The sequence below is a fragment of the Micromonospora sp. NPDC049366 genome, from assembly GCF_044466625.1.
In the GTDB taxonomy this organism is placed as follows: domain Bacteria; phylum Actinomycetota; class Actinomycetes; order Mycobacteriales; family Micromonosporaceae; genus Micromonospora.
Genome location: NZ_JBITMV010000002.1, coordinates 337,189 through 394,859, shown reverse-complemented (window position 1 = coordinate 394,859; position 57,671 = coordinate 337,189). Strand labels below are relative to the sequence as shown.

General features: G+C 71.2%; 44 protein-coding genes and 1 pseudogene (1 of these 45 running past the window's edge). 14 read left to right on the top strand and 31 right to left on the bottom strand.

Features of this window, described 5'->3' with window-relative positions:
* A protein-coding gene (locus tag ACIBTV_RS05300) for a S8 family peptidase (RefSeq protein WP_396702612.1) crosses the window boundary here: on the bottom strand, positions 1–1,053 show its beginning. Its footprint begins 2,277 nt before the window's first position; the window shows 1,053 of its 3,330 coding nt (coding positions 1–1,053); its start codon is at positions 1,051–1,053; the stop codon falls past the left edge of the window.
* Between the two features lie 138 nt (positions 1,054–1,191).
* Positions 1,192–2,409, bottom strand: a complete 1,218-nt coding sequence (locus ACIBTV_RS05295; RefSeq protein ID WP_396702610.1) for an MFS transporter — start codon at positions 2,407–2,409, stop codon at positions 1,192–1,194.
* Between the two features lie 324 nt (positions 2,410–2,733).
* Here ACIBTV_RS05295 and ACIBTV_RS05290 point away from each other — a divergent pair, with 324 nt between their 5' ends.
* Entirely contained in the window at positions 2,734–3,462 is a 729-nt protein-coding gene (locus ACIBTV_RS05290) for a GNAT family N-acetyltransferase (protein ID WP_396702608.1), read from the top strand.
* 62 nt (positions 3,463–3,524) lie between these two features.
* On the opposite strand, the gene ACIBTV_RS05285 is transcribed toward ACIBTV_RS05290, so the two are convergent.
* The 4 genes from ACIBTV_RS05285 to ACIBTV_RS05270 all read right to left on the bottom strand — a co-directional run bounded on the left by ACIBTV_RS05285 (position 3,525) and on the right by ACIBTV_RS05270 (position 11,059).
* Positions 3,525–7,256: a S8 family serine peptidase gene (locus tag ACIBTV_RS05285; protein WP_396702606.1), complete on the bottom strand. Its 3,732-nt coding sequence runs from the start codon at positions 7,254–7,256 to the stop codon at positions 3,525–3,527.
* Between the two features lie 234 nt (positions 7,257–7,490).
* Positions 7,491–9,767, bottom strand: coding sequence for a catalase/peroxidase HPI (katG, locus tag ACIBTV_RS05280; RefSeq protein WP_396702604.1), 2,277 nt, complete (start codon positions 9,765–9,767; stop codon positions 7,491–7,493).
* 23 nt (positions 9,768–9,790) lie between these two features.
* Positions 9,791–10,219 (bottom strand): Fur family transcriptional regulator, encoded by a 429-nt coding sequence (locus ACIBTV_RS05275; RefSeq protein WP_396702602.1) that lies wholly within the window; start codon positions 10,217–10,219, stop codon positions 9,791–9,793.
* Positions 10,220–10,399: 180 nt separating this feature from the next.
* On the bottom strand, positions 10,400–11,059 hold the full coding sequence (locus ACIBTV_RS05270; RefSeq protein ID WP_396702600.1) for a class I SAM-dependent methyltransferase: 660 nt from the start codon (positions 11,057–11,059) through the stop codon (positions 10,400–10,402).
* Between the two features lie 135 nt (positions 11,060–11,194).
* Here ACIBTV_RS05270 and ACIBTV_RS05265 point away from each other — a divergent pair, with 135 nt between their 5' ends.
* Positions 11,195–11,785 (top strand): helix-turn-helix domain-containing protein, encoded by a 591-nt coding sequence (locus ACIBTV_RS05265; RefSeq protein WP_396702598.1) that lies wholly within the window; start codon positions 11,195–11,197, stop codon positions 11,783–11,785.
* 33 nt (positions 11,786–11,818) lie between these two features.
* On the opposite strand, the gene ACIBTV_RS05260 is transcribed toward ACIBTV_RS05265, so the two are convergent.
* Positions 11,819–12,688 carry an alpha/beta fold hydrolase gene (locus tag ACIBTV_RS05260; protein ID WP_396702596.1) on the bottom strand — a complete coding sequence of 290 codons (870 nt, stop codon included), beginning with the start codon at positions 12,686–12,688 and terminating at the stop codon, positions 11,819–11,821.
* A gap of 136 nt (positions 12,689–12,824) precedes the next feature.
* On the opposite strand from ACIBTV_RS05260, the gene ACIBTV_RS05255 reads away from it, so the two are divergent.
* The gene (locus ACIBTV_RS05255) at positions 12,825–13,535 is read left to right on the top strand and encodes a helix-turn-helix domain-containing protein (RefSeq protein WP_396702594.1); all 711 of its coding nucleotides are present in this window, start codon (positions 12,825–12,827) and stop codon (positions 13,533–13,535) included.
* Here ACIBTV_RS05255 and ACIBTV_RS05250 read toward each other — a convergent pair.
* From ACIBTV_RS05250 to ACIBTV_RS05225, 6 genes are all read right to left on the bottom strand, one after another.
* Entirely contained in the window at positions 13,517–14,095 is a 579-nt protein-coding gene (locus ACIBTV_RS05250) for a dihydrofolate reductase family protein (RefSeq protein WP_396702592.1), read from the bottom strand. The genes ACIBTV_RS05255 and ACIBTV_RS05250 overlap by 19 nt on opposite strands.
* A gap of 198 nt (positions 14,096–14,293) precedes the next feature.
* Positions 14,294–15,595, bottom strand: a complete 1,302-nt coding sequence (locus ACIBTV_RS05245) for a hypothetical protein (RefSeq protein ID WP_396702590.1) — start codon at positions 15,593–15,595, stop codon at positions 14,294–14,296.
* Between the two features lie 33 nt (positions 15,596–15,628).
* Complete coding sequence (locus ACIBTV_RS05240) at positions 15,629–16,783, bottom strand: serine hydrolase domain-containing protein (RefSeq protein ID WP_396702588.1); 1,155 nt, start codon at positions 16,781–16,783, stop codon at positions 15,629–15,631.
* A 4-nt stretch (positions 16,784–16,787) separates the two neighbouring features.
* The gene (locus tag ACIBTV_RS05235) at positions 16,788–17,615 is read right to left on the bottom strand and encodes a carbohydrate ABC transporter permease (RefSeq protein WP_396702586.1); all 828 of its coding nucleotides are present in this window, start codon (positions 17,613–17,615) and stop codon (positions 16,788–16,790) included.
* Entirely contained in the window at positions 17,612–18,580 is a 969-nt protein-coding gene (locus ACIBTV_RS05230; RefSeq protein WP_396702584.1) for a carbohydrate ABC transporter permease, read from the bottom strand. Before ACIBTV_RS05230 ends, ACIBTV_RS05235 begins: the two co-directional genes overlap by 4 nt.
* A complete protein-coding gene (locus ACIBTV_RS05225) occupies positions 18,577–19,935 on the bottom strand; it encodes an ABC transporter substrate-binding protein (protein ID WP_396702582.1) in 1,359 nt (452 codons plus the stop codon). Before ACIBTV_RS05225 ends, ACIBTV_RS05230 begins: the two co-directional genes overlap by 4 nt.
* 348 nt (positions 19,936–20,283) lie before the next feature.
* Between ACIBTV_RS05225 and ACIBTV_RS05220 the strand changes: the two genes are divergently transcribed.
* From ACIBTV_RS05220 to ACIBTV_RS05210, 3 genes and pseudogenes are all read left to right on the top strand, one after another.
* Positions 20,284–21,312, top strand: a complete 1,029-nt coding sequence (locus ACIBTV_RS05220) for a LacI family DNA-binding transcriptional regulator (protein WP_396702580.1) — start codon at positions 20,284–20,286, stop codon at positions 21,310–21,312.
* Between the two features lie 64 nt (positions 21,313–21,376).
* Positions 21,377–22,312: pseudogene (locus ACIBTV_RS05215) on the top strand (family 43 glycosylhydrolase); the annotation flags it as partial.
* Between the two features lie 329 nt (positions 22,313–22,641).
* On the top strand, positions 22,642–25,380 hold the full coding sequence (locus ACIBTV_RS05210; protein ID WP_396702578.1) for a beta-L-arabinofuranosidase domain-containing protein: 2,739 nt from the start codon (positions 22,642–22,644) through the stop codon (positions 25,378–25,380).
* A 115-nt stretch (positions 25,381–25,495) separates the two neighbouring features.
* Here ACIBTV_RS05210 and ACIBTV_RS05205 read toward each other — a convergent pair whose 3' ends face one another.
* Positions 25,496–28,489, bottom strand: coding sequence for a glycosyl hydrolase family 95 catalytic domain-containing protein (locus tag ACIBTV_RS05205; RefSeq protein ID WP_396702576.1), 2,994 nt, complete (start codon positions 28,487–28,489; stop codon positions 25,496–25,498).
* 332 nt (positions 28,490–28,821) lie between these two features.
* Here ACIBTV_RS05205 and ACIBTV_RS05200 point away from each other — a divergent pair, with 332 nt between their 5' ends.
* On the top strand, positions 28,822–29,517 hold the full coding sequence (locus ACIBTV_RS05200) for a FadR/GntR family transcriptional regulator (RefSeq protein WP_396702574.1): 696 nt from the start codon (positions 28,822–28,824) through the stop codon (positions 29,515–29,517).
* A gap of 36 nt (positions 29,518–29,553) precedes the next feature.
* On the opposite strand, the gene ACIBTV_RS05195 is transcribed toward ACIBTV_RS05200, so the two are convergent.
* The 9 genes from ACIBTV_RS05195 to araB all read right to left on the bottom strand — a co-directional run bounded on the left by ACIBTV_RS05195 (position 29,554) and on the right by araB (position 42,043).
* Positions 29,554–30,543 (bottom strand): LacI family DNA-binding transcriptional regulator, encoded by a 990-nt coding sequence (locus ACIBTV_RS05195; RefSeq protein WP_396702572.1) that lies wholly within the window; start codon positions 30,541–30,543, stop codon positions 29,554–29,556.
* A gap of 385 nt (positions 30,544–30,928) precedes the next feature.
* Complete coding sequence (locus tag ACIBTV_RS05190; RefSeq protein WP_396702570.1) at positions 30,929–33,013, bottom strand: RICIN domain-containing protein; 2,085 nt, start codon at positions 33,011–33,013, stop codon at positions 30,929–30,931.
* A gap of 330 nt (positions 33,014–33,343) precedes the next feature.
* Positions 33,344–34,846 carry an L-arabinose isomerase gene (gene araA, locus ACIBTV_RS05185; protein WP_396702568.1) on the bottom strand — a complete coding sequence of 501 codons (1,503 nt, stop codon included), beginning with the start codon at positions 34,844–34,846 and terminating at the stop codon, positions 33,344–33,346.
* 26 nt (positions 34,847–34,872) lie between these two features.
* Positions 34,873–35,865 carry a galactofuranose ABC transporter, permease protein YjfF gene (gene yjfF / locus ACIBTV_RS05180; RefSeq protein WP_396702566.1) on the bottom strand — a complete coding sequence of 331 codons (993 nt, stop codon included), beginning with the start codon at positions 35,863–35,865 and terminating at the stop codon, positions 34,873–34,875.
* The gene (locus ACIBTV_RS05175; RefSeq protein ID WP_396702564.1) at positions 35,862–36,932 is read right to left on the bottom strand and encodes an ABC transporter permease; all 1,071 of its coding nucleotides are present in this window, start codon (positions 36,930–36,932) and stop codon (positions 35,862–35,864) included. The genes yjfF and ACIBTV_RS05175 overlap by 4 nt, the downstream gene beginning before the upstream one ends.
* The gene (locus ACIBTV_RS05170) at positions 36,929–38,467 is read right to left on the bottom strand and encodes a sugar ABC transporter ATP-binding protein (protein WP_396702562.1); all 1,539 of its coding nucleotides are present in this window, start codon (positions 38,465–38,467) and stop codon (positions 36,929–36,931) included. Before ACIBTV_RS05170 ends, ACIBTV_RS05175 begins: the two co-directional genes overlap by 4 nt.
* A 90-nt stretch (positions 38,468–38,557) precedes the next feature.
* Entirely contained in the window at positions 38,558–39,550 is a 993-nt protein-coding gene (locus ACIBTV_RS05165) for an ABC transporter substrate-binding protein (RefSeq protein WP_396702560.1), read from the bottom strand.
* A 133-nt stretch (positions 39,551–39,683) separates the two neighbouring features.
* The gene (locus ACIBTV_RS05160; protein WP_396702559.1) at positions 39,684–40,367 is read right to left on the bottom strand and encodes an L-ribulose-5-phosphate 4-epimerase; all 684 of its coding nucleotides are present in this window, start codon (positions 40,365–40,367) and stop codon (positions 39,684–39,686) included.
* Positions 40,364–42,043 (bottom strand): ribulokinase, encoded by a 1,680-nt coding sequence (araB, locus tag ACIBTV_RS05155; RefSeq protein WP_396702557.1) that lies wholly within the window; start codon positions 42,041–42,043, stop codon positions 40,364–40,366. The genes ACIBTV_RS05160 and araB overlap by 4 nt, the downstream gene beginning before the upstream one ends.
* A 786-nt stretch (positions 42,044–42,829) precedes the next feature.
* On the opposite strand from araB, the gene ACIBTV_RS05150 reads away from it, so the two are divergent.
* Positions 42,830–44,347: a glycoside hydrolase family 27 protein gene (locus tag ACIBTV_RS05150; RefSeq protein WP_396702878.1), complete on the top strand. Its 1,518-nt coding sequence runs from the start codon at positions 42,830–42,832 to the stop codon at positions 44,345–44,347.
* 129 nt (positions 44,348–44,476) lie between these two features.
* On the opposite strand, the gene mmsB is transcribed toward ACIBTV_RS05150, so the two are convergent.
* The 3 genes from mmsB to chvE all read right to left on the bottom strand — a co-directional run bounded on the left by mmsB (position 44,477) and on the right by chvE (position 48,481).
* Entirely contained in the window at positions 44,477–45,721 is a 1,245-nt protein-coding gene (gene mmsB / locus ACIBTV_RS05145) for a multiple monosaccharide ABC transporter permease (protein ID WP_396702555.1), read from the bottom strand.
* Positions 45,718–47,256, bottom strand: a complete 1,539-nt coding sequence (gene mmsA / locus ACIBTV_RS05140) for a multiple monosaccharide ABC transporter ATP-binding protein (protein WP_396702553.1) — start codon at positions 47,254–47,256, stop codon at positions 45,718–45,720. Before mmsA ends, mmsB begins: the two co-directional genes overlap by 4 nt.
* An 82-nt stretch (positions 47,257–47,338) precedes the next feature.
* Positions 47,339–48,481, bottom strand: coding sequence for a multiple monosaccharide ABC transporter substrate-binding protein (chvE, locus tag ACIBTV_RS05135; RefSeq protein ID WP_396702551.1), 1,143 nt, complete (start codon positions 48,479–48,481; stop codon positions 47,339–47,341).
* A gap of 695 nt (positions 48,482–49,176) precedes the next feature.
* On the opposite strand from chvE, the gene ACIBTV_RS05130 reads away from it, so the two are divergent.
* Both ACIBTV_RS05130 and ACIBTV_RS05125 read left to right on the top strand, forming a co-directional pair.
* The gene (locus ACIBTV_RS05130) at positions 49,177–49,617 is read left to right on the top strand and encodes an RICIN domain-containing protein (protein ID WP_396702549.1); all 441 of its coding nucleotides are present in this window, start codon (positions 49,177–49,179) and stop codon (positions 49,615–49,617) included.
* Positions 49,618–49,851: 234 nt separating this feature from the next.
* Complete coding sequence (locus tag ACIBTV_RS05125; protein ID WP_396702547.1) at positions 49,852–50,412, top strand: hypothetical protein; 561 nt, start codon at positions 49,852–49,854, stop codon at positions 50,410–50,412.
* Positions 50,413–50,435: 23 nt separating this feature from the next.
* Here ACIBTV_RS05125 and ACIBTV_RS05120 read toward each other — a convergent pair whose 3' ends face one another.
* Positions 50,436–50,888, bottom strand: a complete 453-nt coding sequence (locus ACIBTV_RS05120; protein ID WP_396702545.1) for a hypothetical protein — start codon at positions 50,886–50,888, stop codon at positions 50,436–50,438.
* A gap of 102 nt (positions 50,889–50,990) precedes the next feature.
* Positions 50,991–51,713, bottom strand: a complete 723-nt coding sequence (locus ACIBTV_RS05115) for a hypothetical protein (RefSeq protein WP_396702543.1) — start codon at positions 51,711–51,713, stop codon at positions 50,991–50,993.
* A gap of 232 nt (positions 51,714–51,945) precedes the next feature.
* Between ACIBTV_RS05115 and ACIBTV_RS05110 the strand changes: the two genes are divergently transcribed.
* The gene (locus ACIBTV_RS05110; protein WP_396702541.1) at positions 51,946–52,497 is read left to right on the top strand and encodes an RNA polymerase sigma factor; all 552 of its coding nucleotides are present in this window, start codon (positions 51,946–51,948) and stop codon (positions 52,495–52,497) included.
* An 18-nt stretch (positions 52,498–52,515) separates the two neighbouring features.
* Positions 52,516–53,481 carry a CU044_5270 family protein gene (locus ACIBTV_RS05105; protein ID WP_396702539.1) on the top strand — a complete coding sequence of 322 codons (966 nt, stop codon included), beginning with the start codon at positions 52,516–52,518 and terminating at the stop codon, positions 53,479–53,481.
* Between the two features lie 76 nt (positions 53,482–53,557).
* On the opposite strand, the gene ACIBTV_RS05100 is transcribed toward ACIBTV_RS05105, so the two are convergent.
* Together ACIBTV_RS05100 and ACIBTV_RS05095 are read right to left on the bottom strand one after the other, a co-directional pair.
* Positions 53,558–54,232 (bottom strand): DUF6891 domain-containing protein, encoded by a 675-nt coding sequence (locus ACIBTV_RS05100; RefSeq protein ID WP_396702537.1) that lies wholly within the window; start codon positions 54,230–54,232, stop codon positions 53,558–53,560.
* Positions 54,233–54,345: 113 nt separating this feature from the next.
* Positions 54,346–55,179 (bottom strand): alpha/beta fold hydrolase, encoded by an 834-nt coding sequence (locus ACIBTV_RS05095; protein ID WP_396702535.1) that lies wholly within the window; start codon positions 55,177–55,179, stop codon positions 54,346–54,348.
* Positions 55,180–55,317: 138 nt separating this feature from the next.
* On the opposite strand from ACIBTV_RS05095, the gene ACIBTV_RS05090 reads away from it, so the two are divergent.
* Entirely contained in the window at positions 55,318–55,899 is a 582-nt protein-coding gene (locus ACIBTV_RS05090; RefSeq protein WP_396702533.1) for a TetR/AcrR family transcriptional regulator, read from the top strand.
* Between the two features lie 155 nt (positions 55,900–56,054).
* Positions 56,055–56,957 carry a CDP-diacylglycerol diphosphatase gene (locus ACIBTV_RS05085; protein ID WP_396702531.1) on the top strand — a complete coding sequence of 301 codons (903 nt, stop codon included), beginning with the start codon at positions 56,055–56,057 and terminating at the stop codon, positions 56,955–56,957.
* On the opposite strand, the gene ACIBTV_RS05080 is transcribed toward ACIBTV_RS05085, so the two are convergent.
* Entirely contained in the window at positions 56,954–57,310 is a 357-nt protein-coding gene (locus ACIBTV_RS05080; RefSeq protein WP_396702530.1) for a hypothetical protein, read from the bottom strand. The genes ACIBTV_RS05085 and ACIBTV_RS05080 overlap by 4 nt on opposite strands.
* Positions 57,311–57,671: the final 361 nt, after the last annotated feature.

Sequence of the window (57,671 nt, the reverse complement as noted above, 5' to 3'; positions counted from 1 at the left end):
GCCGGCCGCGACGACGAAGAGCACGCCGTAGCGGTGGGTGAGGTCGGTGAGCGCCGCCTCGATCGGGTCGGTCTCCGGGGTGTCGGTGCCGCCGAGGCTCATGTTGGCGACCTTGACGCCCTGCTGCGCGACCCAGGTCATGCCGGCCAGGACCGCCGACTCCGGGCACCCCTCGACGGTGCAGACCTTGGCGCTGTAAAGGTTCGCGTCGGGTGCCATGCCCCGGTAGCGGCCCTGCGAGGCGGCGGCGGTGCCGGCGATGGTGGAGGCGACGTGGGTGCCGTGGCCGACCCGATCGGCGGCGTCCGGGTCGGCGGTGAAGTTCTCCGCGGCGGCGACCCGGTCGGCCAGGTCCGGGTGGGTCTGGTCGACGCCGGTGTCGACCACGCCGACCTTCACCCCCGCCCCGGTCCACCCGGCCTGCCACGCCGTCGGCGCCCCGGTCAGCGGCACGCTGACATCGAGGGTGGGGCGACGCAGCCCGTCCAGCCAGATCTTGTCGAATCCGTCCCGCAGCCGCCGCTCGGCGCCGGCGGCGGAGGTGACGGTGTTCCAGAACGACACCGCGTCCGCGCGGCTCTGCGCGACCGCGCTGAGCCCGTCGAGGTCCCGGGTGACCCGGGCGCCGGCGAGGCCGGCGGGGGTGCCGTGGTGCTGCACGAGCAGCGGCAGGGTGGCCCGGCTGTCGTCGTAGCCGAAGTCGACCAGCGTCGAGATGTCGAAGAGCCGCTGGTCCAGCTTGCCCCGGTTGAGCAGGCCGACGGCGTCGGCGGGGATGACCCGCACGTCCTCGCCGGCGCTGTGGGTGATGAACGGAATGCGTTCCCGCCCCTTGCCCGGCACGACGTCGACCGTCGTCTGGCCGTCGACCGTGTTGACGTGGACGGTGTCGCCGGTGAGCAGGGTGACCGTCCGGGCCTTCGGCGCGACCGATGGTGTGGGGGTCGGCTTCGCGCCCGGGGGCTGCGCCGACGCCGGCGAGCCGCCGGTGGCCACCCCCGAGACGCCCAGCACCAGCACCGCCAGCGCCGACAACGTACGAACTGACCGCATCTTTCTCCTTGCTGAGCACGAGAGAATTCCGGGTGTCCCGGACGTGCTCAGCAGGTGAAGGTTCAGCGAAAGTGATCGGAGTCACATATCGGTGGTCACGGGCGAGCGGGTCGTGGGCGGGCGCAGTGGGACCGCCGGTCACCGTGCGGCAGGGCGCGTCAGGCGCGGCACCAGTACCGAGCCACCCACGAAGAGCAGCCCGGCGACCGACAGCACCGCGCCGACCCACGCCGTCGCCAGGTAGCCGTGGCCACCGGCGATCACGACGCCGCCCAACCACGCGCCGATCGCGTTGGCCAGGTTGAGCGCGGAGTGGTTCGACGACGCCGCCAGCGCGGGCGCGTCCGGTGACGCCTCCATGAGCCGGATGGTGAGGCTGGCGCCGAGCACCTGGCACACCAGTCCGATCGAGAAGATGAGTAGCACGGCGGCGAACGGCGTCGAGGCGGTGAGCGCGTACAGCGACAGCACCACGGCCATGGCGACGAGCGAGCCGATGAGCGTGCGCAGCGCCGACCGGTCCGCCAACAGCCCACCGAGTAGCGCACCGACGGTCATACCGAGGCCGAAGACGGCGAGCACCCACGGCACCGCCCAGGCCGGCATCCCCGCGACGTCGGTGAGGGTCGGCGCGACGTAGCTGTAGACGGCGAACATGCCGCCGAAGCCGACGGTGCCGGTGAGCAGCGCGATCCAGACGTGGACCCGACGGAACGCGCCCAACTCCCGGCCGATGCTGGCCCCGTCCGCGGCGGCCACGGGCGGCACCCAGCGTCGAACGGCGAGGATCGTCACCACGCCGATCCCGGCCACCAGGGCGTACGAGACGCGCCAGCCGAACAACTGCCCGGCGAGCGTGACCAGCGGCACGCCGCCGATGTTGGCGACACTCAGGCCGACCATCACCCGCCCCACCGCGCGGCCCTTGCGGTCGGGCGGGACGAGCCCGGCCGCCACGACGGAGGCGATGCCGAAGTAGGCGCCGTGCGGCAGACCGGTCAGGAACCGGGCGCCGACCAGCGACCAGATGCCCGGCGCGAACGCGGTGAGGGTGTTGCCCACCACGAAGGCGAGCATGAGCGCGAGCAGCAGCCCGCGCCGCGGCACCCGGGCCGCGAGCGCCGCGATGACCGGCGCGCCGACGACGACGCCGAGCGCGTACGCGGTAATGCCGTGCCCCATCACCGGGATGGACACCCGCAGGTCGTCGGCCATCTGCGGCAGCAGGCCCATGGTGGCGAACTCGGTGGTGCCGATGCCGAACCCGCCGATCGCCAGCGCGAACAGCGCCGCTCCGACCGGACGGCGTGCGTTCGGTACGGGTGGCCGCGCGGGTCGGACCTCGGTGGCGCTCATGGTGGTGTCTCCGCACGTCAGGGCGTCGCCGCCCGGCAGGGGGGCCGGCACTCCGCGACGCTGCGGAGGCCGGGCTCGGCGCCCATCGTGCCCGGCACGCCACGGCGCCGGCTCGGCGAGAGGCGGCCGGGGTGACGCGGATTACGACCGACGACGCGGACACGAACCCCGGCCGGGAGCACGGCTCACCGAGCCGCGGGCCGACTCTGTCGTCACCGCACGACCGCGCCCACCTTCAGACGCAGGAAGGGCCGCCGGTTTCAGCGGCGGCCACGAGTCCTGTATCACTTTGGGTAACGGAGGCGACCTCAATACGATCAAGGTGTGGAGTCGATCGCCGCCCTGCTCGCCGCACACCGGGCCTACTTCCTCGGCTGGAACGTCGGGGAGACCGGCGACCCGGACCTGATCACGTACCGTAGCGAGGTGCCGCACGCGCCGCTCAACGGCGTCCTGCGCCTCGTCGGGCGGGACCCGGCGGAGGCGTTCGCCGAGGCACGCCGCCGCCTCGACGGCGTCCCAAGAGTCTGGTGGGTCGGCCCGGACAGCGACGCCGGCACCGCCGACGCCGTGGTCGCCCTCGGCGCCGTGCCCGCCATCACCCTGTCGTTCATGGTGCTCCCGGTTGACCAGGCCGCCGCCGCCCCGATCCCGGCCGGTCTGCACATCGCCGAGGCCACCGACCTGGACGAATTCGTCACGGCCTACTCCCGGGTGTCCGGTATCCCGCCGGCCGGGGTGCCGGCGACCATCGCCCGGGAACGGTCCTTCGACGGCACCCTGGTCCGGCTGGCCGGCCGCCTCGACGACGGCCAGATCGTCGGCACCGCCGTCGCCTGGTTCAGCCACGGCTCGGTCACGCTCCACTACATCGGCACCCAACCCGAGCATCGCCGGCGGGGCATCGGCGCGGCGATGACAGGGGCCGCCCTCCGCCTGGCCCGCGAGCGGGGCGCTGCGACCGCCGCCCTCGCCGCCACCCCGATCGCCGAGCCGGTCTACCAGCGCGTGGGCTTCCGGACGGTGGACACGTTCCAGATCTTCTCGTTCTGACCATGCCGACACCGGGCGCGCCGCGGGGGCGGAGCCGCGCGCGGCGGCTCCGCCCCCGACGGTCACCGGAGGCCGAAGGCCCGGGTGATCCGCTGGTCGACGCTGTTGCCCCGGTCGTCCCGGGCGGTGGCCCGCAGGGTGACGAACCCCGCGCCGCGCGGGGCGTCGAGCCGGGTCCGCCAACCGTCGCCGTCGCGCTGCAGCTTGGCGTGCTGCCAGGTGGCGCCGTCGTCGTAGGAGACGTCGAGCGTCACCGTGCGGATGGCGGACGCCTCGGTCGCCATCGGCAGGTGCAGCGGGGTGACGGTGAGGTCGGCCTTGCGCTTCGCCTTGCCGTCGACGTCGGTGTCGACCGCGTAGTCGAACTGGATCAGCGACGGGTTCCACACCACGCCCGGGCCCGGTTCGCCGCAGGTGAAGCCCCACTCCGTCCGGGTTTCGGTGGAGTACGGCCCGACCCAGCCGTCACGCCGGTTCTCCGCCACCAGCCGGTACGGCAGCGGCTCCGGGCTGAGCGCATTGAGCGAGTTGACGGAGAGCATCGGCTCGTACCGGTTCGTCTCGGCGACCAGCCGGTCACCCTGGTAGAGCTTCAGTCTGTTGTCGGTGACACCGCCCCACCCGGCGTAGCCCTCGTGGGCGGCACCCGAGTCACCCCAACCCGGGATCGTGGCACGAATGCCGTTGCCCTGACGGTAGACGGGGTACGGGGTGAGCAGGCGAGGCCGTTGCACCGGCCCGAACCAGCGCTCCTCGTACACCGCACCGGCCCGGTACGGGGTCGGTGCCGCCCGCTGCTCCTGCTCGTCCGGGATGGCGACCGTCGTGGTCCACGTCCGGTCGCCGGTGAACCACTCGGTGCGCTCGCCGCGCGCCGGCACCTCCGCGGGGTCGAGGGTCATCTGCCCCGTCGAGCCGTCAACGCCGCGCGTCTCCAGTGCCCGGCCGGGCCGCCAGTTGCGGAGGGAGACGTCGATCCGGGCGAGGTCTCGCTGGGAGACCCGGTAGGTGAGGTCGGCCGGCACCGCGCCGTCGTAGTCGCGGATCAACTCGTAGCTGTACTCGGGCTCGGGCTGGGAGGTGACGTCGAGCCGGACCCGCCGCTCGTTCCGGATCCGGGTGATCAGCCCTTCGCCCTCGTCGCGGGTGAGGGTGGCCACCGTCACCGGCGGCGGGTCGGCCGGGACCCAGATGGAGCCGGGCCACGGCGTGAGCCGCCCGACGCCGTCGTTGACGACGATCAGCAGACGCGCGCCGGCGGCCGCCGCGGCCTCGGCCTGCTCCGCCAGCGGAACGCCGTCGTTGCGGCGGACCACCACGGCTTTGCCACGCGCGTCCAGCGCCGCGAAGCGGTCGCCGCTTCCGGAGTCGGCGAAGACCGCGTCGAGGTGGTGCTTGCCGCGCGGCAGCGGGGTCTCGGCGAGCCGCACCCGCAGGTCGTCGTAGCCGTGGCCGTCGGCGGACAGGGTCAGCGCCGGCTGGTTCATGCGCCAGCGGGTGGCGACGGCGAAGCTACCCTTGGTGACCTTCTGGCCGGTGGGCAGGATCCAGACGCTGTCGTACTCGGGACCGAGGTACCAACCGGCGACCCAGGGACCGCTGCCGAGGTCGCGGACCAGCTCGACCTTGGCGCCGTCCAGGGTAGACGGCTGCGGGGTGGCGACGGTGACCCGGCGGGCCTTGGCGGCGTCGAAGACGGCGGTCCGGTCCCGGTCGAGCGTGATCTCGGGGATCGGCAGCAGGCCGAGGCCACGGCTGTGCGGCCCGTTCGCGCCCTCCAGGTCAGTCTTCAACCACGCCGCGTACGTCCCCACCGGCAGTCGGAACTCCACGGTGCCGGTGGCGTCGAGGTCCTGCGCCGCGACGACGCCCTCCTCGCCGAGCACGACGAGCTCCCCGCCGGTCGGCCGACCGGCACGGTCGGTGGCCTTCAGGGTCAGGCGGTGGCGGACGCCTTCCTTGCCGACGGCGACGGCGGTGCGGGTGCGGACCGCGCCGGCGGCGTCGGTCGCGGTCAGGAAGCCCGAGGTGAGGCGGTCGGCCGGCACCCGGTCGAAGTCGGTGGTCAGGGTCACGGGGACGCTGCCGTGCGCCGGGACGGTGATCTGCCGGGCCGACGGGGTGACGAGGTCCGCCGGGCCGCCGTCGAGGGTGACGGCGAGGTCGAGGGTGACCGGGCTGTCGCCGATGTTCGTGAAGCGGACCTCCCGTGCCACCGGGCCCTCGGGCGCGGTCGGCCACTGCGGGTAGCCGAAGTCGGCGCCGCCGCTGGTGAAGACGGTGGCGGTGGTGGCCGCGGCCACGTCCAGCCGACCGCTGCCACCGGCGAACGGGCCGAGGTGCGGCATCGCCCGGGTGGTGCTGACCAGCGCTTCCTTGAGCTGTTGCCCGGTGAGTTCCGGGTGCTCGGCGGCCAGCAGCGCGGCGGCGCCCGCGACGTGCGGGGTCGCCATCGAGGTGCCGTCGCCGTACCGGTAGAGGCCCTCGCCGACGGAGTACTGGGAGCGGGCGGCCAGGATGCCGACGCCGGGTGCGGTGAGGTCGGGCTTGAGGGCCTTGTCGCCGACCCGCGGGCCCTGGCTGGAGAATTCGGCCAGCTTGTCGTCGCCGTCCACCGCGCCGACGGTCAGCGCCGCGTCCGCCGCGCCGGGGGCGCCCACGGTGTACGGGTTGGGGCCCTTGTTTCCGGCGGCGATCACGAACAGCGCGCCGGTCTCCGCGCTGAGTTCGTTGACGGCGACACTCATCGGGTCGGTGCCGTCGCTGGGGTCGGCGCCGAGGCTCATGTTGACGATCCGGGCCTTCTGGTCGCGGACCGCCCACTCCATCCCGCTGATGATCCACGATTCCTGACCGGAGTCGTTGTCATTGAGGACCTTGCCGATGTGCAGCCGCGCGCCCGGGGCGACGCCCCGCTCCTTGCCGCCGGAGGCGGCGCCGGTGCCGGCGATGGTGGAGGCGACGTGCGTGCCGTGACCCAGACCATCCCGCACCGTCTCATCGGGCACGAAGGACTCGGTCGCGGCCAACTGGCCGGCGAAATCCGGGTGGCCGGTGTCGATACCGCTGTCGAGGACGGCGACGTCGACGCCCTGGCCGGTGTTGCCGGACTTCCAGACCTCGGGAGCGCCGATCTGCGCGGTGCTGTCCGCCATCGTGGCCTCGACCTTGCCGTCCAACCACACCTTCGCGATGCCGCCGCCGAGGGAGAGCCGCTTGCCGGCGGTGCGGGCGCTCGCGTCGGCACCCCCGGTGAGCGAGGACCAGAGGGCGCCGGAGCGGTCCGCGTCCAGCGCCATGCCCTGAATGCTGTCCAGGGCACGCACCGCCCGGGCGCCCTCGGGCGCCGGGGTCTTCTTCCGCGCCGCCGCCGGGTCGGTGTAGGTGACGATGACCGGAAGCCGGTCGCGGTGCGCGTCGTCGTAACCGTCCGCCAGCAACTCGCTGAGGTTGAACAGCCGCTTGTCGAGCAGCCCGGCGGCCACGTACGGCAGGGTGCCGTCCGGGTAGACGTAGGTGTCCCCGCCCACGCGCTGCGAGGTGAATCCGACCAGCCGGCCCTCGGCGTCGCGCACCTGGGCGTTCAGCCCGCCGTCGGCCGCCTTGGTGGCGCTGACCTTGTCACCCGTGATCAGGGTGACGGTGGGAAGGGTTCCGCCCGGGGCGGGTGCGGCGGCCGGCGATGTGGGCGGCGCCGGCTCGGCAGGGGCCGCGGACGCGACAGCGGGCTGGAAGAGCAGTACCGACTGGGCGGCGAGCACCGCGAGCAGTTTTCGCACAGGAAGCCGTGACATTGGCAAGGCGACACCTCATGTACACCGTCGATGGATTGCCGAGGACCCTAGCAACGGCAGATGCCAACGAAAGTGGCTCAGCGGTGGCGGGTTTACGCCATGTCCTGATCCGGCACCGGGCGACTCCGGCGCGCCTGGCGGCGGACCGGTCGGGTTTTCGGCGGGTCCGCTCAGACGGGCGGGCCCCGGTCGATCGTCGATCGACCGGGGCCCGCCGGTTGGCGCAGGTGTTGGTCAGGCGAGGTCGAACCGGTCCAGCTCCATGACCTTCGTCCAGGCCGCCACGAAGTCGGCGACGAACTTCTCGCGCGCGTCCTCGCTGGCGTAGACCTCGGCGAGGGCCCGCAGCTGCGAGTTCGAGCCGAAGATGAGGTCGACCGCGGTGGCGGTCCACTTCACCTCGTCGGTGGACAGGTCCCGGATCTCGTACACGTGCTCCTCGGACTCCGACGCCTTCCACCGGGTGCCCGGGGAGAGCAGGTTGGTGAAGAAGTCGTTGGTGAGCACGCCGGGCCGGTCGGTGAGCACGCCGTGCGAGGTGCCGCCGACGTTGTTCCCGAGGGCCCGCAGACCGCCGATGAGGACGGTCATCTCGGGCGCGGTCAGGTTGAGCATGTAGGCCCGGTCGACGAGCAGCACCTCCGGCTGGGTCTTCTCACCCGCGCGCAGGTAGTTGCGGAAGCCGTCGGCACGCGGCTCGAGGACCTTGAAGGAGTCGGCGTCGGTCTGCTCCTGGGTGGCGTCGGTGCGACCGGGGTGGAACGGGACGGTCACCTCGACACCGGCGTCCCGGGCCGCCTTCTCGACCGCGGCCGAGCCGGCCAGCACGATCAGGTCCGCGATCGAGATCTTCGCGGTGCCGGCGGCGTTGAACTCCCGCTGGATGCCCTCCAGGGTCTCCAGCACCGTGGCGAGCTGCTCGGGCTGGTTGACCTCCCAGTTGCGCTGCGGCTCCAGGCGGATCCGGGCGCCGTTGGCGCCACCGCGCTTGTCGGTGGACCGGAAGCTGGCGGCGGAGGCCCAGGCGGTGGAGATCAGCTGAGCGGTCGTGAGGCCGGACTCCAGCACCTTGGCCTTGAGGGCGGCGATGTCGGCGTCACCGACGAGCTCGTGGTCCACCGCCGGCACCGGGTCCTGCCACAGCTGGGGCTCGGCGACCCACGGGCCGAGGTAGCGGCTGACCGGGCCCATGTCGCGGTGCAGCAGCTTGTACCAGGCCTTGGCGAACGCCAGCGCGAACTCGTCCGGGTTCTCCAGGAAGCGGCGGGAGATCTTCTCGTACGCCGGGTCGACGCGCAGCGACAGGTCGGTGGTGAGCATCGTCGGCTTGTACTTCTTCGACGGGTCGAACGGGTCCGGGATGATCTCCGGAGCGTCCTTCGCCACCCACTGCTTCGCGCCGCCCGGGCTGGTGGTGAGCTCCCACTCGTAGCCGAAGAGGATCTCGAAGAAGCGGTTGCTCCACTGGGTCGGCACGTCGGTCCAGGTCACCTCGAGACCGCTGGTGATCGTGTCCGGGCCCTTGCCGCTGCCGTGGGTGCTGAGCCAGCCGAGGCCCTGCGCCTCCAGCGGCGCGCCCTCCGGCTCGGGGCCGACGTGGTCGTCGGCGACGCCCGCGCCGTGGGCCTTGCCGAAGGTGTGACCACCGGCGATGAGGGCGACGGTCTCCTCGTCGTTCATCGCCATCCGGCCGAAGGTCTCACGGATGAAGTACGCCGCCGCGGCCGGGTCCGCGTTGCCGCGGGGGCCCTCCGGGTTGACGTAGATGAGACCCATCTCGGTCGAGCCGACACCCTCGGACATCTCCTTCTCGGAGACGTAGCGCTCGTCGCCGAGCCAGGTGTCCTCCGGACCCCAGAAGATCTCCTCCGGCTCCCAGACGTCCTCGCGGCCGAAGCCGAAGCCGAAAGTCTTGAAGCCCATCGACTCCAGGGCGACGTTGCCGGCGAGCACGAGCAGGTCGGCCCAGGAGATCTTCTGGCCGTACTTGGCCTTGACCGGCCAGAGCAGGCGGCGGGCCTTGTCGAGGTTGGCGTTGTCCGGCCAGCTGTTGAGCGGGGCGAACCGCTGGCCACCGTCACCGGCGCCGCCGCGGCCGTCCTGGATGCGGTAGGTGCCGGCGGCGTGCCAGCTCATCCGGATCATCAGACCGCCGTAGTGGCCGAAGTCGGCCGGCCACCAGTCCTGCGACGTGGTGAGGACCTCGGTGATGTCCCGCTTGAGCGCCTCGACGTCGAGCTTCGCGAACTCCTTGGCGTAGCTGAAGTTCGCTCCGAGCGGGTTGCCCTTCGGGGAGTTGGCGTGCAGCACCGACAGGTCGAGCTGGTTGGGCCACCAGTCCCGGTTTGTGCGCGGGCGACCACCGGTCTTCGGCGTCGGCGAGTCGATCGCCGGGTTCTCGCTCTCGCTGCCGTGCGCGGTCACCGAGTCGTGCGCGACCGGGCAGCCGGCCGCCGCCTTCTTGTCAACGCCCTGCGCGCTGGCGGGGGCGTTGTCCTGGGTGTCGCTCATCTACTTCCTTCCGAACTGGTGGATCACTGGGACGTGCGTGCGGTCGCGCAGTCGGGGCAGGTGCCCCAGTAGACGACCTCCGCCTCGTCGACCACGAAGCCGTGGTCGTCGGAGGCGGTGAGACAGGGGGCCTCGCCGACGGCGCAGTCGACGTCGGCGATCGTGCCGCAGGAGCGGCAGACGATGTGATGGTGATTGTCCCCCACCCGGGACTCGTACCGGGCCGTTCCGCCGGCGGGTTGGATGCGCCGCACCAGACCGGCGTCGGTCAGCGCCCGCAGCACGTTGTACACCGCCTGGTGGGACACCGTGGGGTGGTGCGCCCGCACCATCGCGATCACCGTGTCGGTGTCCGCGTGCGGCCGGTCGCGCAGCGCGGCGAGCACCGCCAACCGAGGCCGGGTCACCCGCAACGAGACCGCCCGAAGCTGAGTCTCGAAGTCGGACGTCACCCGGCGAGCATAGTCCGCTCTTTTGGAATGAATCAACTTTTGCTGCCGACTCGCCCCCCGCGCGTCGCGTCTGCGACCCCCGCTCCACGGCACCGGTGGAGCATGCCCGTCGGAGAGCGCCAGCGGGTTACCGGCCGTCGAACCCGGGGTGCGTCGCGGCCGAACGCTCCGCGCGAGGCGTCACTCCGTCGGCCGGCGACGGGCCCGGACGACCATGTCGCGCAGGGTCGTCCGGGTCGGGCCGGTCCCGACGTGGCGGCTCCGGGACTCCGCCACGTCGATACGCCACGGCCCTCCGGCCAGGCACCGGCTCACGACGTCGAGGTCGATCGAGGCCGGCCCGGGCGCGTGCGCCGCCGAGTGCTCGTCGGCGTGGTCGTGCCCGACGACCAGGAGCGTCCCACCCGGGGCGACGGCCTGGGCGAGCCGGGCGACGAACGCGTCGAACGGCACCGTGGGGTGGACGTACTGGCTGACCACCAGGTCGTACCGCTGCGGCGGCCGCCAGTCGGTCAGGTCGGCCACGACCCAGCGGACGCGGGACGCGAGGTCGGGTGCGTCGCGCTCGGCGCGCGCCCGGGCCTCGTCGACGGCCGTCGGCGAGACGTCGACGGCGGTCACCTGCCAGCCGTGGCGGGCCAGCCAGAGGGCGTCGGCTCCACGGCCGCAGCCAGCGTCGAGCGCCGTGCCGGCGGGCAGGTCGCCGACCTCGGCCACCAGCTGCGGACTCGGCGATGCGTGCCCGCCCGCGTGGCCACGGTAGTGCTGCTCCCACCACTGCGGGCCGAACGCGGCGTGCGCCGCCTGCTCGGCTCCGTGCTGGTCGTGACGCATGCCCATGACTCCCGACTCCTGCCGACCGTCGCCGTGCCATCCCCGCGGCGACCGTCCGTCGCTGCGGCTCGACGGTAACGCGTCATCCCCGTACGGCAAGGGTTGTTGCGGTTTTCGCAAGATCCTGCCTAGCATCGGGTCGTGTCCCAGGCCGAACTGTCGGACGTCGTCCGCCAACGCATCCGCGGGCTGCGGCAGGCGCGGGGCTGGAGCCTCGACGCCCTCGCCGCCCGGTGCCGCATCAGCCCGTCGACGCTCAGCCGGATCGAGACGGGTCACCGGCGGATCGACCTCGACCAGCTCGTCGGGCTCGCCCGGGCCCTCGACACCACGATCGACCAGCTGGTGGAGCCCGTCGACGACGCCGACGTGATCATCCGGCCGGTGCGCCACCAGGAGGCCGGCCTCACCACCTGGGTGCTCTCACGCGACGAGACGCGGCACGGCGGCCGCCTGGTGGCCAAGATGCGGATCACGCCCGAGCGGCGCACCGGGCCCGGGCACCTGGCCGTTCACCCGGGACGCGAGTGGTTCACCGTGCTCGCCGGCACCGCGCTGCTGCACCTCGGCGAGCGGCGGATGACGGTCGGCGTGGGCGAGGCCGCCGAGTTCTCCACGATGATCCCGCACTCCATCGGCGCGCTCGGCGGGCCGGTGGAGATCCTCACCATGTTCGACCAGGACGGGGAGCGGGCCCACGCCGAGTCGTCCGGCGGCGGTCCCCCCGGGTGACCGCCGCGACGCCCGCCCCCCTCCCGTCGTCCGTCAGTCGCCGGCCAGGACGTCGCGCAGCTTGCCGGCGAAGGCCTCGGGCTGGCCCGGGTAGCCGGACTCGGGGCCGAGGAAGCCACCGTGGTGGCTGGGGAACACGGTCGCCTGCTGGCCGAGAAGCTCGGCGAGGACCCGCGAGGTGCGGTCGGTGAGGATGCCCGTGGACTCCGCACCGACGGCGATCACGACGCGGGTCGGCGCGGCGGCCAGCGCCGCCATGTCCGGGCGGTAGTTGATCACGGCCGAGGACCGGTCCGACAGCAACGGGTCGTCCCGGGAGCCGTCGTCCTCGGTCGGCATGCCGAACTGGGCGGGATCCGGCGCGGGCTGGGCGAAGTACTCGTCGGTGAACTCGCCCTGCCAGGAGGTCATGGTGATGAAGGTCGCCATACCCGCGCCCCACCCCTTCGCCTCGTACGCCTCGCGGACGCCGGCGGTGGCCCGCTCGGCGGCCGCCGCGTCGGGAAGCACCGCGATCAGTGGCGGCTCGTGGGCCACGAGGGTGGTCACGTCGTACGGATGGGTCGCCACCAGCGTCAGCGCGGTCACCGCGCCACCACTGCTGGCGAACATCTCGACCGGGCCGGCGCCCAGCTCCTCGATCACGGCGTGCAGGTCGGCCGCCTGGACCGTGGGATCGTGGTCGACCCGGCCGTCCCGGCGGGTGCTGCGCCCGAGTCCTCGCGGGTCGTAGGTGATGACCGTGCGGTCCGGGAAGTGCGGGACCAGCGCCGTGAAGCCACTGGCGTCCATCGGCTGGCCGATCATGAACAGGGGCGGGCGTCCGTCGGCGGTGGGCAGCGGGCCGTGCACGTCGTACACGATGTCGGCGTCGGTGGTCTGGAGGGTGCGCGTGTTCGTCATGACCGTGTTGACTCCCTCTGCGGTGAGAACTCATCGGTCTCAACGGCAGAACGTCCCTGATCGTTCGCCCGGCCGCGTCGGGCACCTCGATGTCGGCGGGTCACCCGCGCGACCCGGGACTGGTTATCCTCCTGCCGTGGGGCTGCGGTTCACGACGCGCGCGTCCGACTCGGCCTGGGTCGACGCCGTCTGGACCTGCGCGAGCGAGCGGGTCACGGAGATGACCTCCGTCGCGACCGCATGCTGGGGCCTGGTGTTCTGGCAACGCGAGGGCCGGGCCTACGCGACCATCACCGGCCCCGAGACCAGGACCGGCACCGCGCCGGTGCCGGAGGGCGCGACCTTCGTCGGAATCGAGTTCGCCGTCGGCACGTCGCTGCGGGCCGTTCCCACGCCGACGCTGGTCGACGGCGGCGCGGTGCTCCCCGACGCCACGCGCCGCACCTTCCTGCTCGACGGTGTCCGATGGGAGACGCCCGGCCTCGACGACGCCGAGGCCCTGGTCGACCGGCTCGTCCGCGCCGGCACCGTGGTGCGGGACCCGCTGGTCGGCGACGTCCGCCGGGGTCACGACCCGGACGTCTCGACGCGCACCGTCGAGCGTCGGTTCCGGGCGGCGACGGGCCTCACCCGGGGCGCCGTCCGACAGATCGAACGCGTCCGCGAGGCGTCGGGGCTGCTGGCGGGGGGCACCCCGGTCACCGAGGTGGTCTCCCGGCTCGCGTACTTCGACGAGCCGCACCTGGCCCGCGCGTTGCAGCGGTACGTCGGGCGTACGGCCCGGCAGCTGCGCGCGGGCACCGGCGGCGCGATCGGCCTCGACCTGAGTCAGTCGACGACGTCGTAGATCAGTTTGACGATGCCGTTGGCGTACGCGGCGGAATCCCGCAGGCGCAGCACCTGCTTGTCCCGGTCGGCGTCGCTGAACAGGCCCTTCCCGGCGCCCAGCAGCACCGGGAAGACGAGCAGGTGGTAGCGGTCGATCAGACTCGCGTCCGCCAGGCGTCGGGCGAGCTCCGCGCTTCCGTGGATGAAGACGGCGCCGCCCTCGCTCTTCTTGAGCGCGGTGACGTCGTCGGTCGAGCGCAGGATCGTCGTCGGTCCCCAGCCGTCCACGAGGGCGTCCTCGGACAGGCTGCTCGACACCACGTACTTCGGCAGGTCCTTGTAGACGGCGTGGTCCGCCGACTCGCGCCACAGGGGCGCGAACGTCTCGTAGCTGCGGCGGCCGAACATCAGCGCCGTGGTCTCCGCCAACTCCTCGCCCTTGAGCGAGAAGGCCTCGGGCACGAACTCGATGTCCTTGACCACCCAACCGCCGCTGCGGTGGTCCTCGCCCGGCCCTCCGCCCGGCGAGTCCAGCACGCCGTCGAGCGACATGAACCCGGTGTAGACCAGATCACGCATCGGTTGTTCTCTCCTCATGGTCGGGCGACGAGGTTCGTCCGGGCGGCGCGTGACCGGCACGGCGACGCACGCCCGTGTGGTGGGTGCGCAGCCATGCTAGGAACCGGACCCCGCTCCCGTCTTGGACAGAAACGACGCCCGGGTCGACGACGGGCCGTGCCGGGAAGCCCGACACGGCCCGTTCCGCCACCGACCGGGTCAGCGTCGGTCGAGCAGCCAGCGCAGGATCGCGCCGTCCTCATAGGTCGGGCCGTAGGCGGCGTGGTAGTCGGGCTGGCTGAACGCCTCGTTGCCGTACTCGGTGTACCGCACCAGCTCGGCGATCTGCTGCGGCGTCCGGCCCGCCGCCGCGTACGCGTTCTCCAGCGCGGCGCGCGAGTTGCGGCCCAGCGAGATGTTGAGCAGGTGGTCGTTGACACCGTGGGTGATCCAGACCGGGATCTCGGCGGCGGCGATCGCGGTCGCCTGCGCGGCGGTGACCTGGAACCCGCCGGTGACCAGACCGGCGGTCCAGAGGTCCGGCCGCGTCGCCATCGACTGCCACAGCAGCTGGGAGCCGTAGGAGACCGTGGTGCCGTAGACCCGGCCGCGGTCGACCGGGTGGTCCTTCACGAACTGGTCGATCAGCTTGTTCAGGAGGTCGGCCTCGGCGGCGGCGCCGACCCGCTGGTTCTGCGGCGCCAGGACGATGACGTCCTCGTCGGTTCCGGTCCACGACTTCTGTAGCCACGCGGTGGCCGGGATGTCCGCCGCGATCTGCACGCCGGTGTTGTCGCCGTCCCAGCCCATGCCGTGGCCGGGCAAAACCACCATCAGCGGGTACGTCCGTCCCGGCTGGATGTTCTTCGGCAGGTGGTAGTGGTACGGCAGGACCATGCCGCCGCTGAGGAACGAGCCGTAGCGGAAGTCGTCGACCAGCAGGTTGACCGGCTTCTCGGTCATCGGGCGGGACTGCTTCGGCGTCGCCTTCGCGAGCACCGGTCCGCGCCCGTTGCCGTTGCCGGGCTGGCCGTGCACGTCCTTGCGCTGGACGACCCGGGTGGGCAGCTCCGGGTTGACCTTCACCGTGCACAGGAAGGTCGGGCACTTGGAGACGATGACGGTGTTGCCCTTCCCGTCGGCCGGGTCGAGCTCGACGATCACGTACCGGCCGCGGACCGCCTGCCGGTCGGCGCGGGTCGAGGGCTCGTCGTTGGTGTAGACGCGGCTGATCGTCCGCTCCGCCGTCCTGGGCAGGTCCTCGATGGGGTTGAAGCGGAAGTTGTAGACGGTGTCCGTGACCGAGAAGGTGTCGGTGTCGAGGGTGCGGGGGTTGACGGTGGCGCCGTACTCGATGGCGACGGCCGACACCTGCTGGCCGTAGGTGTAGACCTGGGTGATGGGGGTGATGCCGCGGATCTCGTCGCCGGCGGTGTCCGGCTCACCGGCGTACGCGATCCCGGCCGAGGTCAGCACCATGGTGCCGGCGAGCAGGGCGACCACTCTCGTTCGGAGGTTCATGCGCCTCCATCCCTTCTGTTGTGGGGGAACGGGTCACACGCCGAGGCAGGCCCGCACGGCGGCGGTCAGCCGGTTGGCGCGCTGGTCGTCGGCGTCGCCCATCTGGTTCACGACGTAGGCGAAGCCGACCTGGTGCTCGTCGTCGCCGAAGGCCAGGTGCCCGCCGGCGCCGTCGTGCCCGAAGCTGCGCTCGCCGAGCAGGGGCCGGGCCGGTGCCGAGTGCAGTAGGAACCCGGTCCCCCAGCGCTGCCCGGTGTCCGGCGGGCCGTACCGCTGCTGGCCGCGGGCTCGGACCGTCGTCGCGTCGCCGACCGACTCGGGGGTGAGCAGGCGCGGACCGTCGACCTCGGACACGCAGGCGGCGTACAGGCGGGCCAGGCCGTCGGCCGTGCTGACCGCGCCGGCGCCGGGGATCCCGGCGGCCTGGATCCTCGAGTCGTTGAAGCTGACCAGCCCGTCCTCGTCCGCCGGGAAGGCGAAGGCACCGCCCATGGTGAGGCCACGCTCGGCGACCGGGTCGAGGTCGGCGGTCGCGGACGCCGGCGGCGCGAGGGTCCAGGCGACCGCGTCCCGCTCGGTGACGGGAAGCCCGATCCAGGTCCGCAGACCCAACGGCCGGGCGAGGGCGTCGGCGAAGAACCGCCCGGGCAGTTGGCCGGTGATCCGGTGGATGATCTCGCCGACCAGCCAGCCGTACGTCATGGCGTGGTAGCTGTGGGCCGTTCCCGGGCGCCACAGCGGCGTCTGGTCCTCGATCGCCTCGACGACCGTCTCCCAGGACAGGACCTCCTCCCTGCTCAGCCCGCGGTCCAGCGCGGGCAGCCCGGACTGGTGGGTGAACAGCCACCGGACCGGGATCTCGTCCTTGCCGTGCCGGCCGAACGCGGGCCAGTAGCGGGTCACCGGCGCGTCGAGGTCCAGCTCGCCCCGCTGCACCAGCAGGTACGCGCAGACGGCGAGGATGCCCTTGGTGCAGGAGAAGACGACCGCGGGGGTCTGTGCCGTCCAGGGTCGGCCGGAGCGGGAGTCGGCGACCCCGCCGTGCAGGTCGACGACCTTGCGGCCGCCGACGTACAGGACGACCGCGGCACCCACCTCCGCCCGGGTGACGAAGTTGTCGCGGAAGACGTCGGCGACCGGGCCGAAGCCCTCGTCGACCGCGCCGTGGATCCGTGGTTGCGTGGACACGCGCTTATCCCTTCAGGGACCCCTGGATCAGGGCCTTGATGAACTGCCGTTGGAAGATCAGGAAAACGATCAGGGTCGGGGTGAGGATCAGCAGCGATCCGGCGCAGAGCAGCACCAGGTCGGTTCCCCACTGGCCCTGGAAGGCCCCGAGCGCACCGGCCATCGTCCGTTTGGTGGCGTCGTCGACGAGCACGATGGCGAGAAGGAACTGGTTCCAGGTCCACAGGAACAGCAGGATGGTCAGCGACGCGATGGCCGGGCGGGCGAGCGGCACCTGGACCCGCCAGAACAGCTGCCAGGTGCTGCTGCCGTCGACGCGAGCGGCCTCCGACAGCTCGCGCGGCACGGTGATGAAGTGCGCCCGCATCCAGTAGACCGCGAACGGCATGTAGAGGCCGATGAGCGGCAGGATGATGGCCCATCGGGTGTTGAGCAGGCCGAGGTCGCGCATCTGGTAGTACAGCGGGGTGACCACGGCCTCGAACGGCAGGGTCAGGCCGAGCAGGAGCAGCGCGAAGGCGAACCGTCCGCCGGGCACTCCGAGGTGACCGAGCCCGAAACCGGCCATGGTCGCGATGACCACCGCGATCGGGACGACGCCGGCCACGATGATCAGGCTGGATCGCAGCAGGGCGCCCATGTTGGCGGCGGTGAACGCGTCGACGAAGTTGCCCCACTGCGGGTCCGCCGGCCAGGTCAGACCGGTGGGCACGGTGCCCCGGGGTTGCAGCGCCGCCGAGAGCATGCTGACGAACGGCAGGAGCGTGACGAGGGCCAGGGCGATCAGGAAGATGCGCCCGGTCAGGCGCTCGCCGCGGCTGACGAGATTCACGCCTTCTCCTCCCGGGTCAGTCGCTGGATCGGCAGGACGCACAGCAGCACCAGTGCCATGAGGACGACGGCGAGCGCGGAGGCGAGCCCGACCTGGCGCTGGGAGAACGCGAGCCGGTAGATCTCCAGGCCGGGCACGGTTGTCTGGAGGCCGGGGCCGCCGCTGGTCGAGATGTAGACGATGTCGAAGCTGGCCAGGGCGGCGATGATGGTCACGGTGAGGCAGACGCCGATCTCCTGGCGGAGGCTGGGCAGGGTCACGGCGAGGAACTCGCGTACGGGCCCGGCGCCGTCGATGCGGGCGGCCTCGTAGAGCGCCGGGTCGATCTTGCTCATGCCGGTGACCAGCAGGATGGTGCAGAGACCGAGGCTGACCCAGGCACCGATGACCCCCACCGAGGGCAGCGCGGTGTCGAAGTCGCCGAGCCAGGCCCGGGTCGTGCCGCCCAGGCCGACCGCGCGCAGCGCCTGGTTGACCAGCCCGTCGGTGGAGAACATCCAGCTCCACGCGATGCCCGCCGCGACCAGGGGGATCACCTGCGGCAGGAACAGCACGGTGCGCACGGTGGTGCCGAGGGGGCCGGCGGTGATCCGGCGGACGACGCTGGCCACCAGCAGCCCGAGGGCCACCGGGATGAAGCTGAAGAAGAGGATCAGGACGAACGCGTTCGAGATGATCTTCAGGAGGTCCCGGTCGGTGAAGACGGTGACGTAGTTTTCGAGCCCGGCCCAGCGGGAGGCGCCGATCCCGTTCCAGTGGTACAGGGAGTACTGCGCCGTCAGCAGGAGCGGACGCAGCACGAAGATCCCGTACATCAGCAGAGCGGGCAGGACCCACAACCAGCCGGCCCACCGGCCCGGACGACCGCGCCGGCTCCGGCGGGGCCGCCCGTGCGATCCGGGCCCGGCCCCGCCGGGCCGGCGCGTGGCCGGCCCGGTGGGTGCGCTGCCGAGGGCAGACGTCATCGGGACAGTTCCTTCGCGTACTCGGCCTGGACCGCCTTGACGTAACCCTCCGGGGTCTGCTGCCCGGCGACCAGCTTCTGCATCTCGGGGGTGATGGCGGCGGCGAAGATGCCGCCGGTGGCGTTCGCGGTGAAGTCGACCGCCCCGTTCTCCGCGCCCAGCTGCTGCGAGGCCTTGAGGGTCGCGGCCAGGACGGTGCCCTCGGACACCGGCGGAAGGGCGAGGTCGCTCGGGCCGCCCGGGTGCGAGCCGCCCACCGTCACCGAGATCTCGCGGGCCTTGGCGTCGGTGTGCGCCCAGTTGAGGAAGAACGCGGCAGCGTCGGGGTTCTTGGCCTTCGCGCCGATCCCGAACGTGTTGGGCGCGGACATCGCCACATGCTTGGCGCCGGCGGCCTCGCCGGGGAACAGGAAGAAGCCGACCTTGCCGGCCATGTTCTTGTCGAGGTTGCCCGACTCCCAGTCGCCGTTGAACATGAACAGGCCGTTGCCCTTCTGGAACTCGCCCATCATCGCGGTGTAGTCGATGGCGTTGGCGTCCTTGGGGAAGTACCCGGCCTGGGCCCACCGCTGGATGGTCTGGGTGGCCTTGAGCGCCGCCAGGGTGTCGAAGGTGGCGCCCGGCTTCTGGAAGATCCAGTCCGCGATCTGGGTGGGGTCGCCGAACTGGTTCTGCAGCGCCTGGTGCGGGAAGTTGATGCCGGCCGTGTTCTTGTTGAACTGCATGATCGGCTGCAGCCCGGCGGTCTTGGCCTTGGCCAGCAGCTCCTCGAACTCCGCGATCGTGGCCGGCGGCTGGGTCATCCCCACCTGCGCGGCCTGCTGCTTGTTGTAGAAGACGCCGGTGACGCTGTAGCCCAGGCCCAGGCCGTACAGCGAACCGGTGCCGCGGACGGCGCCGCCGTCACCGAGGCGCAACTGCACCAGCTGGGAGGCCGGGAAGGTGTTCCACTTGTACGCCTCGAAATACGGGTCGAGGTTCTTCAGCAGCCCGTCCTTCACCAGGTCGACCATGGTGGGCAGTCGGATGATGTCGGGGGCGTTGTCGGAGGCGAGCACCCGGGGCGCGTTCTCGGTGATGACCGTGAACTGGTCCTCGCGGACGTTGAAGGTGACGTTCGGGTGCTGCCTGGTGAACTCGTCGGCAAGCGCCTTGGCCAGCGGGAAGCCGGTTTCGGCGTACATCTCCAGGGTTATCGGCGCGGTCCCCAGCTCGGTGCTGACCGCCCGGTCGGTGTCGGCGGTGGTCTGGTTCTCTCCCGGCGCACTGCAGGCGGCGGCCAGCAGGCTGGCGCCCAGGAGCGGGACCAGCAACGCCAGACCGCGTCGCGAGAACCTGGTCGAAGATTCCGGCACGTCTGTCACTCCTTCTTCACGGCGCGCCGCGCCGATGGCACCCGTCGGCGTGTGCGCCTGTCGGGTGTCGGCGATCGCGGGCGGGACCGCGGCCCGGAGCCGGACGACCGCCGGCCCCAGGTCCCGGATGCCCGTCCGCGAGGAACGGCGAGGGGAGCTAAACTGATTTAGCAGAGAATGCGCGCGGCGGATCCGCCTGTCAAGGACGACTTCGCAACGAGTCCGAAACGGCCTGTTCACGCCGACAAACGCGGGGGCACACCGACCGGACGATGTCCGGCGTGACCCGTCGGCGCATGATGTGGCAAGCGGTGACGCGGGAAGCGTCGCCCCCGATCCGGAGGTGCCATGGGCCAGAAGCGAGCCACCCTGGCCGACGTGGCGCGGCTGGCCGGGCTCTCCAAGACCGCCGCGTCGATGGTCCTCAACGGGCGCGAGGGCAGCCGGTTGTCCGCGGAGGCGCACCAACGCGTCTTCGCGGCCGCCGAGGAGCTCGGTTACCGGCCGAACGTGGCCGCGCGCAGCCTGCGGACGCGCAAGACCGCCACCATCGCCTTCGTCTCCGACATCGTCGCCACCACCCGGTTCGCCGGCGGCCTGATCCGGGGAGCCCTCGACGCCGCGCGGGAGCGGGACCACGTCCTGCTCATCACGGAGACGCAAGGCGACGCCTCGTTCGAGCGGTACGCCATCGAGGCGATGCTCGACCGCCAGGTCGACGGCGTGATCTACGCCGCGATGGCCAGCCGGCGACTCACCGTGCCGACGGCCATCCTCGGCGGCCCGGTCGTGCTGCTCAACTCCACCAGCGGGGATGACCTGCCCAGCGTCCTGCCCGACGACGAGCGCGCGGGGGTCGCCGTCACGGAGATCCTGCTGCGGCAGGGGCACCACGACCGGATCGCGCTCATCGGCCGCAACGAACTGAAGGAGAGCGACCCCGAGGTCTCGATCGCCGCCGGGGCCCGCCTGCGCGGCGTGCGGACCGCGCTCGCCGCCGCGGGCGTGGGCCTGTACGCAGAGTGCTTCTGCGTCGACTGGCTGCCCGAGCACGGGTACGCCGCGATGCGCACACTGCTGTCCCGCTCACCGCGGCCCAGCGGGGTGATCTGCATGAACGACCGCCTGGCCTTCGGCGCCTACCAGGCACTCGGCGAGGCCGGGCTGTCGGTCCCCGGCGACGTCTCGGTGGTCTCCTTCGACGACGATCCCATCGCGGCCTGGCTGCGCCCCGGGCTGACCACCGCCGCGCTGCCGCACGAGCGGATGGGGCGGCGCGCGGTGGAGATCCTGCTCGACGGCGGCGGCGCCGGGCCGTCGCTGGTGCCGATGCCACTGCGTCGCCGCCGGTCCACCGCCGCGCCCGCGACGCCCTGAGCGGGGTGACCGCCACCGGGACGTCCGGGTCGGCCGGTCGCCGCTAAACCGGTTTACTGCTAGGTTTCCGGCCATGCTGCGACTTCCGGACCACTGGGTGTGGGACAGCTGGTACGTCAGGGACGACGACGGCCGGTGGCACGCCTTCTTCCTGCGCGCCTCACGGGCCCTGCACGACCCGGACCGCCGCCACCTGCGGGCGACCATCGGCCACGCCGTCTCGACCGACCTGCGCACCTGGGACCTGACGGCCGACGCCCTGGTGCCGGCCGACTCCCCCGCCTTCGACGACCTGGCCACCTGGACCGGCTGCACCGTGCGCGGACCGGACGGGCGCTGGTACCTGTACTACACCGGCGTCTCGCGCGCCGAGGACGGCCTCGTCCAGCGCATCGGCCTGGCCGTCTCCGACGACCTGGTCACCTGGCGCCGACACGGAACCGGGCCGCTCGTGGAGGCCGACCCGACCTGGTACGAGCTGCTCGATCGCGACGCGTGGTACGAGCAGGCCTGGCGGGACCCGTGGGTCTTCCCCGACCCGGACGGCGACGGCTGGCACATGCTCGTCACCGCGCGCGCGAAGCACGGTCCGGCGCGGGAACGCGGCGTCGTGGGCCACGCCACCTCTCCGGACCTGGTCAACTGGACGGTACGGCCACCGCTGTCCACGCCCGCCGGATTCGGTCACCTGGAGGTTCCCCAGGTCGCGGTCGTCGAGGGTCGGCCGATCCTGCTGTTCTGCACCAACGCCGTCGCCGACCCCGATCGGGGCGACCACACCGTGTGGGTGGCGCCCGCCCCGTCCGTACGCGGCCCGTGGGACATCGCCGCCGCCCGCCCGGCCGGCCACCCCCACCTGTACGCGCCGCGCCTGGTCGAGGACGGTGACCGGGGCTGGGCGATGCTCGGCTTCGTCGACCGGGTGGACGGAGCCTTCGTCGGCGAGCTCAGCGACCCGCTCCCGTTCCGGCTTCCGGCCTTCGAACCGGCGGCCCGTTAGCTCACCGCTGGCGCGTGGCGTCGGGGCCGGCGGGGGCGAACCGTCGGCCCGGCCTCCGCATGGGAGCGTCTTGCGTCGCGGTCAGGGCATCAGTATGTTATCGATAACATCGATGTTTCCCCATGCTTACATCGATAACGGGCCGGCCGAATGGGGACGCTCCCATCGATCTCGCGCGGGTTCTGCCGCTCCCCGGCAGGCGACCGGCGCGACACCGGGACGGGCCGCGACGCGCGCCTCCGTCTCCCGCGCGCCAGGCCCGACCGTCACCGGCGCCGTCAGGGGTCCTCCCGGCACACCACCCCCGCCACCGTGTTCGGAGGATCCGCATGTCCGCTCCCCTGCTCAACCGCCGGCTCCTGTTCAAATCCGCCGGCGCCGCCGCCGTCGCGACCGCCGCGGGCGCCGCCGTGACCGGCCCCGCCGGCGCCGCGCTGCCCCCCGTCCGGTCCGACATCGGCGTCTCCGCGTACGCCTTCGAGCCCGGCCAGGTCCGGTTGACCGCCGGACGGTGGCAGGACAACCAGAACCGGACCCTCGCCTACCTGCGCTTCGTCGACGTCAACCGGCTGCTCTACAACTTCCGCGCCAACCACGGCCTCTCCACGGCCGGCGCCGCGCCGACCGGCGGCTGGGACGCCCCGACGTTCCCGTTCCGCACCCACATGCAGGGGCACTTCCTGACCGCCTGGGCCCAAGCCTGGGCGGTGCTCGGCGACACCACCTGCCGCGACAAGGCCAACCAGATGGTGGCCGAGTTGGCGAAGTGCCAGGCCAACAACGCGGCGGTCGGCTTCACCGCCGGCTACCTGTCCGGCTTCCCGGAGTCCGACTTCACCGCCCTGGAGGCGCGGACGCTGAGCAACGGCAACGTGCCCTACTACTGCATCCACAAGACGCTCGCCGGGCTGCTCGACGTCTGGCGTCTCGTCGGCAACACCCAGGCCCGCGACGTGTTGCTGGCCCTGGCCGGCTGGGTCGACTGGCGTACCGGCCGACTCACCGCCACGCAGATGCAGGCCATGCTCGGCACCGAGCTCGGCGGCATGAACGCCGTCCTGTCCGACCTCTACCAGCAGACCGGCACCGCCCGCTGGCTGACCGCCGCCCAACGGTTCGACCACAACGCCGTGTTCAACCCGCTGGCGGCGAACACCGACCAGCTCAACGGGCTGCACGCCAACACGCAGGTGCCCAAGTGGATCGGCGCGGCCCGGGAGTACAAGGCCACCGGCACCACCCGCTACCGGGACATCGCCAGCAACGCCTGGACGATGACCGTCAACGCGCACACCTACGTGATCGGCGGCAACAGCCAGGCCGAACACTTCCGGGCGCCCCACGCCATCGCGGGCTACCTGCGCGCCGACACCTGCGAGGCGTGCAACACGTACAACATGCTCAAGCTGACCCGGGAGCTGTGGCTGCTGGACCCCGACCGCGCGGCCTACTTCGACTTCTACGAGCGGGCGCTGCTCAACCACATGATCGGCCAGCAGAACCCGGCCGACAGCCACGGGCACGTCACCTACTTCACGCCGCTCAACCCCGGAGGCCGTCGCGGCGTCGGCCCGGCGTGGGGCGGGGGCACCTGGAGCACCGACTACAACTCCTTCTGGTGCTGTCAGGGCACCGGCCTGGAGACCAACACCACGCTGATGGACTCGATCTACTTCCACAACGGCACCACCCTGACGGTCAACCTGTTCATGCCGTCGGTGCTGACCTGGTCACAGCGGGGGATCACCGTCACGCAGAGCACCACCTATCCGGTCAGCGACACCACCACGCTGACCGTCACCGGCTCGGTCGGCGGATCGTGGACGATGCGGATCCGGATCCCCGCCTGGACGAGCGGGGCCACCGTGAGCGTCAACGGCACGCCGCAGAACATCGCCACGACACCGGGCAGCTACGCCGGCCTCACCCGCTCGTGGACCCCCGGTGACGTGGTCACGGTCCGGCTGCCGATGCGGGTCGTGCTGGCCGCCGCGAACGACAACGCGGCGGTGCAGGCGGTCACGTACGGCCCGGTGGTGCTCTCCGGGAACTACGGCAACACCACGCTGAGCGGGCTGCCGACGCTGAACACCGGATCGATCAGCCGCACCAGCGGCACCGCCCTGGCGTTCACCGCGGTCGCCAACGGCGCCACCGTCGACCTCGGGCCGTTCTACGACGCCCACGGGCACAACTACACGGTGTACTGGAGCGTCGGCGGCGGCGCCGGCGGCAACGACGCGAGCTTCCGCCTGGCCAACGCCGCCAGCGGGCTGGTGCTCGGCATCCGGGACATGTCCACCGCCGACGGCGGGCTGGCCCTCCAGTGGGCCGACAGCGGCACCGCGGACCACGACTGGCAGCTCCTCGTCGACGCCTCGACGGTCCGGCTGCGCAACGTGCACAGCGGCAAGGTCCTCGGGGTGGAGAACATGTCCACCGCCGACGGCGCGCGCATCCTGCAGTGGGCCGACAACGGCACCGCCGACCACGACTGGACGATCGTCGACGTGGGCGACGGCACGCACAAGCTGCGCAACGCGCACACCGGCAAACTCCTGGCGATCTCGGGCGGCTCGACCGGCCAGGGCGTCCAGGCCGTGCAGGACCCGGACAACGGCAGCCTGGACAACCAGTGGCGGTTCCTGCCCAACGGTGCCCGCCGCATCCAGAACCTCGCCAGCGGGCTCGTCCTCGGCGTGCAGAACATGTCGACCGCCGACGGTGGCCTGGTCATCCAGTGGGGCGACAGTGGCACCGCCGACCACCTGTGGACGGCGGTGGTGGACACCGGCGGCTACCTGCGGCTGCGTAACTCGCACAGCGGGAAGGTGCTCGGTGTGGAGGGCGGTGCGGGCACCGCCGGCGCCCGGGTCGTCCAGTGGACCGACAACGGCGCCGCCGACCAGCGTTGGCGGCTGCGCTACGGCGGCAGCGGCTACTTCCGCGTCCAGTGCGCCAACGGCGGCCGGGTCCTCGGAGTCAGCGGCGGCTCCGGCAGCCAGGGAGCGCAGGTCGTGCTCGGCAACGACAGCGGCGCGGCCGACCAGCGCTGGCGGTTCATCTGACCCGAAGACCCCGGGGTGGCACTATCGGCCACCCCGGGGTCTTCCCGGGTCGTCGCCCCGGGCGCGGACGGTGCTCGGGCCGGCGCCCGCCGCCGCCGCGCGGAGCCGGACGCCGTCAGGCTCCGATCGCGATGGCGAAGATGTGCATCGTGGGCACACCGGCCGCCGGTCGCGCGCTGATGTTGGGCAGGTCCACCCGCGCCACCGGCTTGTTCTGCAGCGTCACCCCGACGTGGTAGACGCAGGCCGGGGTGGTCACCCGCTGGTTGCCCGGCCGGTTCTGGTACGCGGTCACGACGGCGGCGGTCCCACCCGCGTGCGGCCCGCCGTACCAGTCGGGCGTGCTGAGCGTGAACGTCTGCCGGGTGCCGTCCGCGTAGACCACCGCGCCGGTTCCCGAGACGGCGCCGTAGGTGCCGGTCAGGAGGAACCCGAGGGTGCGTCCGGTGCCGGTCACGCTGATGGACTGCCCCGAGGCGATGGCGTTGTCCGCGCCGCCGGGGGCGACGGCGGGCCACCGGAACGCGATCCCGTTGCGGTTCAGCGTGGCGCCGGGCGTGACGCCGGCCTGGGCCAGGGCCTGCGCGGAGAAGCTGGCCCCGTTGCCGTCGACGTTCCCGACGTTGGTGTTGGTGTCGTTGCTGGTGCTGGCGTTGCTGAAACTCTGCTCCAGCGTCGGTACGGTCGGCGAGCCGGTGATCCGGTAGGTGCGTCCGGCCCGCCCGGTGAGCTCGACGAGGTCGCTCTCGATCCGGGTGGTCTGGACCGCCGTGCCGTCCGTGGTGTCGACGACGGTGTGGTTGGCCGCGAACAGCCTTCCACGCAGCCGTACGGTGCCGGCGCGGTCGGGGCGGAGGAGGACCTCGCCGGCCTGGCCGTTGGTCCAGGTGATGCCGACGGTGTGCCCGCCGCGGGCCCGCAGGCCGCTCACCCGACCGTTGGCCCACGCCGACGGCAGCGCGGGCAGGATGTGCAGCTCGCCGATGTGGCTCTGCAGCAGCATCTCCGCGATGCCGGCCGTGGCGCCGAAGTTGCCGTCGATCTGGAACGGCGGGTGCAGGTCGAACATGTTCGGCGCGAGCCGGGCGGGGGTCGCGAGGTAGCGGATCAGGTCATGGGCCCGGTTGCCCTCCTCCATCCGCGCCCAGAAATTGATCTTCCAGGCCAACGACCAGCCGGTGCCGTCGTCGCCGCGCAGCTCCAGCGTCCGCCGTGCGGCCTGGAACAGCTGCGGGGTGCCGCGCCGGGTGATCTGGTTGCTCGGGGCCAACCCGTAGAGGTGGGAGATGTGCCGGTGGTACTGCTCGGTCTCCACCCAGTCGTAGAGCCACTCCTGGATGTTGCCGCGGGCTCCGACCTTCATCGGTGGGAGCCGGTCCCGGGTGGCACGTACCTGGGCCCGGAAGGTGGCGTCGACGTTGAGGATCTCGCTCGCCCGGGCGCAGCCGTCGAAGAGGTCGCGCAGGATCTGGTTGTCCATGGTGGGTCCGGCACACACGCTGGCGTCCTGGTGGTGCGCGATCTCCGGGGAGTTGGACGGGTTGGTGACGAGGTAGCCGAGCGTGGGCTCGGTGACCAGGGTGTCCAGGAAGAACTGCGCCGCCCCCTTCATCGCCGGGTAGTTGGCGCGCAGGAACTCGACGTCGCCGTTGAACAGGTAGTGGTCCCAGATCAGGGTGGCCAGCCAGGCCCCGCCGGTCTGCCACATGCCCCAGAACGCGCCGTCCACCACCGAGGTGGCCCGCCACGCGTCGGTGTTGTGGTGGGTGACCCAGCCGCCGGCGCCGTACTGCACCTGGGCGGTGCGGGCACCGGCGACGGCGAGGTCCCGGACGAGATCGAAGACCGGAGCGTGGCACTCGGCCAGGTTGGTGGTGTTGGCCGGCCAGTAGTTCATCGGCAGGTTGGCGTTGATGGTGTACTTGGAGTCCCACGCCGGTGTGAGCGAGTCGTTCCAGATGCCCTGGAGGTTCGCGGGCTGGGTGCCCGGACGCGAGGAGGAGATGAGCAGGTATCGCCCGAACTGGAACAACAGCGCGGAGAACTGCGGGTCGGTGACGCTGTTGTGCTGGGCGATCCGGACGTCGGTGGGCTGGTCCGCGGCGGAGGTGCGACCCAGGTCGAGACTGACCCGCCCGAACAGCGCCTGGTAGTCGGTCACGTGCCGGGCGCGCAGCTGGTCGTAGCTGCTGGCGCGCGCGGCGCTGAGGTGCCGGCGGGCGATGCCCTGGTAATCGCCACCGACGTTGCGGAAGTTGACGTAGCTGGAGCCGATCGAGATCAGCAGGGTCACGCTGGTGGCGCCGGTGACCCGCAGGGTGCCGCCCGAGCTGGACACGGTGCCACCGCTCACGGCGGCGTTGGCCAGGGCCAGGAAGCGGACGGCGCCGGTGACGCCCTCCTGGTTGCCGGAGACCCCGTCGAGGGCGATGGTGCTGCCGTCCGGGCTGGAGACGGTCGTCCGCTGCGGGCTGTCGAAGGTGGCCGTGAAGGTGATCGCACCGGTGCGGTCGGCGGTCAGCCGCATCGCGATGATCTGGTCCGGCGCGCTGGCGAAGACCTCGCGCCGGTGTCGGACACCGTTCAGCAGGTAGGTCGTCGACGTGGTCGCGGTGGTCAGGTCGAGGACGCGGTCGTACTCCGACGCCCCGCCCGAGGAGGGGAAGGTCAGCCGGAGGTTGCCGACGGTCTGGTAGGCCAGCTGCCCACCGGGGTTGCCCAGCATGTTCTGGTTGACCAGGTTCTGGGCCTGGGTCCACTGGCCCGCGAAGACCAGCCGGCGGATCTCCGCCAGGGCTCCGGCGCCCCGGGGATTGCTGGGATCGTGCGGGCCACCGGCCCAGACCGTGTCCTCGTTGAGTTGGAGTCGCTCGGCGTCGACGTTGCCGAACACCATCGCGCCGAGCCTGCCGTTGCCGATCGGCAGCGCACGCAGCCAGTCCGAGCCCGCCGCCTCGTCGTACCAGAGCGCGAGGTCGCCGGCCGCCTGCACCTGTGGCGGTGCGGCCGCGTCGGCGCGGGCCACGGCGGTCCACGACAGCGGCAGCAGGGCGCCACCGGCTCCGGCAGCGCCGATCTTGAGGGCCTGGCGTCGGGTCAGGTCTGACATCGATCCTCCAACTGGTGACCGGTCCGGCCACCTCGCGGCGGGAACGCGCGAAGCGCCGACAGGTGAATCGGCCGGTGGCGACTGGGGCGGCTCCGCCGGGCGGGCCACCGAGTGGCCCCGGAACTGCCAGACGTCTGATGTGTTTCGGGAAGGTTACTGCCGGGCCATGAGATAGGCAATGGTCAATTGAAAGAGGTTTCGCCCCAACCCGATACTGGTCGCGCCGGTCACCGATCGGAACGCTCATGCGCGACGACACCAACACTCGACTGATACGTCAGATGTCTATAGGGTGGGTGAGTGCAGCCGGCACCGGCCGGAAGGAGCTGTCCGTGGCACTGACCGACGACGCGATCGCCAAGATTCGCAACCTCATCCAGAGCGGCGAGCTACCGCCCGGCGCGCGCCTGCCACCGGAGCCGCAGTTGGCCGCGCAGATGGGCCTGTCCCGCAGCGGGATCCGGGAGGCGGTGAAGGTCCTCGAGTCGGCCCGGGTGCTCGACGTGCGGCGCGGTGACGGGACGTACGTCACCAGCCTCGCGCCCCGGCTGTTGCTGGAGGGCCTCGGGGTCGCCGTGGAGCTGCTGCGCGACGACACGCTGCTGGAGGTCATGGAGGTACGCCGACTGCTGGAGCCGCTGGCGACCGGCCTGGCCGCGGTGCGGATGAGCGACGCCGATCTCGACGGGCTCGGTCAGATCCTGGAGGACATGCGGGCGGCCGCCGACGATGCCGAGAAGCTGGTGCAGTTCGACAGCGACTTCCACCACACCGTCGTCGCGACGACCGGCAACGAGACCCTCACCTCGCTGCTGGACGGGTTGTCCGGCCGCACGCTGCGGGCCCGCGTCTGGCGCGGCCTGATCGAGGGCAACGCGGCGCGCCAGACGATCGACGAACACGAGGGGATCTACCTCGCGCTGCGCTCACGCGACCAACTGCTCGCGCAGGCCAACGCGCTGATCCACATCAACACCTCGGAGGCGTGGCTGCGGACGGTGCTCGCCGCCCAAGCCGCGGACGCATGACCCGCGAACGCGCGGATCCGGCGGATGGAACGGACTCTAGCGGGCCGGCGGGGCGCCGACGCTGTTGCGCGAGACCAGGGTCGGCGCGATGGTCTGCCGCAGTGGGCCGGCGACCTCCGTCTCGATCTGGGCGAGCAGCAGGTCCAGGCTCGCCCGGGCGACCGCGGCGAAGTCGGGCCGCACGGTCGTCAGCGGCGGAATGAAGTATGCCGCCTCCGGCACGTCGTCGAAGCCGACCACACTGATGTCGTCGGGCACCCGGCGGCCGTGCTCGTGCAGCGCCCGCAGCACACCGAGGGCCAGGTGGTCGTTGGCGGTGAAGACCGCGCTGACCTCCGGCATCCGGGCGAGCATCTGCCCGCAGCGGTAGCCGGCCGCCGCGGACCAGTCCCCGGCGATCAGGGGCGGCACCTCGGCGCCCGCCGCCTGCAACGCCTCCCGCCATCCTTCGATCCGCCCGGCGCTGTCGAACCAGTCGGACGGGCCGGACACGTGCCACACCGTGCGATGTCCGGCGTCGAGGAGGTGCCGCGTGGCCGCCCGGGCCCCGGCGACCTGGTCGACCGTCACCAGGGGGATCGGCCGGCTCGGGTCACCGTCGACGGTCACCAGGGGCACCTCCTGGGGCAGCCGTTCGAGGGCCTCCCCCGCCGACTCGACCGGCGCGATCACCACGATCCCGGCGACCCGGTGGGCCAGGTGCCGCTCCACCGCGGCGGAGATGGACCGGTGGTCGAGGTCGTTGACGCTGCCGACGGTGACCGCGAAACCCGCCTCGGCGGCCGCCTGCTCCAGCGCCGCCAGCAGCGACGCCGGGCCGTAGAGCGTGGTGTTCTGCGCGACCACGCCGATCACCTGGGACCGGCCGGTGACCAGCGCGCGGGCCGCCCGGTTGGGTCGGTAGCCGAGTTCGGCGATGGCCGCCTGGACCCTCAGGCGGGTCTGCTCGCGCACGTTGGGGTGCCCGTTGAGGACCCGGGACACCGTCTGGTGGGAGACTCCGGCGAGGCGAGCCACGTCCGTCATCGCGGGACCGCGCACGGCCACCTCACTTTCCCCGCCTGCCCGTCGGCGGCCCGCCGGTCGGGATCGACGGGCGGCGGCCAGCTGTGCGAATGAGCTCTCTGCCACCGCCGCCTGGGCGCCCGTGGCAGAGATCTGGATCGTCGACAGTCTACGCCAGCCACCGCCAGGGCCAGGGGCGCGGTGCGGTGCCGAGAGCGATCCCGGTCGACGGCCGAATTGCGGTCGATCGCCCTGGTGAAACCGACCCGGGGGAATGTCAGGACCCGGACCTCGACGCCGACGGGTGACCCCGGGACGGTGCGTTCGCGGTGGGTCTGCGCACCGTCCCGGGGCCGATCGCCGGAATCCTCGCCGAGCGCCGTGTGGCGTTACGTCGGGACCGGCGTCACGGTGTCGCGAGGGTGAACCGGCGCACCGTCACCGTGCCGCCCAGCGCCTGGGTGGCGTAGTTGAAAATGCCGAATCGGTAACCCATGAAGAATTGCCAGGCATTGTTGAGCGTCAGCGCGTTGCCGAGCGGAACGAAGGTGACCCCGTCCGTGCTGTACGAGAAGGTCGCCTGCCGTCCGGCGCCGGGACGGATGTCGGCGTTGGCGCGCAGCCAGATCCGTCCGCCGGACACCGGCGCGCTGGCGATCTCGGTCCCGGTGCTGACGGTGTCCCAGTTCGTGCCCATGGCCAGGCCGTTGGTCATGACCACCCGGGTGGCGCCGTTGTCCCGCCGGACGCCGATCCAGGCCGAACTGTCGCGCAGCATGGCGAGTCCGGCGCGGTCGCCGTCGCGCATGGTGGAGTAGTCCAGCTCGATGGCGCCGGTCGACGTCGGGCCCTGGATCCGGTGGGTCAGCGTGTTACGGGCCCGGTAGAGGTCGTTGGTCACCGAGGCGGTCTGCAGGCGCAGCCCGTCGCTGACCGACCAGCGGCTGTCGTCCGGGTTGTGGTTCCACTCGTACTGGACACCGAGGGTGGTGCCGGGGAAGGTGTCGGTGCCGGTGAGCGGCTTGACCGGCCGCGTCGGCAGGGGGTTGGGGTAGTTGACGCCCCAGGAACCGTTGACCGTCTGCACCTGCGGCCAGCCGTCGCTGGTCCAGGTGATCGGTGCCAGGGTCGGCATCCGCCCGCCGGGGTAGGCGTCGGTGAACGCCATGTAGTACCAGGCGCCGTTCTGGGTCTGCACCAGCCCGCCCTGGTGCGGCACGCCGCCGCCGGAGATCGGACCGGGCATGTTCAGCAGCACCTGCCGCTGCTCGTACGGGCCGAAGGGGCCGTTGGTCGACTTGAGCACGTACTGCCCGTTGGCCGGTCGGGTGAGCCAGATGTAGTAGGCCCCGTTGCGCTTGTAGAAGCGCGCTCCCTCCAGGGTGCCGATGCTCGACGGCGTCTGGTAGACCTGCTGGGCCCGCACCTGCGTGCGCCCGTCGGCGGAGAGCTGGGCCACGCTGATCGTGCCGTTGCCGTAGGCGACGTACATCGTGTCGTTGTCGTCGACCAGCAGCCCCGCGTCGTAGTAGCAGTTGGGGATGGTGGTCAGCCGACTCCAGGCACCGTCGACGGCGGAGGCGGTGTAGATGTGCGTCTGGGCGAAGTCGATGCATCCGGCCCAGTAGAAGGTGCGGTTGCTGGGACGGTAGTTCAACGTCGAGGCCCAGATGCCGTCGACGTACGCGTTGGCGCCGTTGGTCAGGTCGTACTTGCCGCCGAAGTCCAGCCGGGGCACGGAGTGCCCGGCGAACTCCCAGTTGACCAGGTCCCAGGAGCGCAGCACCGGGGCGCCGGGCGAGTAGTGCATGGTGGAGGCGGACATGTAGTAGACGTCGCCGACCCGGATGATGTCGACGTCGGCGAAGTCCTGCCAGACGACCGGGTTGGTGAAGGTGCCGGTGCCCGGGTTTCCGGTGTCGCCGACGCGTACCAGCTGCCACTGCTGGTGGGTGCCGTTGAAGTCGTCGTACTGGACCACGTTGCCGCCGTCCGCGGTCGAGGCGTTCTGCACCTCCACCGCCCGGTTCGAGTTGCGGTTCACCAGCCGGACGAAACCACCGGCCGAGTCCACCAACCGGAACTGCTGGTTGGCGCCGTTGTGGTCCGCCCACTGCACGATGCTCGCGCCGTTGGCCGTCGAGGCGTTGTAGACGTCCAGCACCTTGCCGGAGTGCCGCGACCGCAACCGGTAGTACCCGCCACCGGAGTCCACGAACTGCCACTGCTGCCACGCGCCGTCGTTGCGGGCCCACTGGGCGATCCGCGCTCCGTCGTTCGTGGCCCGGTTGTAGACGTCCAACGCCTTGCCGCTGTTGCGGTTCACCAGCACGTACCACGCGCTGGTGTCCACCGTCGCGGCCGTAGCCGGCGACGGCGCCACACCCACCAGGGCGCTGCCCACCAGCACCACCGCGAGCGCGGCGGCGACCCGCGAGAGCCAGCCGCGGCGCCGGTACGCGGCCCTGCCGGGCCTACCGATGGCAACCATGATCCTCCTCAGGTGACGACGGGAACCGGGAGCGCTCGGCGAGCCGCCAGCCGGGCCGCGGACGTGCCGCGGCACGGATCGACGAGGCCAATCGTGTGATCGTTCACAACAGCGCACCTGCCCGGGGGCGCGCGAACTCGAACGACTGCATCGCGACGATCCAGAGCCCGGCGGGGCCTGGAATGCCGGTCGCCTTATCCATCGACTGTGAGCGATAACATGGCTGTCGTCAAGACGTAACACAGACGGCGGGACACCCCACCGCGAACAGGCGGATGGTCCGCCCCGAGCCGGGGCGGACCACCCATGTCCGTCGATGCCGGGGCGGCGTCAGAACCCCCGGGCGAGCCGGTAGTACGCCTGGTTCCACCGGAGCTCGTCAGCGAAGCGGCGCGGTTGCGTGTCCGCGTCGATGACGACCAACTCGGTGTGGGTCATCTCGGCCAGGTCGCGCAGCTCCTCGACGCCGACGGCCTGGGACAGCACGGTGTGGTGCGGCGCGCCGGCGGTGATCCAGGCCTCGGCCGAGCCGGGCAGGTCCGGCCGGGGTCGCCACACGGCCCGGGCCACCGGCAGCCGACGCAGCGGATGCGGCGGCGTCACGACGTCGATCTCGTTGGCCACCAGGCGGAAGCGCTCCCCCATGTCGGCCAGGCCGAGCACGACCGCCGGGCCCGGCGCGGCGTCGAACACCAGCCGGACCGGATCCTCGCGGCCGCCGATGCTCAGCGGGTGGATCTCCGCCGTCGGGGTGCCCTGCGCGATCGACGGGCACACCTCGAGCATGTGCGCCCCGAGCACCAGCTCCTCGCCCGGGGTCAGGTCGTAGGTGTAGTCCTCCATGAACGACGTGCCGCCGTCGACCCCGACCGCCATCGCCTTGAGCGTGTGGACCAGGACGGAGGTCTTCCAGTCACCCTCGCCGCCGAAGCCGTAGCCGTCGCGCATCAGCCGCTGCACGGCGATGCCGGGCAGCTGACGCAGACCGCCCAGATCCTCGAAGTTGGTGGTGAAGGCCCGGAAGCCGCCCTCGTCCAGGAAGGCGCGCATGCCCAGCTCCAGCCGCGCGGCGTACCGCAGCGAGTCGTGCCGGGCACCACCCGCACGCAGCTGCGGGTCGACCTTGAACGTGTCGTCGTACTCCTTGACCAGGTCGTCGACCTGGGCCTCGGCGATCTGGTCGACGACCGCGACGAGGTCGTTCACGCCATAGGTGTTGACCGAGACACCGAAGCGCAGCTCGGCCTCGACCTTGTCGCCCTCGGTCACCGCGACGTCGCGCATGTTGTCGCCGAAGCGGGCCAGGCGCAGCGACCGCATCGCCGACCAGCCCAGCGCCGCACGGGTCCAGGCGCCGACCCGGGCGGTCACCCGGGGGTCGCTCACGTGCCCGGCGACCGTCTTGCGGGCCACCCCCAGCCGCGTCTGGATGAACCCGAACTCGCGGTCGCCGTGCGCGGCCTGGTTCAGGTTCATGAAGTCCATGTCGATGTCGTCCCACGGCAGCCGGACGTTGGCCTGGGTGTGCAGGTGCAGCAGCGGGGTCCGCAGGGCGTCCAGGCCGGAGATCCACATCTTCGCCGGCGAGAAGGTGTGCATCCAGGCGATCACCCCGACGGCACCCTGCGTGGCCGCGTCCCGACATGCCTTGAGGATGTCGGCGCTGGATGTCAGGACCGGTTTCCAGACCACCCGGGCGGGGATGTCCGGCGAGGCGTCGAGCTGCGCGGCGATCTGCCGGGACTGGTCGGCGACCTGTCGGAGGGTGTCCTCGCCGTACAGGCCCTGGCTTCCGGTGAGGAACCAGACCTCGGGTACAGGGTGTGTTGCCATGGCGTTGCCTTCCGCGAGATGGGCGGTCACTTGAAGCGGATGCCGATGAGGCGCTGGAGGAGGATGAAGGCGAAGAGCAGGCCGCCGATCACGATCCGGGTCCACCAGGAGTTGAGGCTGCCGTCGAAGGTGATCAGGGTCTGGATCACGCCCAGCACCAGCACGCCCAGCACGGTGCCGAAGATGTAGCCGGACCCGCCGGTGAGCACGGTGCCGCCGATGACGACGGCCGCGATGACGTCCAGCTCCATCCCGATGGCGATCAGCGGCGCGCCGGAGAGCGTGTAGAACGACAGCAGGATGCCGCCGATGGCCGAGCAGAGGCCGCTGACCGTGTAGACCGCGATCCGGGTACGCCCCACCGGCAGGCCCATCAGCAGCGCCGACTGGGGGTTGCCGCCGATCGCGTACACGGTGCGCCCGAAGCGGGTGTACGCCAGCACGTACGCGGCGAGCAGGACCACCGCGAACGCGATCAGCACGCTGATCGAGACGAAGTTCCCGCGTGGGTCGCCGATGCGCTGCTGCGACGCGGCCGTCCAGAAGCCGTCGGTGATGGGGATGGACGACTGGCTGATGAAGGTGCACATGCCGCGGGCGAAGAACATGCCGGCGAGGGTGACGATGAACGGTTGGAGTTCGAAGAAGTGGATCGCGCAGCCCATCAGGAAGCCGAGGGTGGGCCCGATGAGCAGCGCGATGACGAGCACCAGCGCGGCGGGCAGCCCGTCGCGCAGCAGCGACGCCGACACCATCGCGGTCATCGCGACGACGGAGCCGACCGACAGGTCGATCCCCCCGGTGAGGATCACGAAGGTCATACCGACCGCGACGACCAGCAGGAAGCCGTTGTCGATGAAGACGTTGAAGACGACCTGGATGTTGGAGAACGCCCGGTACTGGGACACGCCGATGCCGTACATCACCAGCAGCAGCGCGAGCGTGACCAGGACCGGCACGTGCCGGCGGGGCAGACTGGGCCGCCAGCCGCGAACGCCGGTCAGCGACGTGCTGCTCATGCTGCCACCTCTTCCTTCTCGCGCGGTGCGGCCGTCGGCCCGGGCCGGGGCGCCCGCCGTCGACGGCTGAACTTCGCCCGGAACGCCGGCGCCTGGATGAGGCAGACGGCGATGACGACGACCGCCTTGAACAGCAGGGACGTCTGCGGGGAGATGTCCATGGCGTACACCGTGGTGGTGAGCGTCTGGATGATCAGTGCGCCGAGGATCGTGCCGCTGAGGGAGAACCGGCCGCCGGCGAGGGAGGTGCCGCCGATGACCACCGCGAGGATGGCGTCGAGCTCCACCCACAGACCGGCGGCGTTCCCGTCGGCGCTGGAGACGTTGGCAGTGATCATGAAGCCGGCGATCGCGGCGCAGGCGGCGCTGACCACGTACACCAGGAAGATGATCCGGCTGGAGCGGATGCCGGCGAGCCGGCTGGCCTCGGCGTTGCCGCCGACCGACTCGACGATCAGGCCGAGGGCGGTGCGGCGGGTGAGCGCGGCGACCAGCAGGGCCGCGGCCAGGGCGATGAAGATGGCCAGCGGCAGGGTCAGGAAGTGCCCGAGCCCGATCGCCCGGTACGGAGCGGAGTTGATCGTGACGATCTGACCCTCGGTGAGCAGCTGCGCGAGCCCTCGGCCGGCCACCATCAGGATCAGGGTGGCGATGATGGGCTGGATGCCGATGACGGCGACCAGCACCCCGTTCCAGGCGCCGAGCACGAGGGCGGCGCCGAAGGCGAGGGCGAGGGCAGTGAAGACGGTCGAGAGGCTGTTCGGGTCGGGCGCCTGGCTGATGACGACGCAGGCGATGGCACCGCTGATGGCGCAGAGCGAGCCGACGGACAGGTCGATGCCGCCGGTGGCGATGACGAGGGTCATGCCCAGCGCGACCAGCATCAGCGGGGCGCTCAGGCGGAGGATGTCCACCGGTGTCCCGTAGAGGTTCCCGTTCTTGACCTCGATGGACAGGAAGCCGGGCCGGTAGATGGTGTTGGCCAGGATCATGACCACCAACACGAGCACGGGCCAGAACAGGCGGTGGCCGGTCAGCGGACGGAGGCGCTCGGCGACGGCGCTCATCGTTGCACCTCCTCGTTGCCGGCTCCGCTGGCGATGGTCTGCATGACGCGGTCGGCGTCGAGGCTGTCGTCGTTGTCGAGCTGCGCCACCATCGTCCGGTCGCGCATGACGGCGACCCGGTGGCTCAGCCGCAGCACCTCTTCCAGCTCGGCGGAGATGAACAGCACCGCCACTCCCCCGTCGGAGAGCTCCACCACCAGCTTCTGGATCTCGGCCTTCGCGCCGATGTCGATGCCGCGGGTGGGTTCGTCGAGGATCAGCAGCCGCGGTTCGGTGATGAGCCAGCGGGCCAGGAGCACCTTCTGCTGGTTGCCGCCGGACAGGTTGCGCACCGGCAGGTCGGGGTTGGCCGGCCGGATGCTGAGCGCCTTGACGTACTTCTCGACCAGCTCGTCCTGCCGCCGCCGGGGGATCGGCCGCAGCCAGCCGCGGGCCGCCTGCATGGCGAGGATCATGTTCTCGCGGACCGACAGCTCGGGCACGATGCCCTCCGCCCGGCGGTTCTCCGAGCAGAAGCCGACACCGTGGTCGATGGCCTGCACCGGGTTGCGCAGCGACGCCTTGCTGCCCCGCACCGCGACCTGGCCGTGGTCGGCCCGGTCGGCGCCGAAGAGCAGTCGGGCGACCTCGGTGCGGCCGGAGCCGAGCAGGCCGGCCAGGCCGACGACCTCACCGGCGTGGATGCGCAGGCTGAACGGGGCGACGGCGCCCTTGCGACCGAGCTGCTCGGCGTCGACCAGCGGGCTCTCGTCGGGCCGCACCGCGGCCCGCTTCTGCTGCTCGTCGAGGCGCTCCAGGACGTCGAGTTCCTTGCCGATCATCTTCTCGACGAGGCTGAACTGCGGCAGCTCCTCGGTGCGGTACTCCCCCACCAGGGCGCCGTTGCGCAGCACGGTGATGCGGTCGGCGATGCCGTACACCTGGTCGAGGAAGTGGGTGACGAACAGGATCGCGATGCCCTCGTCACGCAGCTGCCGCATGACCCGGAACAGCTGGGCGACCTCGCCGGCGTCCAGGCTGGAGGTCGGCTCGTCGAGAATGAGCACCCGGGCCCGTACGTCGATCGCGCGGGCGATGGCGACCATCTGCTGCACGGCCAGCGAGTAGCTGCCCAGCTGCGCGGCGACGTCGATGTCGAGGTCGAGCCGGGCCAGCAGTTCGCGCGCCCGGCGGCGCATCTCGCCCCACCGGATGGCGCCCAGGCGACGGGGCTCCCGGCCGACGAAGATGTTCTCCGCCACCGACAGGTTGGTGCAGAGATTGACCTCCTGGTAGACGGTGCTGACCCCGGAGGCGGCCGCCTGCATCGGCCCGCTGAACGCGACCTGCTCGCCGGCGAGGGTGATCACGCCGTCGTCCGTGTCGTAGACGCCGGTCAACACCTTGATCAGGGTCGACTTGCCGGCGCCGTTCTCACCCATGAGGGCGTGGACCTCGCCGGGAAACAGCCGGAAGTCGACGTCCTGGAGGGCGCGGACCCCGGGGAAGGTCTTGCGTATCCCGGTCATGGTCAGGACCGGCTGGCTACCCGTCATCCCATCAGACCTCTTCTGGATGGTGTCGGTAGGAAGGATCGGCGCGACGGGCCGGGGCCGCCGTACGCGGACGGCGGCCCCGGCGTCGGGTCAGTACTTGCGGTTGGGCAGGGCCTCCTTGGCCTGCTCCTGGGTGAACGTGGTCTCCTCGGTCTCGATCCGGGCGGGGACCTCCTCGCCGGCGTGGACCTTCTTCGCGAGGTCCATGAGCTGCGGGCCGAGCAGCGGGCTGCACTCCGCGATGAAGTTGAACTTGCCGTCCGCGAGGGCCTGCATGCCGTCCTTGACCGCGTCGACGGTGATGATGGTGATGTCCTTGCCGGGCGTCTTGCCGGCGGCGGTGATCGCCTCCAGGGCGCCCAGGCCCATGTCGTCGTTGTGCGCGAAGAGCACGTCGATCTTCGGGTTGGCCTTGAGGAACTGCTCCATGACCTGCTTGCCGTCGGCCCGCTTGAAGTCACCCGACTGGGAAGCGATGATCTTCAGGTTGGGGTTCGCGGCGATCGCGCTCGCGAAGCCCTCCTTGCGGTCGTTGGCCGGCGCCGAGCCGGTCGTGCCCTGGAGTTCGACGATGTTCACCGGCCCGGTCGCGCTCTTGGTCTGCTCGACGAGCCACTCGCCGGCGAGGCGACCCTCCTTGACGAAGTCGGAGCCGAGGAACGTCTTGTAGAGCGTCTTGTCGGGCGAGTCGACGGCGCGGTCGGTCAGGATGACCGGGATCCCGGCGTCCTTGGCCTCCTTGAGCACCGTGTCCCAGCCGGACTCCACCACCGGCGAGAAGGCGATCACGTCGACCTTCTGCTGGATGAAGTTCCGGATCGCCTTGATCTGGTTCTCCTGCTTCTGCTGGGCGTCGTCGAACTTCAGCTCGATCCCGGCCGCGGCGGCGGCCTCCTTGATCGAGGTGGTGTTCGCCGTGCGCCAACCGCTCTCGGCGCCGACCTGGGAGAAGCCCAGGACGAGCTTGCCATTGTCGCCGCCGGAGCCACCGGTGTCGCTGTTGCCGCAGGCCGTCACGGCGCCCGCGAGCAGCACGGTGGTGAAGAGGGTGGTGATGACGCGCGCTGTTCTCCTGGTTCTCATCGGTTCTCCTTGGGTGGGAAGTCCGGGCCGCCGCCGGGGGTGGCGCACGGTCCGGGTCTGGTGGGGGTCGGGTAGGAGAAAAGGGGGGTTGCCGGATGAGTGCTGCGAGTCAGGAGGTACGTGGGACGGTCGGTCAGCCGGCCGTTGGCCGTTGGCCGTAGACGTTCTGGTAGCGGTCGTAGAGCGAGTCGATGTCGGCCTGCGCGATCGGCAACGGCTGCCCGAGACTGCGGGCGAGGTGCGCGGTGCGGGCGACGTCCTCGCACATCACCGCGGCCTTGACCGCCGCCCGGGCGTCCTTGCCGATGGTGAAGACCCCGTGGTTGCGCATGAGCACCGCGGGCGAGCGGTGCCCGGACAGGGTGCTGACGATGCCTTTGCCGATGTCGTCCCCGCCGATGAGCGCGAACGGGCCGATGGGAATCTCCCCGCCGAACTCGTCGGCCTGCGCGGTCAGCCAGCACGGGATGGACTCACCCCGGGCCGCCCACGCCGTGGCGTAGCCGCTGTGGGTGTGGACCACCCCGCCGACTTCGGGCATGGCCCGGTAGACGTACGCGTGCGCGGCCGTGTCGCTGGAGGGCGAGCCGCCTCCGTCGACCACGTTGCCGTTGAGGTCGCAGACGACCATCGTGTCCGCCGTCAGGTCGTCGTAGTCGACGCCGCTGGGCTTGATGACCATCAGGTCCTGCCCGGGAACCCGCGCCGAGACGTTGCCTGACGTCCAGGCCACCAGGTCGTACCGGGTCAGCTCGCGGTGCAGCCGGGAGACCGTCTCCTGCAGAGCGCTGACCTGCCGGGCCACGTCGGGGTTCATCCGACCACCTCCAGAACCGTGTCGGCCTGCGCCGGTTGCGCGGCCGCGTTGCGGATCGCCCGGAGCCGGAGCATGACGTCGTCGGCGCCACGGCCGAAGTGGTCGTGCAGCGCCCGGTACTCGGCGTAGAGGGCGTCGTACGCGCGGACGTTCTCCGGGACGGGTTGGTAGACGCCCTCGTCGACCCGGCCCATCGCGGCCGAGGCCTCGTGGATCGTCGGGTACGCGCCGGCGGCGACCGCCGCGTGGATCGCGGAGCCGAGCGCCGGCCCCTGGGCGGACCCGATGATGCTCAGCGGCCGGTTGGTGACGTCGGCGTAGATCTGCATGAGCAGCCGGTTCGAGGCGAGGCCACCGGCAACGACGATGTCGGTGACCGGCACCCCGGCCTCGACGAACGCCTCGATGATCATCCGGGTGCCGAACGCCGTGGACTCCAGCAACGCCCGGTAGATGTCCTGCGGTCGGGTGGCCAACGTCAGGCCGACGATCAGACCGCTCAGGTCGTGGTTGACCAGCAGCGACCGGTTGCCGTTCCACCAGTCCAGCGCCACCAGGCCGTGCGCGCCGACCGGCTGGGCGGCGGCGAGCTCGGTGAGCCGCTCGTGCGAGTCCAGCCCGGCGGGCGCGCCGTGCCGGACGAACCAGCCGAAGATGTCGCCCACCCCGCTCTGGCCCGCCTCGTATCCCCAGGCGCCGGGGCTGATGCCGCCGTCGACGACGCCGCACATGCCGGGCACCTCGGCGGGGCGGGTGCCGTTGACCACGTGGCAGGTGGAGGTGCCCATGATGGCGACCAGGCGGCCGGGCGTGAGGGCCTGGGCGGAGGCGGCGGTGACGTGGGCGTCGACGTTGCCGACCGCGACCGCGATCCCGGCCGGCAGTCCGGTCCACTCGGCGGCGCGGGCGCTCAGGACGCCGGCCCGGTCGCCCAGCGGCAGCAGGGGGCCGTCCAGCTTGGTCGCGAAGTCCGCGAAGTCGGGGTGCAGGGCGCCCAGGTAGTCCGTCGACGGGTAGCGGCCGTCCTGCCGGATGCCCTTGTAACCGGCGGTGCAGACGTTGCGGGTCTCGGTGCCGCAGAGCTGCCACACGATCCAGTCGGCCGCCTCGATGAAGCGCTCGGCACGCCGGTAGATCTCCGGATCCTCCTCCAGGATCTGCAGGCCCTTGGCGAACTGCCACTCGGCGGAGATCTTCCCGCCGTACCGGCCGATCCACGGCTCCCGCCGCTCGTGGGCGAGCGCGTTGATCCGGTCGGCGTGCGGCTGGGCGGCGTGGTGCTTCCACAGCTTCACCCACGCGTGCGGGCGGTGCCGCAGCTCGGGCACCTCGCACAGCGGGGTCCCGTCGGCGAGCGTCGGCAGCACGGTGCAGGCGGTGAAGTCGGTGCCGATGCCGATGACCTGGGCGGGATCCACGCCGGCGTCGGCCAGCGCGGCGGGGACGGCGTGCCGCAGGACGTCGCGGTAGTCCTCCGGGTCCTGCAGCGCCCAGTCCGGCGGCAACGCGGGCCCGCCGTCGGGGAGCGCCGACTCGATCACCCCGTGGCGGTACTCGTGCACCGCGGTCCCGACCTCGACGCCGTCGCGGACGCGCACCACCAGCGCCCGCCCGGAGAGCGTGCCGTAGTCGACCCCGACGACGTACCGGTCGCCCGTTCCGTCCACATTGCTCATGAACACCTCCGCGTGTGACGGGGTCAGTGTTAACGCTCACATCCAGCGTCGTCAAGACACCAGCCGGCAACAGGTCCGTAACGGAGGGGCGCGGACGAGGGCCCCGGCTCGGCCCCGCCATCACGGTCGGTCACCCCTCGCCGGCAGCCGCCGGCGAGGGGTGACGGCTCGGGCGATCCGCGCCCTCGTGCGGACGCGAACCGGGCACCCGACGACGAGGAAGACTCCGGACCTCATTGTTAGCGTCAACAGGGTCGCGCTACGGCACGCGCCGGGTCACGGTCCGGCGCGACGCGAGAGGCCGGATCAACGAGCGCAGGAAGCCCGGACAGGGGCGTTGAGCTGGGCAGAAGCGCCTTCCACGCAAACCCGACCGGCCACCCCGGCGCCACCCCGCCCGCAGCGCGAGATCGGTTCGATTTACATTCGTTGATGTCATCGATAACATGCCTGTCATCGTCGCGGCACGGACAGCAATGGCGTCCGCCGAGTCGGCCCGGGCGGCACGCGACGGACGACAGGCGGCAGCGCACGCCCGCCGGTCGAACCCACGGACGACCGGCCCGTCCGGACGTGACGGTCCGCAACCGCGGACAGGCACCCACATGCCGGGACCGATCGCCCGCTCACCTCTCCCACCACCGAGGAGGACCCGTGCGTAGACCGAAACGATGGCTGACGGCCGTCTTGGGCGCGCTCTTGGCGCTCGGCACGAGCGTCGCCGGGGCGGCTCTCGCGCCGCCCGCGGCGCACGCCCTGAACAACGGCGTGGCCCGCACCCCGCCGATGGGGTGGAACACCTGGAACACGTTCGGCTGCAACATCAATGAGACGCTCATCCAGCAGATGGCCGACGCGATCGTCAGCAACGGCCTACGCGACCTGGGCTACCGCTACGTCGTCGTCGACGACTGCTGGTTCGACCCGAACCGCGACGCGCAGGGCGACCTGCAGGCACACCCGCAACGGTTCCCCAGCGGGATGCGGGCCCTCGGCGACTACCTGCACTCGCGGGGGCTGCTCTTCGGCATCTACCAGTCACCGCTGGACCAGACCTGCGCCCAGTACTTCGACGCCTTCCCCGGCTCGACCGGCAGCCTCGGGCACGAGTACCAGGACGCCCGTCAGTTCGCCGCCTGGGGCGTCGACTACCTCAAGTACGACTGGTGCTCGCCCACCGGCACCATCAACGAGCAGGTGGCGAGGTTCGGGATCATGCGTGACGCGCTCGCGGCCACCGGCCGGCCGATCGTGTACAGCATCAACCCGAACAGCATCCACGAGAAGACCGGGCCGCAGCGCAACTGGAGCGACGTGGCCAACCTCTGGCGGACCACCGAGGACATCACCAACGCGTGGAACACCGGCCAGACCAACGGCTACCCGATGGGCATCCAGAACATCGTCAACGTCAACGTCCCGCTCGCCGGCTACGCCGCGCCGGGCGGATTCAACGACCCCGACATGCTGGAGATCGGCAACGGAGGGATGACCGACACCGAGATGCGCAGCCACTTCGCGCTCTGGGCGATGATGGCGGCGCCACTCATGATGGGCAACGACGTCCGCTCGGCCAGCGCGGCGACGCTGGCCATCCTGCGCAACCCGCGCCTGGTCGCGATCAACCAGGACACCCTCGGCCGGCAGGCGGTTCAGGTCTCCCACGACGGCACCCGGCGGGTGCTGGCCAAGCGGCTCGCCAACGGCGACGTCGCGGTCGCCCTCTTCAACGAGGGCAGCTCGAGCACGACGATCTCCACCACGGCCGCCGCCATCGGCAAGACCGGCAGCTCGTTCACCCTGCGGGACGCCTGGACCGACGCCACCTCCACCACCAGCGGGACCATCTCGGCGAGCGTCCCGGCGCACGGCACCGTGGTCTACCGGGTCAGCGGCGGCGCCACCACCGACCCGCCACCGCCCACGACGTTCCGGCTGCGCAGCGAGTCGGCCGGACGGTGCCTCGACGTCGACAACGCCAACACCGCCAACGGCACCGGCACCCTGATCTGGGACTGCCACGGCAACCCCAACCAGCAGGTCAGTCAGGTCGGCCAGACGCTGCGGATCCTCGGCAAGTGCCTGGACGTACCGACGAACGCGGCCAACGGCACCCGGGTGCAGATCTGGGACTGCAACGGCGGCACGAACCAGCAATGGACGTTCAACGGCAACGGCACGGTCGGCAACGTCCGCTTCCCGTCGCTCTGCCTGGACGTCAACAACGGCGGCACCGCGAACGGCACCACCGTGATCCTCTGGTCCTGCCACGGCAACGCCAATCAGCGGTGGACCCGGGTCTGAGCGGAGGCCAGACCCGTCCTCGGGTGGTGGGGGCAGGCCCCGCCACCCGAGGACATCGGCTTCCCTCGCCCGGTCCCCGGGGTCTGTTTCACCAGGGCGGTCGCCCTGGTGAAACAGACCTACTACCACTCAGCGGCTACCGGCGGCGCGGCGCTTGTTATAGACGTCGAACGCCACGGCGACGAGCAGCACCAGGCCCTTGACCACCGACTGCATCGACTGGTCGACACCCATGAGCTGCATACCGTTGCTCATCACCGCCATGATCAGACCACCGACCATGGCGCCGACGACGGTGCCGACGCCACCGGTGACCGCCGCACCGCCGATGAAGGCCGCGGCGATCGCGTCCAGCTCGAACATGTTGCCGGCGGCGGGCTGGGCGCCGTTGGACCGCGAGGAGTAGATGACACCCGCGACCGCGGAGAGGAAGCCCATGTTGACGAAGATCCAGAAGTTGACGGTCTTCACCTTGACGCCGGACAGCATGGCCGCCGGAAGGTTGCCGCCGATGGCGTACACCTGACGGCCGAAGACCGCGCGCCGGGTGAGCAGGCCGTAGATGAGGACCAGCACCGCCAGGATGATCAGCACGATCGGCAGGCCGCGCGCGTGGGCGAGCTGCCAGGCGAAGTACATGACGACGGCGCCGACGAGGACGACCCGCGCGACGAACAGCGGGAAGGACTCCACGGGCTGCTCGTACCGGATGCGCGCCACCCGGGTCCGGAAGACGCTCACCGCGTAGCCGGCCACGGCGAACGCCCCGATGAGGAGCGTGAAGGCGTCGAAGCCCTGGCCGCCCAGCAACCCGTTGAGGAAGCCGGCGGCGACCCGCTGGTACTCGGCCGGGAACGGGGACAGCGAGATGTTGTCCAGCACCCGCAGGGTGAGACCGCGGAACAGGAGCATGCCGGCCAGGGTGACGATGAAGGCCGGGATGCCGGCGTACGCGACCCAGAGGCCGTGCCAGGCGCCCACCGCGATGCCGACGGCGAGCGCGGCGAGGACGCCCGCCCACCACGGCATGCCCTCGCGGATCACGAGGACGGCGGAGACCGCCCCGGTGAGGGCGACCACCGATCCCACCGACAGGTCGATGTGACCGCCGATGATGACGATGACCATGCCGATCGCGAGCACCAGGATGTACGAGTACTGCAGGACGATGTTGGTGATGTTGCCCGGGCTCAGCGAGACGCCGTCGGTCAGGATCGCGAACAGCGCGACGATCACCACGAGGGCGATGTAGATGCCGCTCTGCCGCAGGTTGCCGAGGATCAGCGTCCGCGGGTTGCTGGTGCCGGTGTGCAGGGCGGTGGCGGGAGCCGCGTCGGCCGCGCCGCTCTTCGTGGGCGATTCGGTGCTGGTCATCCGACGAGATCCTTGTCCTTCGTCATGAGTTCCATGAGGTTCTCCTGAGTGGCCTCACCGACCGGCAGCTCGCCGCTGATCCGGCCGGCCGCGAGGGTGTAGATGCGGTCGCACATGCCGAGCAGCTCGGGCAGCTCGGAGGAGATGATGATGACCGCCTTCCCGTCGGCGACGAGGCGGTTGATGATCGTGTAGATCTCGAACTTCGCGCCCACGTCGATGCCGCGGGTCGGCTCGTCCAGGATCAGCACGTCGGGGTCGGTGAAGAGCCACTTCGACAGGACGACCTTCTGCTGGTTGCCACCGGACAACTCGCCGACCACGGACATGACGCTGCGGGACTTGATGTTCATGTCGCGTCGGCCCTGCTCGGCGACCTTGATCTCCTTGTTCCCGTCGACCCAGCCGAGACGGGCGAGCTTGTCCAACGCGGCCGCGGAGATGTTGCCCCGGACGTCGTTGATCAGGTTGAGGCCGTAGTGCTTGCGGTCCTCGGTCGCGTACGCGATGCCGTTCTCGATCGCCTCCGCCACCGTGCGGGCCTTCACCTCGCGGCCGTGGACGAAGAGCCGGCCGGTGATGTCGCGCCCGTACGAGCGGCCGAACACGCTCATCGCGAGCTCGGTGCGCCCGGCGCCCATCAGCCCGGCGATGCCGACGACCTCCCCGGCGCGGACGTTGAGGCTGGCGCCGTCGACGACCAGTCGGTCCTGCGTCGGGTGCCGGACGGTCCAGTCCTCGATCCGCAGCACCTCCTCGCCCGGGGTGGACTCGCGCTCCGGGTAGAAGGTGGCGAGGTCGCGCCCGACCATGCCGCGGATGATCCGCTCCTGGGTGGCCGCGCCGTCGCTCATGTCGAGCGTCTCGACCGTCCGGCCGTCGCGGATGACGGTGGTCGAGTCGGCGATCGAGGTGACCTCGCCGAGCTTGTGGGAGATCATGATGCAGGTGATGCCCTGGTCCCGCAGCCGGCGCATGAGGTCGAGCAGGTGCGTCGAGTCGATGTCGTTGAGGGCGGCGGTCGGCTCGTCGAGGATCAGCAGCCGCACCTTCTTCGACAGCGCCTTGGCGATCTCGACGAGTTGCTGCTTGCCGACGCCGAGCTGGATGACCGGGGTGACCGGGTTCTCGTGCAGCCCCACGGAGGCCAGCAGGCGGGCCGCCTCGGCGTTGGCCCGGTTCCAGTCGATGAGCCGGCTGCGCCCGCGCCGCTCGTTGCCGAGGAAGATGTTCTCGGCGATCGACAGGTACGGCACCAGGGCGAGCTCCTGGTGGATGATGACGATGCCCTGGGACTCGCTGTCGCGGATGCCCCGGAAGTGCACCGGCTCCCCGTCGAAGATGATCTCGCCGTCGTAGCTGCCGGACGGGTACACGCCGGACAGCACCTTCATGAGGGTCGACTTGCCGGCGCCGTTCTCGCCGCAGATCGCGTGGATCTCCCCGCGCCGGACGGCGAGCGAGACGTCCTGGAGCGCCGCGACGCCGGGGAAGGTCTTGGTGATGTTGCGCATTTCGAGGATGTTCTCGCCCATGGGAACCGTCCTGCTCGTGACCGTCTGTTCAATGGCGGGGGCCCGGCGGTGAGCGTTCCACCACCGGGCCCGCACGGCCGGGTCAGCTCTTCGCCTGCCCGGCGGCGACCTCCTCGGCCGTCCAGTAGCCGGAGTCGACCAGGACCGGCTTGATGTCGTCCTTGTAGACGGTCTGGACCGGCAGCAGGAACGACGGGACTACCTTGACCCCGTTGTTGTAGGTCTTGGTGTCGTTGGCCTGCGGCTCCTTCTTCTGCAGGAACGCCTCGCCGGCGATGGCGGCCTGCTCGGCCAGCAGGCGGGTGTCCTTGAAGATCGTGGAGCTCTGGATGCCGTCGTTGATGAGCTTGACCGAGGCGATCTCGGCGTCCTGACCGGTCACCACCGGCAGCTTCTTCGCTCCGCTGCCGTAGCCGGCGTTCTGCAGGGCGGTGATGATGCCCCGGGAGATGCCGTCGTACGGCGACAGCACACCGTCCACCTTGCTGCCGTCGTTGTAGCTCGACGTCAGCAGGTCCTCCATGCGCCGCTGGGCGGTCTCCTGCTGCCAGCGCAGGATGGCGATCTGCTCGATCTTCGTCTGGCCGGACTTCACCTTGAGGGTGCCGGCGTCGACGAAGGGCTTGAGCGTGTCCATGGCGCCGCTGAAGAAGAAGTGGGCGTTGTTGTCGTCCAGCGAGCCGGCGAACAGCTCGATGTTGAACGGACCGGTCGCGGTCCCCTTCGACCCGTCCTTGTTCTGCAGGCCGAGGCCGACCAGCAGCGCGTTGGCCTGGGCCACGCCGACCTTGTAGTTGTCGAAGCTGACGTAGAAGTTGACGTTCGGGCTGTCCCGGATGAGCCGGTCGTAGGCGATCACCGGGATCTTCGCGTCCGCCGCGGCCTGGAGCTGGCCGCTGAGCGCGGTGCCGTCGATGGCCGCGATGATGAGGGCGTCCGCGCCCTGGGTGATCATCTGGTCGACCTGCTGGGACTGGGTCGGGATGTCGTCGCCGGCGTACTGGAGGTCGACCTTGTAACCCTTCGCCTCCAGCTTCTCCTTCACCGAGTTGCCGTCGGCGATCCACCGCTCCGAGGTCTGGGTCGGCATCGAGACGCCGATCGTCAGGTCACCGGGCTTGCTGTCCCCGGTGTTGCCGCCGCCACCGGCTCCCTCGCCACTGCAGGCGGCCATGCTGATGGCGAGCGCCGCTCCAGCGGCGGCGGCCAGAATTCGTCTGCGCACAGCTTCCACTCCCTCCGCACCCCGAACGCACAGGTATCAGTCCCGGCGAGTGTTAACGCTCACAACATGATCGTCAACCGCCTTCGCGAAATACGCACGTCTCGTTCTCGTAACAAACACCGCCGCCGCGCCGGCACCTCACGTTCCCACAGGCAGGGCGGGTGGACCGCACCGCCGGGCTCCGCGACATCGACCGCCACGCGAACGCGCCGCGGGCCGGGCCACCCCCCGGGCGCGCCGCGCCCCCACCGTCCACGATCGAGACGATTTGGCACCGGCCGACCGCCCACGGGGACGCCGTTGACGAGCCCGACCGCGCTCAGTACCGTACATCGGAGTTAATGAATGTCATCGTTGATACGGCAGTGCTGCGCTGATGTGACAGCGCAGATCGCCCCACCGGGCATCGGTCCAGGTCACCCCGCGGCAAAACCGTCCGTCGAGGGCATCCATCGACGGGTGTTAGCGATAACACGCTCCCCTGCCGTAACGATCCCCTTGGCACAGAAGGGGAAACACCCCGCCGGGACGGCACGCCGGCCACGCCGCCCACCACCAGCCGCCCCAACGCCTGGGCGGGCCAGGTCGTCCCCCGCAACGGGAGGTTCTACTGGTACGTCCCCGTGCGGCAGCGGTCCAACGGGCAGATGGCTGCGTTTCGCCGGTGGCAGCGGAAATCTGTTCAACGTGAACTGGTGGCAGTTCAGCGGCGGCGCCGTGGCCACGCGTACCGGATCGTCAACCGCAACAGCGGTCAGGTGGTCGACGTTCAACAACCCAACCTCGACAACCTCGCCGTGATCGGCCAGTGGACGAGCAACGGCGCGACCTGGCAGCAGTGGCGGTTCCTCGACGCCGGCAACGGCAACGTGCGCCTGCAGAGCGTCAACAGCGGCAGATGCGTCGACGTCGAGGGCGCCTCGACCGCCGACGGCGCGCGAGTCGTGCAGTACACCTGTCACGACGGACTGAACCAGGTGTTCACGTGGCGGTCCACCGCTGACGGCTACCACCAGTTGGTCAACGCCAACAGCGGCAAGTGCCTGAACGTTTCGGGTGGCTCGACCGTCGCCGGCGCCGCCCTGGAGCAGCGGACGTGCACCGCCGCGACCAGCATGCAGTGGTCGCGTGCCTGACGTCCGCGACGACGGGAGGGCGGACCGCACGCCCCGCCCTCGGTTCGCCTCGTGCCCTCGGTCGCTCCGGCCGACGACCCCGACGGCGAGACCTGCCGGCTCACCGGGCCGGCTCACGATCCAGGGCAGAGACGCCCAGCGCGGCGACGATGAGTCGGACCGACGCCGGCTCGTCGGATGAACGGTGCTCGCGTACGGAAGAACTAGGCTGACGCGCATGTCGCGGAGACTGCGGTGATCGACCTGGGTGACCCGGATCGCCAACCGGCGCAGTCCCACGCCACGAGTCCCGGCCGCCACCTGGCCCGGCGCGCGATGACGCCGTGGATCGTCGTCGCGTTCGTGACCGGCGTCGCGATCGGCGGAGTGGGTGTCGACCAGCTGGGGGACTCGCGCGACGAGCGGGAGCAGAACGCCGTGGTCGCCCTCGCGGCGTTCCCCGAGTCGGCCGAGACCGGTGGCGTCCTCGCCCAGGGATGGGCCCGCCTGGTGACGCAGATGCGGCTGGTGAACGGCGGCCCGGCCCCGATCACCGTCCGAGCGGTGCGTATGGAGAGCCCGAGCGTGACGATTCGCGGCATCGGGCCGCCCCCGGTGGTACCCGCGCGCGGCGTCGGACTGCTCGTCGTCGAGCTGGGCGTGGAGTGTGCGACCCCGATCCAGCCCGAGCCGCTGTCGATGCGGTTCACCGTCGAGACCACCGACCGGCACGTCAGCGAGGTCGATCAACCGATCGTCCTGGTCCGCAGCGAGTGGGAACGCGACGCCCGGGCCGTCTGCGAGTCCCCTGGATAGCCGCCTGAGGCGGGTCTCCCCCGTCAGACGGACGATCGGCGCCGGAGCGCGCCGACCTCTTCGAGGATCTCGCGATCCGTCGGGACGACGAGGGCCGTCCGCCCGGTCGGGCCCCGCTCGACCGCCACCATCCCCAGCGCGACGACCAGCGCGGCACGAAGGTCGCCGAGTTGCTCGGCGGGCTCCCCAATGGTGTCCGCGTCCCCGGCCCGCAGGCGCACGACCTCGTTGACCTCGTGGAGTGCGCCCACAAGGCTCTCGCGATCGGCGTCCTTCTCGTCGGCCAAGGCGGAACTGAGGCGTACCACCGCCCTCGCCCGGCCGATGCCGACGTCCAGCACGTCGCAGAGGACGGCGACGCACTCGATCGCACTCAGGCCGTCATCGTTCCGCAGCGACGCGAGCACGGAGTCGAGGCCCTCCCCCGCGTTGAGCCGCTCTCTCGCACGATCGACCAGGTGCTGCTCGTCCCGCATCGGCCAATCCTCACACCTCGTCGCCGGATGCGGACGTACGTCACTCGGCCGGCCCCCATCGGGCCCGGTGCTGGTGGGGACCGGCCTCGACCCCGTCCGGTCTCAGCCGCCCAGACCGAGCTGGGGATACAGAGCGTCGGGGGCGGGCACCGCGCCCTCGGGCCGGACGACCTTGACCGGTACGCCGAAGTCGCCGTAGCGCACGGCGGCGTCCGGCAGGCCGTTGGCCTCCGGGATCAGGAAGGTGACCAGCCGCCCCTCGGTATCCAGCGTGGCGCGGAACGGCTGATTGCGTACGGCCTCGGGAAACTTCCCGCCACTGGGGTGGCGGAAGCTGATCCCGTTGCCGACGCCCACCAGGTTGACGTCGAGCACACCGGTGATCTCGGTGCCGTCGGCCCGCGCGGACATGATGGCGTTGATGAGGCGGGCCGAGCCACCGGGGTCGTTCCGGCCCGGCTCGAAACTCAGGGCGAAGTCGGCCGGCACGCGTGCCGGGTCGAGCGCCAGCCACTCGTGGCCGACACCCGGCGGGTCCGCCTCCGATCTGAGGTAAACGGCATCGTCGATCATCCGGATCTCGATGACGCCGCCGGGACTCGACATCCGGGCCGTGCCCCGCTTGGCGACATTGTCGATCTGGGACTGGCCCCCCACCTGGCTGGCGATGTCGATGTCGGCGCGGAAGCTGGTCTGATTGATGAACTCCGTGCCGGACCGCAGCAGGCCGATCGCGTTCCTCGTGTCGGTGATGTCGGCGCTGACGGTCGGCACGGGGGCGGCGGGTTCGCCCTCGGACTGCACGCCGACGGAGCAACCCAGCACAAGAAGTGTCCCTACGGCAATTCCGATCCCCGTGGCTCGCCTCATGGCCGAAGGGTAGGAGACGTTCTCACGTCGCGGGATCGACCGACGCGGCATTCGCGGTGTCCGATACCGGCACTTCCGCCACCGTCGCGTCGTCCCGCCGGGCCAGCTCGGTAACACCCACCGTGCCGCGTAGGAAGAACGGGTGTACGGCGACGAGAGAGGACGGCCTGTGCATGACCATGGCTCGGTGGAGGATGAGATCTCCGGCTTCGGAACCGACCCGGCGGCGTTCGAGGTCTTCTACCGCCGGCACGTCGAAGCGGTGACCCGGTTCGTGGCACGGCGGGTCGACGACCCCCACCTCGCCGCCGACCTCACCGCGGACGTGTTCCTGGCGGTGATCGAATCGGCGGCCAGCTACCGGCCGGACCGGGGTAGCCAGATCGGCTGGCTCTTCGGGGTGGCGCGCAACGTCATCGCCGACGAGCGGCGGCGGGCAGCCCGTCGACTGGGGGTGACCGGCCGGCTGGCCGGACGGCGGGACCTGGACGCCGACGACATCGCCCGCCTGGAGGAGCGGATCGATGCGGAGGCGGCGGCCCGACGCACCTGTCGGGCCCTGCAGGAACTGCCCGACGGGACGCGGGCGCTGGTGGAGCTCGTCGCCGTGGACGGCCTCACCGTCGCGGGCGCGGCGAGTGCCCTCGGGATGTCTCCGGTCGCCGCTCGGGTGCGCCTGCACCGTGCCCGTCGCATCGTCCGGGCCGTGCTCGCCCGCCCGGCCGCCACCCTCGCCTGACGGAACGGAGACGACGCTGTGACCAGGTTCGAGCAGCCCCCGCACGGTTTCGAGGAGCAGCTCCTCACCGATCTGAAAGCCCACATCGTCCAGCGGTCCGACGCGGCTCCGGCGGCCGGTCGGCTCGGACGTCCGTCCCGCCTCCCGCGCGGTCGACGCCTCGCCGGAGCCCTCGCGATGGCGGTCGCGTTGACCGCCGGCGGTCTGGCGATCCAGACACTGGGAGTGGGTGAGCAGTCACCGCCGACCGCCAGCGCCGCGGAGATCTTTCAACTGGCGGCCGACGCCGCGCGGCAGCAGCCCGAGCTGACCGCTCGCCCCGACCAGTACGTGTTCACCGAACTGCTGGCGACGACGCGGGAGAGGCCGGGCAGCGGGCCGTACACCACGGTGCGGACGCAGTTGTGGCAGTCGGCCGGCGGGGTCGCCCACACGCAGGCGCGTTACCGGCCGGAGACCGACCCGAACGGCTGGGGCGACCTGCGGGTGCTCCGGCTGGACGACCCCGCGGATCCGGACAAGAAGCTCGACGACTTCCCGTCGCCCGCCTACCACGGCGACCTCCCGACCGACCCGGACGCGCTGTTGCAGCACCTTCGGGAGAACCCCGTCGACCTGCATCTTCCCGAGAGCGCCGACGAGGAGGCCGTGTACGGGAGCGAGAGCATGGCGTACACGACAGCGCGGTCGATGCTCGACGGCTACGTCCCGCCCCGGGCGCTCGCGGCGCTGTTCGAGGTGCTGGCCCGGGAGCCCGGAGCGGTCGTCATCTCGGGCGACGTCGTGGACGCCGCCGGCCGGCACGGGGTGGCCATCCGGATGCCCGGTGTGATCGGGGGAAACAACGACCTCGTCTTCGACCGGGACACCCACGCCTACCTCGGAACCCGCACGTCTCTGGTCCGAGGCGGCACGGAGGACCTGTACTCGGCCGCGGCGCTGCTGCGGGTCGCGATCGTGGATCGGCCGGGCCAACTGCCCTGACGGTGGGCCGGTTCGGTCCGGTGACGCCCCGGATCGAACCGGCCATCCCGAGGTCAGCCGGTCGACGGCGCCGCGGTCAGGGCAGGGGCGCGTACCACTGCGCGCCGGTGACGCGGATCCGCTTGGACTGCTTGCGGTTCCACTCGACCCGCATGCCGTGCCGGCGCAGGACCGGGAAGACGGTCTCGTCCAGCAGGCGCTCCAGGTCGGCCTGGTAGCGGGCCTGCTGGTCGGCCTCGGAGAGGGCGTCGTAGGCGGCCTCGTCGAAGTCGACCGGCGGGTAGACGCCGTAGCCGAGGTAGACCTCGCCGTCCTCGCTCGCGATCAGCGACTCGGTGTCCTGCTGGTGGTACCAGAGGTAGCCGTGCCAGTGGCGGGAGTCGTCCCGCTCGTCGTGGATCTCCGCCGCCGCGCAGGTGCCGCAGCAGCTGAAGTTCTCCCTGGCCAGCACACCCAGCTCGGTCAGCTCGGCGAAGGCGACGGTGATGTTGCTCCGCACGTCGCCCCAGCCACGCTGCTGCTCCCGTCGCACGGCCGTCGCCTTGTCGTACGCCGCCCGGAGCTGCTCGTCGGTGGCGCCATGGCGCTCCTCGTCGTCGTCGAGGTAGTCCACGAACTCGTCGGCGTCGTCCTCGCCCCGCACGACCCAGTCCCAGATCTCGTCGTCGATCCGGGTGCGGCCGGGCTCCGCGATCTGGTCGGTCAGGAAGCGGGCGCCCTCGGGCCGATCGTTGTAGATCCATCCAGTCACGGCGGCGATCTTCGCACGGCCCTGTGACAGCCTCGGTCGATCCCGCTCGTCGTCGGGCCGCGCCGCCGGAGGTCGCGGCCGGGCCTGCCGACCTCGACCTCCGGCGGCTGGTGTCACTTGGCGAGGAACGCCAGCAGCGCCTCGTTCACCTCGGCCGCGTGGGTCCAGAGCAGACCGTGCGGCGCACCGGCGATCTCGACGTAGTCGGCGTCCGGCAGCCGCTTGTGGAACTCCCGGGCGGTGGCGTCGACCGGCAGGATGTTGTCGGCGGTGCCGTGCAGGATCAGCGCCGGCACGTCGATCTTCTCGACGTCGCCCCGGAAGTCGGTGAGCCAGGTGGGTACGACCGCGCTGGAGGCGTACCACGAGGCGCCGGCGGCGACGTTCCAGCTGTTGCGCAGGGCCTCCTCGGAGATCCGGCTGCCCAGCGTCTCGTCGGTGTTGTAGAAGTTGCGGTAGAAGTCGGTGAAGTACGCGTAGCGGTCGGCGGTGACGGCGGCGAGGATGCCGTCGAAGACCTCCTGCGGCACGCCGGCCGGGTTGTCCTCGGTCTGGAGCAGGAACGGCTCCAGCGATGCCAGGAACGCGGCCTTGCTGACCCGGGCGGAGCCGTAGCGGCCCAGGTAGCGGGCCACCTCGCCGGTGCCCATGCTGAACCCGACGAGCACGACGTCGGTCAGGTCGAGCGTCTCGAGCACCGTGTTGAGGTCCGCCGCGAAGGTGTCGTAGTCGTAGCCCACGGTCGGCTGGCTGGACTGGCCGAAACCCCGCCGGTCGTACGTGATGACGCGGTAGCCGGCGGCGAGGAGGGCCGCGCTCTGCTTCTCCCAGGAGTGGCCGTCGAGGGGGTAGCCGTGGATGAGCACCACGGGCTGTCCCTGACCGTGGTCCTCGTAGTAAACGTCGATGCTGGTGCTGTTCTCGGTCCCGACGGTGATGTAGGGCATGCGGCTCCTCTGAACTGCGGAGAACGGCCGTTCTCCGATCTGTGGTCTAGAGTAGAGAACGGCCGTTCTCAGCGCTACTCCGCGGCCGGGACTTCCGCCGTGAGCGTCGTCACCCAGACTTCGACAGCAGGAGGCACCATGCCGGCGCAGACAGACGACGCGGTACGCGAGAAGGTGCTGGCTGTCGCCGACCGCCTCTACTACGCCCGGGGCATGCAGACGGTCGGCATGGACACCCTGCGCACGGAGGCGGGCGTCTCCCTCAAGCGCATCTACCAGCTCTTTCCGTCCAAGGAGAGCCTCGTCGAGGAGGTCCTGCACCGCCGACGCGAGAACTGGAACGGCCTCGTCGAGGCGGCGGTCGCCAGCGGCACGACCCCCCGCGCGCGGCTGCTGGCCGTCTACGACATGCTCGCCCGCTGGTTCGACGAGGACGACTTCCGAGGCTGCGTCTTCATCAACACGTTCGCCGAGCTCGGCGCGAGCACCCCGCGGATCGCCGGGCTCGTCCGCGAGCACAAGGCCCAGTTCCAGGAGCGAATCGCCGAGCTCGTGGCCGAGGCCGGCGGCCCGACGGCGCTCGCCGCCCAGCTCGCCATCCTCGCCGAGGGCGCGCAGACCACCGCCGCCATCGCCGGTACGGGCGAGGCCGCCGGTCACGCCCGCACCGCCGCGGAGACCCTGATCGACGCCGCCCTGACCGCGACCCCGGCGCGGTGAACGGTCGCCGGCCGGCGCCGACACGATCAGGGGATCCTGCTGGTCTGCGATCGCAACCCCTGAGTGGTTCGTCCTAGTCTCGTCACGTTCGTGGCTCACATTCGCATTCCGTGGCCTCCCGCCCGGGCTGTGCTGGCACGACGAGGAGGGTGGCGATGAGCGGCGACGCGCTGAGTGGGAAGGTCCACCGACGCCACTTCGTCAGGCTCTCCGGAACCGCCGGCGCGGCGGGACTGCTGGGCCTGATGGGGGCCGGTAGGGCGCTGGCCGACGGCGGGGAGCCGGTCCCACCCACGCCCGGCGAACCCGGCGCCTCCCCATGCCCCACGCCGTCCGCCCTCTGCGGTTATCCGAGCGACACCGGCGGGCGGTACGACCTGTGGGACCGCGTGCAGGTCTGCGAGGGCACCAAAACCGGCCCGCCGTTCCCCCAGTGCCTGCGGACGACGGCCACCTACGTCGTCCTCAACGGAGGGTCGGGGTCGAACCACGACTTCCTCCTCGTCCCCAGCTGCCGCGTCAGCGGCATCGAGTGCCCGTTCGTCGCGACCGCAGCCGCGCCGAACTACTGGTTGGAGTCGTGGCTCAACGCCCAACCCGGGCAGCCGGGGCATGTCGTGTATCCCCACGTCGGCCTGGGCGTCAACTCGGCCGACCCGACGATCCGTCAGCAGGACCAGCTGCACATCCACCTGGCCGGGATCCACTCGGGCATCCAGACGCAGCTCAACAACCACGACAGCGCGATCACCAACAACCCGTCGCGCTGGCGAACCCAGATCGTCCCGATCTGGGGCCTGACGAACACCGGCGTCCCGGCTCCCCGCTCGTACCGGGTGCTGCACGTCGCGAACCTCAACGAGAACCTGTTCACGCTCCTGCGCGACAGCGTGGTGCGGCCCACCGGCTCGACCATGGCGGCGCAGATGCTCGCCGTGACACCCCGCCTGGTCGGCAACGGCGGGTTCTACGTCCTCAACAGCGAACCCGGCCTGAGCGTCCCGCCCGGGCAACCCGGTGGCACGGGCACCGTCGACTTCCTGCTCGCCTACGCCTAGGGCAGGTGCAGGGTGGGACGCACCGGGGTCTCGCCGGTCAGGCTGCCGTCGTGGACGGCCTGCGCCAGATCCGGCTCCCGGTAGGCGGTCGCGAGGGTGAGCCAGGACAGGAAGCTGCCGTAGCCGCCGCAGAGCGCCGCGCCTCCGTCACCGCCGCACAGGACCGTCGGGTCGGTGGTGAACTCGGCCTGGTAGGGGTCCTGGCCGATGACCAGACCGAACAGGTTCGGCGCCTGGATGAGCAGCACGTCGAGGTCGTGCTCGCCCGCCGCCTCGGCGAAGTCGGCGACCTGTCGGGCGTCGGGCACGAACCGGTCGGCGTCGTGGCCGAGCCGCACGTCGCCGCCGGGCACCAGGGCGAAGCGGATGCCGTCACGGTCGAAGAGCGCGACGCGGCCCGGCCGGCGTAGGTGTGCGGGCGGACACCGACGAGACGGGCGTCGGTGCTCCGGGCGATGGCGGCGGCGGTGCGAGCGGCGGCCTGGTCGGACAGGCCCAGCCAGGCGGACGTGGTGAGATCGCCGTGCGACATGACGGCATTCTGCTGGCCGGCTACGACACCGACGATGCCCGTCGCCCGGATGCCGGACACGGCGGCGGGGGGGGGGGGGCCCCCGCCGGGGCCCCCCCCCCCCGCCCGGGGGGGGCGCCCCGCGCCCCCCGCCGGGCCCCCCCCGCGGGGCCCCCCCGCGCCCCGAGCCGCGCGGCCGCCGC

What these genes read in the sequence shown, in the direction of transcription:
- ACIBTV_RS05295 (WP_396702610.1), bottom strand. Translation starts at nt 2,409, where the DNA reads ATGAGCGCCACCGAGGTCCGACCCGCGCGGCCACCCGTACCGAACGCA.
- ACIBTV_RS05285 (WP_396702606.1), bottom strand. Translation starts at nt 7,256, where the DNA reads ATGTCACGGCTTCCTGTGCGAAAACTGCTCGCGGTGCTCGCCGCCCAG.
- katG (WP_396702604.1), bottom strand. Translation starts at nt 9,767, where the DNA reads ATGAGCGACACCCAGGACAACGCCCCCGCCAGCGCGCAGGGCGTTGAC.
- ACIBTV_RS05270 (WP_396702600.1), bottom strand. Translation starts at nt 11,059, where the DNA reads ATGGGCATGCGTCACGACCAGCACGGAGCCGAGCAGGCGGCGCACGCC.
- ACIBTV_RS05260 (WP_396702596.1), bottom strand. Translation starts at nt 12,688, where the DNA reads ATGACGAACACGCGCACCCTCCAGACCACCGACGCCGACATCGTGTAC.
- ACIBTV_RS05250 (WP_396702592.1), bottom strand. Translation starts at nt 14,095, where the DNA reads ATGCGTGATCTGGTCTACACCGGGTTCATGTCGCTCGACGGCGTGCTG.
- ACIBTV_RS05245 (WP_396702590.1), bottom strand. Translation starts at nt 15,595, where the DNA reads ATGAACCTCCGAACGAGAGTGGTCGCCCTGCTCGCCGGCACCATGGTG.
- ACIBTV_RS05230 (WP_396702584.1), bottom strand. Translation starts at nt 18,580, where the DNA reads ATGACGTCTGCCCTCGGCAGCGCACCCACCGGGCCGGCCACGCGCCGG.
- ACIBTV_RS05220 (WP_396702580.1), top strand. Translation starts at nt 20,284, where the DNA reads ATGGGCCAGAAGCGAGCCACCCTGGCCGACGTGGCGCGGCTGGCCGGG.
- ACIBTV_RS05210 (WP_396702578.1), top strand. Translation starts at nt 22,642, where the DNA reads ATGTCCGCTCCCCTGCTCAACCGCCGGCTCCTGTTCAAATCCGCCGGC.
- ACIBTV_RS05205 (WP_396702576.1), bottom strand. Translation starts at nt 28,489, where the DNA reads ATGTCAGACCTGACCCGACGCCAGGCCCTCAAGATCGGCGCTGCCGGA.
- ACIBTV_RS05195 (WP_396702572.1), bottom strand. Translation starts at nt 30,543, where the DNA reads ATGACGGACGTGGCTCGCCTCGCCGGAGTCTCCCACCAGACGGTGTCC.
- ACIBTV_RS05190 (WP_396702570.1), bottom strand. Translation starts at nt 33,013, where the DNA reads ATGGTTGCCATCGGTAGGCCCGGCAGGGCCGCGTACCGGCGCCGCGGC.
- araA (WP_396702568.1), bottom strand. Translation starts at nt 34,846, where the DNA reads ATGGCAACACACCCTGTACCCGAGGTCTGGTTCCTCACCGGAAGCCAG.
- yjfF (WP_396702566.1), bottom strand. Translation starts at nt 35,865, where the DNA reads ATGAGCAGCACGTCGCTGACCGGCGTTCGCGGCTGGCGGCCCAGTCTG.
- ACIBTV_RS05175 (WP_396702564.1), bottom strand. Translation starts at nt 36,932, where the DNA reads ATGAGCGCCGTCGCCGAGCGCCTCCGTCCGCTGACCGGCCACCGCCTG.
- ACIBTV_RS05170 (WP_396702562.1), bottom strand. Translation starts at nt 38,467, where the DNA reads ATGACGGGTAGCCAGCCGGTCCTGACCATGACCGGGATACGCAAGACC.
- ACIBTV_RS05165 (WP_396702560.1), bottom strand. Translation starts at nt 39,550, where the DNA reads ATGAGAACCAGGAGAACAGCGCGCGTCATCACCACCCTCTTCACCACC.
- ACIBTV_RS05160 (WP_396702559.1), bottom strand. Translation starts at nt 40,367, where the DNA reads ATGAACCCCGACGTGGCCCGGCAGGTCAGCGCTCTGCAGGAGACGGTC.
- araB (WP_396702557.1), bottom strand. Translation starts at nt 42,043, where the DNA reads ATGAGCAATGTGGACGGAACGGGCGACCGGTACGTCGTCGGGGTCGAC.
- ACIBTV_RS05150 (WP_396702878.1), top strand. Translation starts at nt 42,830, where the DNA reads ATGGGGTGGAACACCTGGAACACGTTCGGCTGCAACATCAATGAGACG.
- mmsB (WP_396702555.1), bottom strand. Translation starts at nt 45,721, where the DNA reads ATGACCAGCACCGAATCGCCCACGAAGAGCGGCGCGGCCGACGCGGCT.
- mmsA (WP_396702553.1), bottom strand. Translation starts at nt 47,256, where the DNA reads ATGGGCGAGAACATCCTCGAAATGCGCAACATCACCAAGACCTTCCCC.
- ACIBTV_RS05120 (WP_396702545.1), bottom strand. Translation starts at nt 50,888, where the DNA reads ATGCGGGACGAGCAGCACCTGGTCGATCGTGCGAGAGAGCGGCTCAAC.
- ACIBTV_RS05095 (WP_396702535.1), bottom strand. Translation starts at nt 55,179, where the DNA reads ATGCCCTACATCACCGTCGGGACCGAGAACAGCACCAGCATCGACGTT.
- ACIBTV_RS05090 (WP_396702533.1), top strand. Translation starts at nt 55,318, where the DNA reads ATGCCGGCGCAGACAGACGACGCGGTACGCGAGAAGGTGCTGGCTGTC.
- ACIBTV_RS05085 (WP_396702531.1), top strand. Translation starts at nt 56,055, where the DNA reads ATGAGCGGCGACGCGCTGAGTGGGAAGGTCCACCGACGCCACTTCGTC.